A 56,299-nucleotide genomic window follows, 5' to 3' on the forward strand; every position below is an offset into this window, starting at 1 on the left:
TGCTGCGCACGGCGTCGACGATCTCGTTGCGCCCGCCGTACCCGACGGCGAGGTTCACGTGCAGGCCGGTGTGCGCGCGCGTGCGCTCCTCGGCATCCGCCAGCACCGCGGCGAGCTCGGCGGGCAGGATCTCGGCGCGGCCCACGTGCTTGACCCGCCAGTTGCCCTCCCTCGAAAGTCCGTCGGCGAGTTCGGCGATGATCTCGATGAGATCGGCGAGCTCGGCGGAGTCGCGCTTTCGCAGATTGTCGGCCGACAGCAGGTACAGAGAGACGACGCGGATGCCGAGCTCGTCGCACCAGCCGAGGAACTCCCGCATCTTGGCGGCGCCGGCCCGATGTCCCTCGGCCGGCGTCGCGTAGCCGAGCTGGCGCGCCCAGCGGCGATTGCCGTCGATCATCATCGCAACGTGGTGCGGCATGGTCACCGGATCGAGGTGACGGCGCAGCCGGCTGCTGTACAGACGATACAGCGGCCCGCGCCCCTGACTCTCGCGTGACATCACCTCCCTACGCTACCGCGAGAGGGCCACGATCGCCCGGCGCGAACGACCGGGTCATGTACGTCACGTGGCATACGCGGCCGCATAGAGTGAGCACGTGAGCACTCCCGACTCCTCGCCTCCCGACGTCCCTCAGCTTCCGCTGCTCGATGCCGCGGCGAAGGACGCGGCCATCGATACCAGACCCTCCTGGCGCGGCTGGATCCATGCCGGCATCTTCCCCGTCGCGATCGCCGCGGGCGTGCTGCTCATCGTGTTCGCGCAGGGGGGTGCCGCGAAGGCCGCCGCCGCCGTGTTCATGACGACCTCTCTGCTGCTGTTCGGCAATTCGGCCCTGTACCACCGGTTCGATTGGGGGCCGAAGACCAAGGTCGTGCTCAAGCGCATCGACCATGCGAACATCCTGCTGCTGATCGCCGGCACCTACACACCGCTCGCCGTGCTGGCGCTGCCGCCGCAGAAGGGCCTGCTGCTGCTCGTGCTCGTGTGGAGCGGCACTGTGCTCGGCATCCTGTTCCGCGTCTTCTGGATCCACGCCCCGCGTTGGCTCTACGTCGCGCTGTACCTGCTGCTCGGCTGGGCCGCGGTGATGTACATCGTCGACCTGCTCGAGGCGAACGTCGCGATGATGATCCTCGTCATCGTCGGCGGTCTGCTCTACACAGGCGGCGCGATCGTGTACGCGATGAAGCGCCCCAATCCCTGGCCCGGCCACTTCGGCTTCCACGAGATCTTCCACGTGTGCACGGTGCTCGCGTTCCTCTGCCACTGGACGGCGTGCCTGCTCATCGCCCTGCATCCGCTGTCGCCCTCGCTCGGCGCGTGACCCGCCGTGCAGGTCGGCGCGAAGAGGTTCGCGCTCAGCGCAGGGGTCGGTCGTCGCCGCTGTCCGTGATGGAAACGCCGTCGTCGGTGTCGGCGGCGCGGCCGGCACCGAGGGCCGCCTCTTCGGCGTCGAGCTCCGCACGGACCTCCTCGCGGTAGCGGACGCGGCGGATGCGGCGGTTCATGTCGGCGACCAGCAGGATCACCACGACGACGAGGAACGCGACCGCGGCGAAGCCGACGAAGCCCGGCGTGACGAGCTCCGGTGCCACCGTCATCGACGGAGCGGGCATCGGCGTGGCGGTCAGATCGCGCATGTGTCGGCCTTTCATAGACAGGTCGATTAACCTGTGTTCACCAGCCTAACGATCGGAAGACGCCGCCGTGACCACCGCCCAGGAGCTCGACGAGCGCTACGGACGTACCCGCCGTCGGCGCACGCCATGGATCGTCGCGATCGTCGTCGCCGTGCTCGCCGTGGGCGCGTTCGCGTGGACGACAGCCGTGCGCGAGATGCAGTCGGTGGATGCCGATGACCTCGGCTTCGACCTCGTCGACGCGCACGGCGTGGAGGTGCGCTTCCAGATCACCGGGGTCCAGGGCAAAGATGTCACCTGCGTGGTGCAGGCCCTCGACGAGGAGTTCGGCATCGTCGGTTGGAAGGTCGTTGAGGTGCCGGCCGGGTCCGCCCACTCGCAGGCGATCTCGACGACCGTGCCGACGGTCGCGCAGGCCACGACGGGTTTGGTGAACACCTGCTGGGTCGCCTAGACTCGCTGCAGACAGACGACGCCCTGGCACCGTGCCGGGGCGTCTTGGCATATCCCCCGGTTCTCGGGGTCCCGACCGAAGGAGCTTCGTCATGTCAACCGATGCTCAGGTTCCCTTCCTCACGCAGGAAGCGTATGACCGGCTCGTCGCTGAGCTGGAGCACCTGTCCACGACCGGCCGCGACGAGATCGCCAAGCGCATCGAGGCTGCGCGCGAAGAGGGCGACCTCAAGGAGAACGGCGGCTACCACGCCGCGAAGGACGAGCAGGGCAAGCAGGAGGCGCGCATCCGTACGCTGGAGAGCCTGCTGAAGACGGCGAAGGTCGGCGAGGCCCCGGCCAGCCGCGGCATCGTCGAGCCCGGTACCGTCGTCACCGCGGTCGTCGCCGGCGACGAAGAGGTCTTCCTGCTCGGCAGCCGCGAGATCGCGGTCGGCAGCGACCTCGACGTGTACAGCGAGGCGAGCCCGCTGGGCCAGGCCATCCTCGGGCTCAAGGTCGGCGAGAAGTCGAGCTACGAGGCGCCGAACGGCCGCTCGATCGCCGTCGAGATCCTCAAGGTCGAGACCTACACCGGCTGAGTCCGCCCGAGCGCGGCGGTCGCACCCTCTAACGGGTTGCGGCCGCCGTTCTCGTTGTTGCGCTACTCGTCCCCCCGCGTCGCGCTGCTCGTTCCTGCGTCGCGCTACTCGTTCCCGCGTCGCGCTGCTCTTTCCCGCGTCGCGCTACTCATTCCCGCCCGCGCTGCTGAAGTTTCAGCAGCGCATGCACAGAACAGCAGCGCGACATCGTTCCCGCTCGCGCTGCTCCTTCCCAGTCCCGCTGCTCATTCCCGCGTCGCGCTGTCCTTCTCGACGTCGCGCTACTCGTTCCCGCTCGCGCTGCTGAAGTTTCAGCAGCGCATGCACAGAAGAGCAGCGCGACACAGAGAAGAGCAGCGCGACGCACAGAACAGCAGCGCAAACCGGACGAGGGCGTACGCATCCTCCGCGCGTGCGCCCTGCATATCAGTCCGGGACGATGATGGGTCAGTCCGGGACGATGATGGGCTCGAAGCCCGCCCGGCGCAGCGTATCGAGAGTGAGCTCGGAGTGCTCCGCTCCGCGCGTCTCGACGCTGAGCTCGAGGATCACGTCGCTGATCTGCAGGCCGTGGCCGTGGCGCGTGTGCATCGCCTCGATGACGTTCGCCCCTGCCTCGGCGATGAGCTCGGAGACGCGCGCGAGCTGACCGGGGCGGTCGGGCAGCGGGATGCGGATCGTGAGATAGCGACCGGATGCCGCCAGCCCGTGCGAGACGACGCGCTGCAGCAGCAGCGGGTCGATGTTGCCGCCGCTGAGCACGGACATGGTCAGCCCGCTCGCCTGCACCTTGCCCGCGAGGATCGCGGCGACGCCGGCGGCGCCGGCGGGCTCGACGACGACCTTCGCCTGCTCGAGCAGGATGAGGATCGCCCGGGCGAGATCGTCGTCGGTGACGGTGACGACCTCATCGACGAGCTCCTTGACGATCTCGAAGGGCAACGCACCGGGACGGGCGACGAGGATGCCGTCGGCGATCGTCGGGCGCGTCTCGATGTCGACCGGGTGGCCCGCTTCGAGCGAGGGCGGCATCGCGGCGGCGTTCTCGGCCTGCACGCCGATGATGCGCACGGTGCGGCCGCGTTCGGCGGCGCGCGCCTTCACCGCGGCGGCGACGCCGGCGATGAGCCCGCCTCCGCCGATGCCGAGCAGGATCGTGTCGACCTCGGGGGCGTCATCGAGCAGTTCGAGCCCGAGCGTGCCCTGCCCGATGATGACGTCGCGGTGATCGAACGGGTGAATCATCACGGCGCCGGTGCGCTGCGCGTAATCCTCGGCGAGGCGCAACGACGTCGCGACGGTCTCACCCTCGAGCACGACCTCGGCCCCGTAGCCACGCGTGGCGAGGAGCTTCGGCACCGGCACGCCGAGCGGCATGAAGATCGTCGCCGAGATCCCCAGCGCCTGCGCGGCGAGGGCGACACCCTGGGCGTGGTTGCCGGCGGATGCTGCGACGACGCCGCGCGCGCGCTCCTCAGCGCTCAGACGCGAGAGCCGGTAGGCGGCGCCGCGGATCTTGAACGAGCCCGTGCGCTGCAGGTTCTCCATCTTGAGCACGACCGGCGCCCCCAGGATGTCGCCCAGCGCGCGCGACGGCAGCGTCGGCGTGTGCGTGATCACCTCCGCGAGCGTCTGAGCGGCGAGCTCGAACTCCGTCAGGGTGGGCACTGCACTCATCGATTGCTCCTTCTCCGCTCCCGCGGAACCGTACTCCAGATCAGGTCGGCGTCCGGCTGATCGCCGGTGCGCCACGAGCCGGTGCTCACCGCCACGGCGGCCACGTTCACGAAGGCCGCCAGCGGCACTGCGAACAGCGCACCGGGGATGCCGCCCACCATGGATCCGCCCGCGACGACGAGGACGACCGCGAGCGGGTGCACCTTCACCGCCGAGCCCATCATGATCGGCTGGAGGATGTGCCCCTCGACCTGCTGCACAGCGATCACCACCCCGAGCATCGCGAGCGCGATCCAGGGTCCGTTGTAGACGAGCGCGAGCAGCACGGCCAGGGCGCCGGTGACCACGGCACCGACGATCGGCACGAAGGACCCGAGGAAGACGAGGACGGCGACCGGGATCGCCAGCGGCACGCCGAGCAGCAGGGCGCCGAGGCCGATGCCGACGGCGTCGATCGCGGCGACGAAGAGCTGCGTGCGGGCGTAGTTGACGATCGTCGTCCAGCCGTTGCGGGCGGCGCCGTCGGCTGCTGGGCGCGCAGCCCGCGGGAAGAGCCGCAGCGTCCAGCGCCAGATTCCTGCGCCGTCGGCGAGCAGGCAGATGAGGATGAACAGCGCCAGCACCGCACCGGTGGCGACGTGCGCCGCGGTCGTGCCGACACTGAGGGCTCCGCTCCAGAGCAGGTCGGCCTGCTCTGAGAGGAAGCTCCGCCCTTGGAGGATGTACTCTTCGATCTGCTTCGAAGTGAGACGCAGGGGGCCGTCCATGAGGAAGACCTGGAAGTCCTCGACGGCCTGCGCGGAGCGGGCGCGCACGTCGTCCATCTGCTGATTGATCTGCCAGATCACCAGGGTCAGCAGCACGGCGACGATCCCGAGCATCCCGACTAGCGACAGCGTCACCGCCGCCCAGCGCGGTACGCGCCTTCGCAGCATCCAGGAGAACGCCGGCCACAGCAGGGCCGTGATGAGGATGCCGACCATGAGCGGCACCACCAGCAGCTTCAGCTGGATGACGGTCCAGATGACGCCGGCGACGACCGCGGCGATGAGGAGCATGCGCCAGGCATAGGCGGCCGTGATGCGCAGTCCCATCGGGACGGCTTCGTCGGCCTCGGTCGTGACAGTGCGATCAGTCGAGATCGGGCGGGGGCGAAAGAGATCCCTCAGCCGTGGACGCTGCTCTTCGCTCATCCGTCGATTCTACGGCGATCGCGCACCCCGATCGTCAACGTCGGTGGCCGCGGTTACTCTGTCGACGTGACAGACACACTCAGCGCCGCCCAGGCCCGCCGCATCGCACTGGCGGCGCAGGGCTTCACGCGCTCACGCCCGGCATCCGTCTCCGCGCGCTCCCTGCACGGGGCGATGCAGCGCCTTGGCGTGCTGCAGATCGACTCGGTGAACGTGTTCGCGCGCTCGCACTACATGCCGATGTTCTCGCGTCTGGGCTCATACGAGCCCGCGCTCCTCGACCGCGTCTTCTTCTCGCGCCGCAGCCGCTACGTCGAGTACCTCGCCCACGAGGCGACGTTCATGCCTGTGGACGACTGGCCGCTGTGGCGCTTCCGCCGCGACCACTTCGCCCGCAAGCTCGCCGCGCCCGACTCGTGGGCCACAGCGAACCGGCGCACGCTCGACTGGGTGCGCGACGAGCTGCGCTCGCGGGGGCCCGTGCGCCCCGCAGACATCCGCGCCGACGCTCCTCGCGAACGGGGCACCTGGTGGGACTGGGACGACACCAAGATCGCCCTCGAGCAGTTGTGGCGCACGGGCGAGGTCGCCGTCGCCGGGCGCAAGGGCTTCGAGCGCACCTACGCGCTGGCCGAGCAGGTCGTGCCCGCAGACGTCCTCGCCCAGGAGGTGCCGATCAAGACCGCGATGCGCGAGCTGGTGCGCCGCGCCGCGCGCTCGTCGGGCGTCGCCACGGCCGCAGATCTCGCCGACTACTACCGCATCCGCGATCGTGCCGCCGTCACGCAGGCGATCGCCGAATTGACGGATGCCGGCGAGCTCGTGCCCGTGCAGGTGCAGGGATGGCAGCGCCAGGGGCGCCCGCTCGCGGCCTGGCGCCACGTCGAGGCGGCCCTCCCCCGCCGCGTGGACGCCGCGGCGCTGCTGACGCCGTTCGATCCCGTGGTGTGGTTCCGCGACCGGGCGCTGCGCGCCTTCGAACTCGACTACCGCATCGAGATCTACGTCCCGGCGCACAAGCGCCGGTACGGCTACTACTGTCTGCCGGTGCTCGTCGGCGATCGGATCGTCGCCCGCGTCGATCTCAAGGCCGAGCGCGCGACCTCGACGCTGCAGGTGCAGTCGGCATGGTGGGAACCGCAGGCCCGGCCGTCCGACGACGCGGAGCGCATCGCCGCAGAACTCGCCCTCGCCGCCTCCTGGCAGGGGCTGGAGCATGTGTCGGTGTCGGGGTGGGGCACCGCCGCCGACGACGTGCACCGCGCGCTCGGCACGCATCCGTCCGTGCGCCGACACGTCCACGCCCGCGAGGTCACGATGTGACCGCTTGGTCGAACGCGCAGGCGAAACGTCAGAACTGCACGCGCGGGGGCGCCGAGACGGCGCCGCTGTCGGCCACCTCGAAGAACTCCCGCTCGGTGAAGCCGAGACCCCGCGCGAACATGTTGTTGGGGAACACCTTGATCTTGGTGTTGAAGTCGCGCACACCGCCGTTGTAGAGCCGGCGCGCCGCCTGCACCTTGTCCTCAGTGTCGACGAAGGCGTGCTGCAGCTGGAGGAAGTTGTGGCTGGCCTGGAGCTGCGGATACGCCTCGGCGACCGCGAAGAGACTGCGCAGCGCCTGCTGCAGGTGCCCCTCGGCGATGCCTGCGGCTCCGGGGCCTGCGGCCGACAGCGTCTCGGCGCGCGCACGGGTGACGTTCTCGAAGACCGCCTTCTCGTGCGCGGCGTAGCCCTTCACCGTCTCGATGAGGTTGGGGATGAGATCTGCTCTGCGCGTGAGCTGAACGGTGATGCCGCTCCATGCCTCATCGACGCGGACGTTGAGCTGCACCAGCGAGTTGTACGTCGCCCAGAGATAGATTCCGATGAGCACAACCAGAGCGACGACGATCAGTACCGGCACGAGCCATTCCATCAGTGCCCCCCTTCCTCGTGTTTCCCCCCATCCTAACGACGCTGTCTGCGCGTGGACTGGGTGCGCGGTCCGTCAGGGGCCGAGGACGCGCCCGAGATAGCGGTTCGCGAAGCGGCGTTCCGGGTCGAGGCGGTCGCGCAGCGCAAGGAAGTCGTCGAAACGGGGATAGCGCTCGCGCAGCTGGCTCGCGCTCAGCGTGTGCAGCTTGCCCCAGTGCGGCCGCCCTCCGTGCTCGAACATGATCCGCTCCACGGCCTCGAAGTACGGCGTCGGATCGGCGCGCCAGTACCGGTGCACCGCGATGTACCCGCTCTCCCGGCCGTAGGCGGTGGAGAGCCAGCGGTCGTCCTGCCGGGCGAAGCGCACCTCGATGGGGAACTCGATGCGCCAGCCACGTTCGGCGATCAGCTGCTGCACCGCGCGGAACGCGGGGACGACGTTCTCGACCGGCAACGCGTACTCCATCTCGCGGAAGCGCACCGTGCGGCTCTGCGTGAGCACGCGGTGCGAGAGATCGGTGTAGGCGCGGTCGCCCGTGAGCTTCACGGCGAGCCTGCTGAACGGCGGAGTGATCGCGGGCGCCGCCTGCGCCGCCGCGCACACCACCCGGTAGACGCCGTTCGACAGGAGCGTCTCGTCGATCCACTTGCCCACCACAGGCAGCGGCTCGCGCCTGGTCGACTCCGGCAGTCTGGTCTGTGTCTTGGTCAGGGCGACGTCGGTGTGCGGGAACCAGTAGAACTCGAAGTGATCGGATGCCGCGACCCGCTCGTCGAGCGTGGCCAGCACGTCGTCGAGGGGCGCCGGCTCATCGACGGCACGCATGACGAACGCCGGCACGCACTGCAGGGTGACCTCGACGATGATGCCGAGCGCTCCGAGACCGACGGCCACCGCCGGGAGGAGATCGGCGTCGTGCTCGTCATCGATGCGCAGGAACTCCCCGGCGGCGGTGATCATCGTGAGGCCGACGACCTGCGTGGCGAGGCCGCCGAAGCCTGCCCCTGTGCCGTGCGTGCCGGTCGAGATCGCTCCGGAGATCGACTGGCGGTCGATGTCGCCGAGGTTCTGCATCGCCAGACCGTAGGGCGCCAGCAGCGCGGGGATCCGGTGCAGCCGGGTGCCGGCGAGCAGCGTGACGCGCCCGGTGCCGGCATCCGCCGAGACGAGCCCCTGCAGATCGTCGAGCTCCAGCAGAACGCCGGGCGCGACGGCGATACCGGTGAAACTGTGCCCTGCACCGACCGCCTTGATCGCGAGCCCCTGCGACGCAGCCGCCTGCACGGCGCGCTGCACGCCCTCGGGAGTGCGCGGCCGTTCCACCCTGACCGGCTTGACCGATGCCGAACGCGCCCAGTTCTGCCAGGTCCCGCCGATTCTCGTCACAGGAACGCCTTTCCTTCGCCGCGATACGTGGGCAGCTCGTCGATGACCTCATCGCCCGAGACGAGATGGTAGCGCTCGACCCGCTCGGCGGGTTCGCCGCTCTTGGCATGACGGAACCAGACGCGGTCTCCGATGCCGAGGCGCTCCGCGGCGGCTCCCTGCAGCGGCGTCTGCACCTCGCCGGCGGCCTCCCTCGGGAGGGTGGCGAGGCCCGGTGGCCACACCGGCGCCGGCTGACGCGACGCGACGGCGGGTCCCGACGCGATCCATCCGCCGCCGAGGACGGTGACGATGTCGGATGCCGGGCGGCGCACGACGTCGAACGCGAAGGCTGCGGCAGGAGCCGGGCGGAAGGAGCGGTAGCCGTCGAAGAGATGACCGCCCAGCAGACCGCTGCCGGCGCTGGCCTCGGTGAGCGACGGATCGGATCCGCTGAACTCCAGCGATCCGGTGCCGCCGCCGTTGATGAACTCGAGCGGCGCGACACGGGTGACGGCTTCGACGATGGCGGCACGGCGTGCGAGCAGCTCGTGGCGAGATCTCGCCTGCACCGCGCGGATCAACGGGGCGTCGGCGCCGGCGTTGTCGCCCTGGCCGGCGATCTGCGCATCGTACATCTGCAGTCCGACCAGGCGGAATCCATCGCGTCGGACGATCGCGCGTGCGAAGCCGGCGACCTCCGCAGACGTGAAAAGGCCGGATCGGCGCACGCCGATGTGGCCGAGAAGCGGCGACCGCAGCGACGCGTCGACATCGATGGCGACGCGGATCTCGGGGCGCGAGGAGGGACCGGCGACGCTGTCGACGATGTCGAGGTGGGCGGGATCGTCCACCATGAGCGTAATGCGTCGAGCGGCCTCCTCATCGGCGAACAGCCGCTCCAGGCCCTCGCGGTCGACCGTCGGGTACCCGAGCAAGATGTCGTCGTGGTCGGCCGCCAGCCACAGCGCCTCATCGAGCGTGAACGCGAGGATGCCGCGGAACCCCGGCAGCGCGAGCACCGCGTCGAGCACCGCCCGCACCCGCACCGACTTCGACGCCACCCGGATCGGCAGTCCGCCCGCGCGCACGAGCAGGTCTAAGACGTTGTGCCGCAGCGCCTCCCGATCGATCACGGCGACCGGTGCCGGCAGGTGCCCGGTCGCAGCGGACAACCGGGGCCAGTACCGGCCCGGGTCGTGCCACTCGGGGGCGACGGCGGCGGGCCTCAGTTCTTCGGTGAGGTCGAGCACTCCCCCACACTACGACCTCCGTGGATCCGATGTCGCCTCGGGCGGAACCGGGTCGCAACCGGCATCCGCTTGTAGGCTGACAGCGATGCCCCCGTAGCCCAATGGCAGAGGCAGGCGACTTAAAATCGCTTCAGTCTGGGTTCGAGTCCCAGCGGGGGCACGGTATGCACCTGTTCAGAAGGTCGTTCTCAGTGCGTCGGACCGGGTAGTTCTGACCCAATTCGCTATTTACTCGCTGCTTTCGACCCAGGCGGCACCCGGCAAGTAAGTCGCGACGGCCTTCCGGAGCGTCCTCGAGGTGATCGCCGCACAGGGTGTGCCCGCTAGTGCCGCCCACCAGTTCCGACCGGGGCCGTTTCTTCGTTCCAGGCTGGATAATCGACGCATGTATGGCGAACGTGTCGCGCGCTGGGAGCGTATGGTGGAGTGGCCTCTCATGGGTGCGGCGGTCGCCTTCCTCCTCGCCTATGCGGTTCAGATTCTGGTGAGGCCGGACGGGATCGTCGCGACGACCTGTGAGCTGCTGCTCTGTGTCACCTGGGTCCTGTTCGCCGTCGACTACGTCGTCCGACTGGCGGTCGCGGAGAGCCGTCGGCAGTGGTTCTACCGGCACCTGCTCGACCTCGCGATTGTTGTACTCCCGATGCTCCGGCCGCTCCGGTTGATGCGGTTCCTCACGATCATCGCGCTCATCCAGCGCGGGGCTGGCACGATGCTCCGTGGGAAGGTCGTCGTCTACACAGTCGGTGCGACCGTCATGATGATCTTCCTCGCTGCGCTTGCCGTCCTCGACGCGGAGCAGGGGGCCGACGGCAGCATCCAGACCTTCGGGGACGCCCTTTGGAGGGCGTTCGTGACGATCACCACCGTGGGATACGGCGACCTCTCGCCGGTCACGCCGACGGGGCGCGTTGTGGCCGCGGGTCTGATGATCGGCGGAATCGCGCTGATCGGTGTCGTGACAGCGACACTGGCCTCGTGGATCGTCGACAAGGTGTCGGTCGAGTCGGAGTCCACGGCCGCGGCGACAGAGGCCCAGGTGAAGGCGCTGCACGCCGAGGTCATCGGGCTGCGGGAGCAGATCGCGGAGCTTTCGAGTCCCAGCGGGGGCACTCAGCGCTCGTCGGGGCCCGGATCGAGGGTGCCGAGGAGCGCCGTGACCGCACCCAGCGATCGCGGGATCAGCCGGTAGTACGCCCAGGTCCCCCGCTGCGAACGCGAGAGGAATCCCGCGTCGACGAGGATGCGCAGATGGTGGGACACGGTGGACTGCTGCAGCCCGAGCGGGGCGGTGAGGTCGCACACGCAGGCCTCGCCATCGACGTGCGCGGCCACCATCGAGAGGATCCGCAGGCGTGCGGGGTCGGCCAGCGCCTTCAGCACGGCCGCGAACTGCGCGGCCGACTCCGCCCCGATCGGCTCCCCGGCCATCGGCGAACAGCAGGCGGCGAGGTCGCGCACGGGGATCAGCGTCGGCGAGGTCATGCGTCTATGATCGCATATATTGACAGATATCGATGCATGGGTGAAGCTTGCATCGATGAACATCGATACATTCTCCGCAGACGCCACCTCCGCCACCCGCGTGGTGCTGTTGTTCGTCTGCGTGCACAATGCCGGCAGATCCCAGATGGCCGCGGGCTTCGCCCGCGCGCTCGGCACTGACCGGGTGGAGGTGCGCTCCGGCGGCTCCGAGCCGGCTGAGCGGGTGAACCCGGCCGCGGTGGCCGTGATGGCGGAGAAGGGCATCGACATCCGTGCCGCCGTGCCACAGCCGCTCGACGGCGTGAGCGATGCCGACGTCGTCATCACGATGGGATGCGGCGACGCCTGCCCGGTGCTTCCCGGAAGACGCTACGAGGACTGGGAACTGCCCGACCCGGCCGGACGCGACATCGACTTCGTGCGCGGAGTGCGCGACGAGATCGAACGCCGGGTCCGCGCCCTCCTCGACGACCTCATCGACAGGGAGGAGGTGGATCATGTGTGAGAGCTCGGAGAGCTGCTGCGACGGTGTGCCCTGCTGCTGACGGCATCCGGCCGCGTCCCGACGACGAACGCCCCGGCTCCGGAAGGAGTCGGGGCGTTCGTAGGAGGACGTCACTTGGTGGCGGCGGCTCCGGCCTTGGCGGCGTCGGGCTCGGCATCCGCCTTCTTCGGCGCGATCGTCGCGACCGGGGGCGTCTGCGCGGGCGCCGCCGGACGCGGACGCGCGGCGAACTCCTCGAAGACGTAGCGAGGGCTCTGGACCGTCTCGAGGTTCACGAGGTCGCGACCGAGCCAGAGGTTGTGCCACCAGCCCCACAGCACGCGCCACTTGCGCTCCCACGTCGGCATCGCGAGGCCGTGGTACCCGCGGTGGGCGACCCAGGCGACGAAGCCCTTGAGCGCGAGGCCGCCGGACTGGAAGACGCCGTTGTAGAGGCCGAGGCCGGCCACGGCGCCGAGGTTCTTGTGGAAGTACTCCTTGGGCTGCTCCCCACGCAGCACAGCGACGAGGTTCTTCGCCAGGAGCTTGGCCTGACGCACCGCATGCTGGGCGTTGGGCACGCACATGCCGCCCACGCCGCCGCCGGTGAGGTCGGGGACGGCCGAGACGTCGCCGGCGGCCCATGCACCTTCGACGAACTCCTCGGCGGTGCCGACGCGGAGGTCGGCGCGCGTCTGGATGCGACCGCGCTCCTCGACGGGCAGGTCGCCGCCGCGCACCACGGTCGGGTTCGCCATGACACCGGCGGTCCAGACGATGAGGTCGGTCGGGATGACCTCGCCAGTGGAGAGCTCGACGTTGCCGTCGACCGCACCGGTGACCTGGGTGTCGAGGTGCACGTTGGCGCCGCGCTTGGCGAGATCCTTGAGGACCCACTCGCTCGTGGGCAGCGACACCTCGGGCATGATGCGGCCCATGGCCTCGATGAGGTGGAAGTGGGTGTCGTCGAAGTTCAGCTGCGGGTACTTGGACAGCAGCGACGAGGCGAGCGAGCGCAGCTCGGCGAACACCTCGATGCCGGCGAACCCGCCGCCGACGACGACGACGGTGAGCAGACGGTCACGCACGGGGCCGGCCGGAACCGATGCGGCCTTGTCGAAGTTCGACATCAGGCGGTCGCGGATCGCCACGGCCTCCTCGATCGTCTTCAGGCCGATCGCGTTGTCGGCGATGCCCGGGATCGGGAACGTGCGCGAGACGGCGCCGGCGGTGACCACGATCTGGTCGTACGTGAACTCATACGGCTCGCCGATCGGCGGCGTGATGGTGGCGACCTTGTTCGCGTGATCGATGCCGGTCACCTTGGCGGTGATGACGTTGGTCCGCTTGAGGTGACGACGGTGCGCGACGACCGAATGACGTGCCTCGATGGATCCTGCAGCGACCTCGGGGAGGAACGGCTGGTACGTCATGTAGGGCAGCGGGTCGACCATCGTCACCTGGGCTTCGCCCCGGCGAAGGTGCTTCTCGAGCTTCCACGCCGTGTAGAAGCCTGCGTAGCCTCCACCGACGATCAGAATCTTGGGCACAGTGCTGTTCTGAGGCACAGGGTGACAACTCCTCGGAGTCAGGAATTCGGCGTGCGAAAGCGCGCCGATCGGATGCGCCGGGCAGCTGCAGTGACGCCAAGCGCTATCAGGATACCAGGGACGGTGAGCGCGATGAGCGGGAGGGTGCCGTACCGCAGCGAATCGGCGCTCGGCAGCCAAGGCGAACCGGGTTTGCTGGGCGCATCGGCGGCCGGCAGCGGCGGCACGGCGACCGGCGCGGATGTCGGCACCGGCTCGGGCTCGGTCGACGCGCGGCGGAACAGACGCACCCACTCGGCGAGATCTCCCATCGGGTTCTTGTCGACCGTCGGGACGTCGTCGGACACGGCCGCTGCGGCATCGAGCAGTCCGTACCCGTACAGCACGTCGGGCACCGAGGTCATGTCCGCCGTGGGGACCGCGGTCCTGATGAGGCGGTTGATGACGTTGGCCGCGTCCAGATCGGGGTGCGCCGCACGCACGAGGGCCGCTGCCCCCGCCACGATCGGCGCGGCCCCGCTGGTGCCGTCCCACAGCGCCAGCGTGCCGTCGGCCGACATGCCGATGAGTCCCTCGCTCGGCGCCGACACCCCGATCGTGATGCCCTGGGTGGAGGCCTCCAGACTCGCTGATCCCGTCTGGTCGACCCCGCCGACGGTGAGCACCCCCGGGATCGTCGCCGGGGCGCCGACGATGTTCGTGCCGCTGCCCCTGTTGCCCGCGGCGACGATGACGACCACGTCGTGCTCGAACGCATAGAGGAACGCCTCGTCCCAGCTCTCGTCCCAGTCCAGCGTGTTCGTCGTGAACGACAGGTTGATGATGTCGGCGCCATGGTCGACCGCCCAGCGCATGCCCTCGGCGATCTGCTCGGTGAAGGGGACGGATGCCGCGGCGCCGAAGCCGACCGATACCGACAGCAGCTTCGCCTCGGGCGCCACGCCGATCATGCCCCGGCCGTCGGAGTTGCCGCGACCGGCGGCGAGGGAGGCCACCCAGGATCCGTGGTTGCCGTCGACCGCGCCGACGGGCGTGCGCCCGTCGGCGGTGCCGCTGCCGGAGACGTCAGTGCCGTCGACGACGGCGCCGTCGAAGATGCCTGGCACCTTCGCGATGCCGGTGTCGATTACCGCGATCGTCACGCCCTCGCCCCGTGTGGTGCGCCAGGCGTCGCGGATGCCGGCGGCGTCGAGCCAGTACTCGCTGGCCCTGACCGGGTCGACCGACTCATCGGGGTCCGGCGAAGGCGCCGCGGTGGCCCCGACGAGCAGGAGGGATGCCGCGACCGTCGCCGCGGCGACGGCCCCGCGCAGCATCCGCGCCCCGTTCATTCGGAAGGGGCCTCGCGCAGCGCCGCCCCCGGGTCCTCGCAGCGGCAGACGTCCGGCGACCACGTCGAGCGGGCCAGCGCTTCGTCGCCGATCGGGTTCACCCCGGGTCCGGCCGCCAGCGCGTGTCCGGCGAGCGCGTGCAGGCACTTCACCCGCATGGGCATCCCACCCGCCGAGATGCCCTCGATCTCGGCGACCTCGCCGTACTGCGAACGGTCGGCGAGATAGGCCTCGTGCGCGGCGCGGTAGCCAGCGGCCACCGTCTCGTCGTGTTCGAGGAGCGCGGCGAGCTCCGGCATCACCTGTGTGGCCTCCAGGGTCGACATCGCAGCCGTGGCGGCGGGGTGGGAGAGGTAGTAGAAGGTCGGGAACGGCGTGCCGTCGGGCAGCCGCGGCGCCGTGGCGACCACGGTCGGGTTGCCGCACGCGCATCGCGCGGCGATCCCGACGACCCCGCGCACCGTGCGTCCGAGCTGCGCGGAGAGCACGGCGAGCTCGGCAGGAGTGGGCGCGGCGAAAGGGGGCGTGGTCACCCCACCAGCGTACGGGAGGTCGCCTGGAGGATGCTCGGAGCGGGCCCGTTCGGGCGCGTCACTGCGCGGGGACGGCGTTCTGGCTGAGACCTGCCGCGGTGAGCGAGCGCAGCAGCTGCGGCATCCAGTCGGCCGGGCGCTCCTCGAGGGCGTCGCTGACCGGCTTCTGCTCCTGCGGGAGCGCTGCGGGGTCGAGGTCGTCGTCGATAAGGTAGACGACCTCGCCGGGTTTGACGTAGTAGAGCCGCTCACGCGCCTGCGTGGTGATGTACGCCGGGTCCGCCCAGCGCTCGCGATCGCGCTCGAGCGCGGCGATCTCGTTCTCGGAGACCTGGATCGACGACTCGAGGGCGGCGATCTTCTGGCGCTGGTCGATGAAGGTGCCCAGCGTCGGCACGAGCACCCAGGCCCCGAGGATCACCAGCGAGAGCATGATGGCCGAGAACGCCGACAGGCGGATGCCGGAGGCCCATTCGCGCACGTCCACCCCGGCCTCCGCGGGCTGCTGCGCTCCCCGGCTCCGCGGCGCTTTCGGGGCCGGCGCGCCGGCGCGAGGAGCGCGGGGAGACGGAGAAGGGGGAGCCGGACGTCTCGCCATGGCTCCCCCTCCCTCTCAGACCTGTGCGCGGTTCAGGCGCCGAAGCGCGGGAACGCCGAGCGGCCCGCGAAGACCGCGGCGTCGCCGAGCTTCTCCTCGATGCGCAGAAGCTGATTGTACTTCGCGACGCGCTCGGAACGGGCAGGCGCACCCGTCTTGATCTGCCCAGCGTTCGTCGCCACGGCGAGGTCGGCGATCGTGGTGTCCTCGGTCTCGCCGGAGCGGTGCGAGAGCATCGCCGTGTAGCCGGAGCGCTGCGCGAGGCTGACCGCGTCGAAGGTCTCGGTGAGCGTGCCGATCTGGTTCACCTTGACCAGCAGCGAGTTGGCGACACCGCGCTGGATGCCGTCGGCGAGGCGCTGCGGGTTGGTGACGAACAGGTCGTCGCCGACGAGCTGGACCTTCGAGCCCAGGGCGTCGGTGAGGAGCTTCCAGTTGTCCCAGTCGTCCTCGGCGAGCGCGTCCTCGATCGTGACGATCGGGAAGTCCGCGACGAGGCCCTGGTAGTACTCGATGAGCTCGGGGCCGCTCCAGTCCTTGCCATCGAGGCGGTAGACGCCGTCGGTGAAGAACTCGGTGGCGGCGACATCGAGGCCGAGCGCGATGTCGGTGCCCGGGGTGAAGCCGGCCTTCTCGATCGCCTTGATGAGGAACTCGAGCCCCTCGCGGTTGCTGGGGAGGTCGGGCGCGAAGCCGCCCTCGTCGCCGAGGCCGGTCGCGTAACCGGCGGCCTTGAGCTCGCTGCGGAGCACGTGGTAGGTCTCCACGCCCCAGCGCAGCGACTCGGAGTAGGTCTCCGCGCCGATCGGGGCGAGGAAGAACTCCTGCATGTCGATGCCGTTGTCGGCGTGCTCGCCGCCGTTGATGACGTTGAAAAGCGGAACGGGCAGCAGATGCGCGTTCGGTCCGCCCAGGTAGCGGAACAGCGGCAGGTCGGCCGAGTCGGCTGCGGCCTTCGCGACGGCGAGGCTCACACCGAGGATGGCGTTGGCGCCGGTGCGCGACTTGTTCTCGGTGCCGTCGGTCTCGTTGAGGATCTCGTCGACGATGCGCTGCTCGCTGGCCTCGACGCCCTCGATCGCGGGGCCGAGCTCGTCGATGACGGCCTCGACCGCCTTGAGGACGCCCTTGCCCCCGTAGCGGCTCTTGTCGCCGTCGCGCAGCTCGTACGCCTCAAACGCACCGGTGGACGCGCCGGAGGGGACGGCCGCGCGCTGGACGACACCGTCGTCAAGGAGCACCTCCACCTCGACGGTCGGATTTCCACGCGAGTCGAGAATCTCGCGTGCGCCTACAGCCTCGATGAGTGCCACAGATGTGCTCCTTGCTCAGAGAACGGGGGATGGTGGAGCGGCGTCGATCCGCGCCCAGTCTAGCCCGTCACGCCGACGCGATTCAGAGAGCGCAGACCTCAGACGACCAGCGCGATGGCGATGCCGTCCCACCCCTTGACGCCGACCGTCTGCAGGGCGGTGGCGTCGAAGCGGGGGTCCTCTCCCAGCATCCGCAGCGCGTCGCGGGTGCCGACGACTTTCGGGTCGTCCGCGTCGTCTCTGACGATCTCGCCCTCCCGGCCGATGTTGTCGAGCACGACGAGGGTGCCGGAGCGTCCGAGCCGGGCGGCCCAGTCGAGGTAGATCGTGTTCGACTCCTTGTCGGCGTCGATGAAGACGAGGTCGAACCCGCCGACGAGCGTCGGGAGCACATCGACGGCACGCCCGATGCGGATCTCGACCCGCTCCCCCACACCGGCGGCATCGATGCTCGCGCGCGCCACGGCCGCGTTGCCCGCCTCGGCCTCCACCGTGACCACGTGCCCGTCCTCGCCGACGGCGCGGGCGAGCCAGATCGTCGAGTACCCGCCGAGCGTGCCGATCTCGAGCACGCGGCGCGCCCCGCTCGCGCGCACGAGCAGGTCGAGCAACTTGCCCGCGACGGGTGCGACCTCGATCTCCGGCATCCCGGCGGCGCGCTGCGCCTCCAACGCCGCCTCGAGGGCCCCGTCATGACCGACGAGCGTGTCGGCGAGATAGGCGTCGGCAGCGACCCAGGCCGCGCGGGTGGGTTCCATGGGATCAGCCAACCCCGCCGGGAACCGCCGGTCAAGAGCGAGCGGATGCCGCGTGCGGCGCCTTCCGTGGGGCGAGCCGCAACGGCGGGGAGACGAGCCGGGCCACGCAGAAGGAGAGCACGAGGCGGACGGCGGGACAGTACACGCTCCGAGCGCCCGCCATCGGCTCCACAGCGGGGGCGGTCACGGCATCCGTCCTGCTCATCGGTTCTCCCCACCTGTCTCGCTCCGGCGCAGCGTCTCCAGAACCGCCGCCGCCTCGGCGGCGCCGTCGACAGTGATGACGAACGCCTTTCCGACATGCGTCACCTGCAGCGCCTCACCGCGCCGCATGACGACGCCGCGGCGTCCGTCGAGACCGATGCGCCAGCCCCAGCCACCGAACTCCCCGAACGGATCGACCCGCGTGATCTCGACCTTCTCGATCGCTCCGAGCGGGATGCGCGTGCTCGGCCACCCCATCATCGAGCGCACGTGCAGGCCGCGCGCGCTGATCCGCACCCGGAACGCGAAGCCGAAGGCGAGGACGCCGACGAGCAGCACGAGCGTGAGGAGCATGATCCACGCCGTCGCCGACGGTCCCTCGCCTGGCTCCCCGGCGGCGAAGGACAGCACCGTGGCGATCGCGGCGACCGCGAGACCGGCGCCCAGAACGATGCGCCCGGCGCGGGCCATCGAGACGCTGCCGAACCAGGCCGCGCGCTCGGTCGCCGAGATGGCGACGGAGGTGGCGGATGCCGCCGGCGCGGGCGCGGTGCGGACGCCTGGCTGCGCGAACCAGCCGATGAGGCCGAGCACGACCATGCTCACGAGACCGGCCGCGAGCCAGCCGCCGATGTCGGCAGCGTCCGCCGCGTCGGAGAGCCCCCGCTGCAGGTCGGTGGTGCCGATCGCGAGGAGGCTGATCAGTCCTCCGACGCCGAGGTTCGTCGCGCCGAGTCCGCGGCCGACAGCCGACCACTGGGGCCGGCCTGCATCCGCTCCCCCCGACGATCCGCCCGACGCGCGCGACGAGAGGAGCGCGATCGCGGCCAGCAGCAGCACCACACCCACGCCGATCAGCGGGTTGAGCAGGAGCGTCCAGCGCGGGGCGAACCCGTCGGCGCCGCCCTCGCCCCAGTGGGTCGCCGCGGGGTCGGGCACCTCGGGCAGCCACAGCGCCACGACGAGCATGGAGACCGCCAGCATCGCGATCGGGATGATCAGGCCGACCCGCACGAAGGCGGTTCGCGCACGGCGGACGTCGTCGTTCATCGTTCTCCTCCTCGGAGTGCGGGGTCCTCGATCAGCGCGGCCAGCGCCGGGGCGGGAACGCCCAGCGTCTCGGCGCGGGCGATGAGGGAGCGGATGTCGTCGCGCAGCTCGCCGAGGGCCGCGGCGGCGGGCGACACGACGGCGCCGCGACCGCGGCGGAGGTCGACGAGCCCCTCATCGCGCAGCAGCCGGTAGGCGTGCAGCACGGTGTGCACGTTGATGTCGAGGGCGTCGGCCACATCGCGCGCCGGAGGCAGGCGATCGCCGACGCGCACGACGCCGGCGGCGATGTCGGCGCGCACGGAGGAGGCGACCTGCTCGAAGATCGGACGCGGGCTCTCCCCGTCGATGCGGATCAGCATAGGCCCACTTCACTCAATAGTTCTAGTGTAACTAGCCTTTTTGTGCCGAGCCTCCGAACGACTCCGTGAGACGCGGCACGACCGCGCAGACTGGTGCGATGCGCATCACTCCCCGTCGTCTCGCCCTGGGCATGAGCCTGTGGATCCCCAACTTCTTCAGCGGCATCCGCGTGCGCCGCTTCAGCGACGACTGGACGCACGCCACGGTCGAGATGCACGTCAACGTGTTCACCCGCAACTACGTGAAGACCGCCTTCGGCGGCTCGATGTCGGCGATGACGGATCCGTACTTCTTCATGCTCGTGATGCACCAGCTCGGTCGCGACTACGTGGTGTGGGACACCCGCGGCGAGATCGAGTTCGTCAAGCCCGGACGCGGCGTGCTCACCGCCGAGTTCGAGGTGTCACGCGAGCGGGTCGCGGAAATCCGGGCGAAGGCCGCCGGAGGCGCGAAGGTGCTCGAATGGTTCGACTGCGTCATCACCGACCGCGACGGCGACGTCGTCGCCCGCGTGCGGCGTGAGGTCTACGTGCGCGAGAAGAAGCGCGTCACCACTGCCCGAGCCTGACCCCCGCTCCCCCGCCCCCGCTCCTTCCCCGCCCCCTTTCCGCCGGCGCCCCATCTGAGCGCGGCTCCCTCCTGCGCGCGGCTCGTTCCGCCCTCCTTCTGTCGGCGCCCCATCTGAGCGTCCACGCCCCACCTGAGCGACGTCGGTGCGGTGGGGCGTCGACGGGCAGATGGGGCGTCGGCGGATGCTGGGACGGGGCGCGGGGGGATGCTGGGGTCAGGGCTGCGAGGTGCGGTAGGACGATGGCGTGAACCCCAGGACCGCCCGGAAGTCACGGGTGAGGTGCGCGTGGTCGGCGTAGCCGAGGTCGGCGGCGAGAGCGGCGAGATCGATGCGTGCGTCCTCCCGGAGCGCCTCGGCGGCCTCCTGCAGACGTCGCCGACGGATCATCGCCGCGGGCGACACTCCCACGTACCGGTGCGCCATCCGCTGCAGCGTGCGTGTCGAGACGGCGAGCCGCGTCGCGGCCTCGTCCGGTGTGCTCGCAGCGCCCGCGCCCAGGAGCACGTCGACGAGCGCGTTCGCCTGTCGCGCTGCCTCATCGACGCGGCCCACGCGGTCGATCAGCCAGTCGGCGAAGCGCGCCGCCGCGCGCACCCGATCCCCTGCGGCCATGGCGTCAGCGACCTCGTCCCGCAGCCTCGGCTCGTCGAGCACGATCTCGCGGTCGACGAGTGCGGCCGGGGCCGGCGTGAGTGCGGCGACGGCGGCCGGTCGCAGCATCGCCCCGACGGCCCATCCCGTTCCGCGCAGCTCGCGGTGCGATATCCGCGTCGTGGCGCCGGACAGGGTGACGGCATCGCGCTCGACCACGAGGTTCAGCGCGGGGTAGGCCACGATGTCCTGGCGCGAGACGGCGCCGCCCGGCAGCGACCACTCGGGGATCCAGAACCACGCGACCAGATCCGACGCCGCCCCCGCTGGCAGGCGGTGGAACTGCGGCAGCCGTTGCGGATAGAGCACGCCGCGCGCGGAATCGACCATGCATGAAGCGTAGATCGTCGCGGAAGTTCAAGCCGTCGGCATCCGCTCCTTTCTAGCCTGGACGCATGACGGACATCCACACCACGAACGGCCGCCCGAACACGGCGACCTCGCTCACCCCTTTCCTCGCGATCGCCCGCGCACGAGAGGCCATCGACTTCTACCGCGACGTGTTCGGCGCGCGCGTCGTCGACGTCACGGAGTTCGGCGGCGTCGTCGGCCACGCCGACCTCGACTTCGGGCTCGGCCGGCTGCAGCTGGGCGAGCCCAGTCCCGAGTACCACCTCGTACCGGCGCCGGAGGGCGACGACGACTGCTACTCGATGGGCTTGTACGTGCCCGACGTCGACGCCGTGGTCGCGAAAGCCGTCGAGGCCGGAGCCGTCGTGCGCGAGGGGCCGTCGTGCGCGAGGGGCCGTCGGACTTCGTCTCCGGCGACCGCTACGCGAGCATCCGCGACCCGTTCGGCGTGCGATGGTCGGTGATGACGCGCGTCGAGGACCTCTCAGACGAGGAGAGCGCCCGACGCGTCGCCGAGTGGGCCGCCTCCTTCGGCGACTGAGCGCGCAAGCGCCCTGCGCACCGCAGGCAGCAGCGCCTCGGCCGTGCGCCGGTAACCGAGAGGGCTCGGATGGAAGCGGTCGAGGCTGAACATCGCCTCGGGCTCGTCGAAGAACATCGGACCGACCGCGCGGCGCAGATCCACGGCCTCGGCGCCTGCACGCGTGGCCGTCTCCGCCTGCACTTCGGCGAGGCGACGGGACAGGCTCGGGGCCAGGCGGCGCAGGGGCTGCGGCACCGCCCTGAGCGCACCGAGGTCCGGACAGGTCCCGACCACGACCTCGGCGCCGCGAGCGCGCAGGCGCACGATCGCTGCACCGAGGTGCTCGGCCGAGACGGATGCCGGCAGGCGATGGGTGACATCGTTCCCACCGACGACGATGACGGTGACATCCGGGCGGAGTTCGGGGGCGAGCGCGTCGATCTGGGTGCCGAGGCCGGGCGACTCCGACCCCACGACCGCGGCGGTGGTGAGGCGCACCGATCGCCCCTCGGACCCGGCGAGTCCCTTCGCCAACCGGGCGCCGAGGGTCTGCTTGCGCGTCTCGGCGCCGAGGCCAGCAGCCAGCGAGTCGCCGAGCAGGAGCAGCTCGATCGGCGGACCTGCGAGCCGGCGCCGCCACAGCCGGTCGGCGTCGAGCGACTCCTCGCCCAGAGGCTTGCCGATGCGTCGGCGGGCGATCGCCGCCTGCGTGTTCAGCAGCAGGCGGATGCCGGCGGTCGCGAAAACCAACCCGAGGACGATGCGGGCGAGGAGTCGGACGCGTCTCACGTCACGATTCGCCCCCGAGGCGATGAACGCCCGGTGAACGCGGGCCCCAGCACATCTCGTCGCGCGGCTCTTCTCCGCTTGCGCTGCTCTTCTCATCGTCGCGCTGCTCTTCTCCGCGCGGCTCTTCTCATCGTCGCGCTGCTCTTCTCCGCGCGGCTCTTCTCGTCGTCGCGCGGCTCTTCCCGTCGTCGCGCTGCTCATCTCCGCTCGCGCTGCAGGAAAAACAGCAGCGCGAGGAGAGAACAGCAGCGCGACCCACAGAAGAGCAGCGCGACCCCGCAGAACAGCAGCGCGACCCCGCAGAACAGCAGCGCGACGCGCAGAACAGCAGCGCGACGCGCAGAACAGCAGCGCGACGCGCAGAACAGCAACGCGAGGCGCCCGGCGGGGGTCAGCTCAGCGGTTTGAGCTCCACCTCGGAGGCGCCGGCCGCGACGATCGCGAACGCCGTGTAGCCGTCGGCGGCAGAGCGCTCGAGCAGCGCCTTGAGGTTCTTCGTGCGGCGCTCGAGCCTGACCCGGGCGCCGGTCGCGACCAGGCGCGACTTGTGTCCGATGAGCTCGGCGACCGGCACATCGGCGTCGTGGATCAGCACGACGGCCTGGGCCACGGCATCCGTCCCGAGCGCGACGAGGTCGACGAGGCGCTCGAAGCCGAGCGAGAACCCGACGGCCGGCACCTGCTGGCCGAGGAAGCGCCCGATCATGCCGTCATACCGGCCGCCGCCGCCGAGCGAGTAGTCGACCGAGGGGTGCGCGAGCTCCATGATCGTGCCGGTGTAGTAGCCCATCCCCCGCACGAGGAACGGGTCGAAGACGAGGGCATCGGATGCCGAGGCGGAAGCTCCGCGCGAGGCGGCAACCGCCGCGCCGATGCCCACGAGGTGCGCGACGATGTCGTTCGGCGCGTTCTCGGGCAGCGCCTTGCGGATCTGTCTCTCGCCGAACGGGTTGTATTCCATGGTCTGCGGGCGACGCAGGAACGCTTCGAAAGCGTCGACAGCAGAGCCCGCCGCGCCGCGCTCGCGCAGTTCCGCGGCCACGCCGTCCGGTCCGATCTTGTCGAGCTTGTCGATCGTGATGAGCACGCCCGGGCGCTCGGCCTCGGCGAAGCCGAAGCTGTCGAGCATCCAGTCCAGCGCACGGCGGTCGTTGATGCGCACGGTCACACCCTCGAGCCCGAGCGCGGCGAGCGCGTCGAGGGAGGCGATCATGAGCTCGGCCTCTGCCCGCGCCGAGTCGTCGCCGATGATGTCGATGTCGCACTGCACGAACTGGCGGTAGCGCCCCTTCTGCGGGCGCTCGGCCCTCCACACCGGACCGATCTGGATGGCGCGGAAGACGCCGGGCAGTTGAGCGCGGTTGCTCGCGTAGAAGCGGGCCAGCGGCACGGTGAGGTCGTAGCGCAGGCCGAGGTCGGCGAGGGCGGCCGGGTCTGCGGCGGCCTCGCGGATTGCCTCGGCGTCGAGTCCGCGGCGCAGCACGTTGTACGCGAGCTTCTCGTTGTCGCCGCCGATGCCGGCGTGCAGGCGCGAGTACTCCTCGAGCGCCGGCGTCTCGATCTCGTCGAAGCCATGCGCGCGGTAGCGCTCGCGGATGACGGAGAGGACGCGCTCTCGACGCGTCTTGTCGGCGGGCAGGATGTCGCGCATGCCACGGGGCGGGTTCACAGTAGCCACCCGTCCATCATTCCAGGTCGCAGCTCAGGCCTCCGTCGGCGGGCACATCGGCATCCGCATCCGCATCCGCATCCTGCAGGGGATTCACGATCATGCAGGGGTCACGAACCCCGGACCTCCCTGCACAACGGCGACAGTCCTGCATGTCGCAGATTCCGGCGCGGCGCCCGGCTCAGTCACCGGCCTCGGCCGCGCGCACCTCCTCGTCCAGCGCGCGCAGCCGCTCGCGCAGGGCGCGCTCCGCATCCCAGCCGTTCGACCGCGCCCGAGCGACGAGGGCGAGCAGAGCCTCGCCAAGCTCGGATTCGGATGCCGGGGCGGAAGGCTCCGTCGCGGCCTCCTCCACCCGCGACCGCGGAACACGCCCGAGCATCTTCTGCGCGAGAGCGAGGGCCGGCATGCCGCGCGGGATCCCGTCGAGGGCGCTGCGGCGCGTGCGCTTCTCCGCGGCCTTCGCGGCGTTCCAGTGCACGAGCACTTCCTCGGGGGTGTTCGCCACCGCATCCGCAAAGACGTGCGGATGCCGTCGCACCATCTTCTCGGTGAGACCCCTGGCGACGTCGTCGATGTCGAAGGGGGCGTCCGCGTCTTCCGCGGCGATCGCGGAGTGGAACAGCACCTGCCAGAGCAGATCGCCCAGCTCCTCGCGGAGATCGTCGCGCGAACCCTGCTCGACGGCGTCGATCACCTCGTGCGACTCCTCGATGAGGTACGGCACGAGGTCGCGATGAGTGATCCGCTGCGACCAGACGCACCTCTCGCGGACGGCCCGCATGGTCTCCACGGCTTCGCGCAGCGGATCGTTCGGTGTCATGTCGCCTCCTGCCTTCGAGCTCATGATGTCGCAGCCGTCCGCCGATACGACCGCGCCCGCAACGAGACGATGGCCGCGGACAGGCCGAGCGCGATGAGCGAGCCGACCAGAACGCCGAGGATCGCCTGGTCGCGGATGGCCGGGTCGCCGGCGAAGGCGAGGTTGGCGAGCAGCAGCGACACCGTGAAGCCGATCCCGCCGAGCGCGCCAGCGGCGAGGATGTCGGCGAACGGCAGCGCTGGCGCCGATCCCGGCAGGCGGATCCGCATCGCGATCCAGCCGAAGACGGAGATGCCGATGATCTTGCCCACCGGCAGCGCGAGGGCGATGCCCCAGAACGCGGAGGACAGCTCCGAGGGAGAGACCGTCGGGATCACGACGAACGCGGCTGCGAAGGCGAACAGCGGCAGGATCACGCCGTTGACGGCGGGCTCCAGCGCATGGCGCACACGGGAGGCCGGCACCGGGGCCATCACGAGGCCCAGCAGCACGCCGGCGATGGTCGCGTGGATTCCGGAGACGGCGACGAGCGCCCAGGTCGCGACGCCGACGAGCACCATCAGCACAGCGACGATCGGATGGCCGGTGCGATGCAGCATCCGGCCGAGCAGCCAGAACACGGCCGTGCCGACGAGCGCGAGTCCGAAGAGCAGCCACTGCACGTCGTGGGCGAACAGCACGGCGATGAAGACGATGCCGATGATGTCGTCGAGGATCGCCAGCGCCAGCAGGAACACCCGCACGGCCGACGGGAGTCCGCGGCCGAACACGGCCAGCACACCGAGCGCGAAGGCGATGTCGGTGGCGGTGGGGATCGGCCAGCCGGCCGCCGTCTCTCCGGGCACTGAGCCCGACGAAGGGCCGGCGATCAGCAGATAGACCCCGATCGGCACGAGCACACCGCCCGCCGCCGCGATCGCCGGCTGCACCGCCTTGCGCACCGAGTCCAGTTCGCCGTGGGTGAGCTCGTGCCGCAGCTCGATGGCGACGACGAGGAAGAACACCGCGAGCAGCCCGTCGGAGATCCAGTGGGCCACCGAGAGGTCGAGCCAGGCGCCCACAGCGAGATGGGCGTGGAGCACACCCGCGATCGCGTCGTGGGTGGGAAGGTTCGCCAGCAGCAGCCCGAGACCCGCAGCGACGAGCAGGAGGACGGCCGGGATCTGCTGTCCTCGAAGATGCTTCACCGTCACACGCATCCGTCCAGCCTAGGCGCGGTCGAGGACACCAGGACCGGTGCAGGCGATCCGATCGCGCTCATGAGCCGCCGGGAGCGCGCAGACGGCCACCGCGCGGTTCGACGCCGTGCGACGGCCATCCCTGGTCCGTGGCGGTTCTAGGCGATCTCGCCGGCGGCGACGGCCTCGGCGAGCATGTGCACCCGCGGAAGGTGGTGCGCGGTGTAGAAATCGGCGAGTCGGATGCGCTCGGCATCACCGTCGGCGGCGAGCGCGGCGAGCGCGTGCACCCAGCCGCCGGCCAGCGTGCCGATGAGGGTGAGGTACGGCACGCTCGCGGCGTACGCGTCGCGCGTCTGCCCGAAGCCGACCAGCGCGGCGGTCGCGGCACGGGCCGCCGCCACCGCGCGCTCGAGCCGCTCGCGGATGCGGGCGGCATCCGTGCCGTCGAGGGCCGCGGCGGTCTCGTCGATCTGCTGGAACAGCCCCTCGGCCACCGCCCCGGAGTCGCGGATCACCTTGCGCCCGATGAGGTCGTTCGCCTGGATCGCCGTCGTGCCCTCGTAGATCGGCATGATGCGCGCATCGCGGTAGTGCTGCGCGATGCCGGTCTCCTCGATGAAGCCCATGCCGCCGTGCACCTGGATCGCGTCGCTCGTGATCGACAGGGCTTCCTCGGTCGCCCAGCCCTTGAGCACCGGCACGAGGAACTCGGCGAGCGGTCCGGTGCCGTCGACCTCTGCGCGGTCGAAGCAGTCGCCGAGCAGCACGCCGAGTCCGCGCATGGCGAACACGCGGCTGCGCATCGAAAGGAGCAGCCGACGCACGTCCGGGTGCTCGGCGATCGGGGTGCCCTCCGGCCGGTCGAGCACGCCGCCCTGCACGCGCTGCGCGGCGTACGCCTCGGCCTGCTGGTAGGCGCGGTCGGAGATGCCGGTCGCCTGGAAGCCCATGCCCGCCCGCGCGGAGTTCATCATCACGAACATGCCGGCGAGCCCTCCGCCGACCTCGCCGACGAGCCAGCCGGTCGCATCCTCGAAGCCGAGCACGCAGGTGGGGCTCGCGTGGATGCCGAGCTTGTGCTCGAGGGCGATCGTGGTGACGCCGTTGCGATCGCCGAGCGAGCCGTCGGCGCCGACGAGGTGCTTGGGCACGACGAACAGCGACAGGCCCTTCGCACCCGCGGGAGCGTCGGGGGTGCGGGCGAGCACGAGGTGCACGATGTTCTCTGCGATGTCGTGGTCGCCCCAGGTGATGAAGATCTTCTGTCCGCTGATGCCCCACGAGCCGTCGGCGCGCGGCGTGGCCGTCGTGCGGATCGCACCGAGGTCGCTGCCGGCGCCGGGCTCGGTGAGGTTCATGGTCCCTGTCCACTCGCCCGAGACCAGCCGGGTGAGGTAGGTCTGGCGGATCTCCTCGGACGCGGCGGCGTCGAGCGCGTGGATCTGTCCTGCCGAGAGCAGCCAGCACAGGGCGAAGGCGGCGTTGGAGGCGTTCCAGATCTCACCGAGTCCGGCGCGGATCGACTCGGGCAGCCCGTCGCCGCCCGCCGACTCGGGCGCCTCGGCGGTCACCCAGCCGGCGGCGACGAACTGGCGATACGCGTCGGCGAACCCCTCGGGCAGATGCACCTGGCCGTCGACGAGGCGCGCGCCGACGCGGTCGCCGACGCCCTCCAGCGGTGCGAGCACGCCGGCGGCGAACTCACCTGCTCCCTCGATGATGCCGACGGCATCCTCTGCGGTGAACGCGCCTCCCGTCGCGCGGGCCACGAGATCGAGCCCGAAGGCGCGGCCGTACAGGAAGGCGTAGTCGTCGACGGGCGGGGTGTAGGCGTTCTCGGCCATGGTGATTCCTCGATTCGTGAAACTGGGTGTCACTATACCTGCGACTGCGTTCCAATAAAAGAGGCTGCCCCGATGACGTGCACCGTCATCCGGGCGCACGTCCCGCTCCAGTGCGGCTACTCTCGAACCGTGACCCCCCCACACTCCTTCATCGAGCCAACGAACACTGAAGCGATCCTCGTGATCGGGCGCTTCGAAGCCGGTCAGGGCATTCCCGAAGCGATGCGCTCGGATGTCCGGATGCTCGGAGCCCTGCTCGGCCAGGTGCTGCGCGAAGCCGGCGGCGACGACCTGTTCGCCGACGTCGAGCGTCTGCGCCTCGCGACCATCCAGGCCTATGAGGATGCCGGTTCCGACGCCTTCGCGCGGGCAGTGGCCATCGCCGAATCGTTCTCGATCTCCCGGGCCGATGAGGTGGCGAGGGCCTTCACCTGCTACTTCCACCTCGTCAACCTCGCCGAGGAGCACCAGCGGGTGCGCGTCCTGCGTGAGCGCGCCGGGCAACCAGGACGTGAGAACGCCGCCGACACTGTCGCCACCGCCTACGCGCGACTCACGACAGAGGTGGGCGAGGACGAAGCGCGTCGCAGGCTCGAAGGGCTGCGCTTCCACCCCGTCTTCACCGCCCACCCCACAGAGGCACGTCGGCGTGCGGTGTCCAGCAGCATCCGCCGTCTGTCCGAGCTGCTCACACAGCACGACGCCGCAAGCGACGGTGGCGCCGAAGAGCACCGCGCCCGTCGCCGGATGCTCGAGGAGATCGACACCCTGTGGCGCACCGCTCCGCTGCGCGCCCAGAAGCCCACGCCGACCGACGAAGTGCGCACCGTCATGAGCGTCTTCGACGAGACGCTGTTCACGACGGTCCCGCACGTGTACCGCCGCATCGACGACGCTCTGCGAGGCGAGGAGTCCGGAGCGAGCGCGCCGATCGTTCCCGCGTTCGTTCGCATCGGCTCGTGGGTCGGCGGAGATCGAGACGGCAACCCCTTCGTGACCGCATCCGTCACCCGCGAGGCGTCGCAGATCGCCTCGGATCACGTGCTGCGCGGTCTCGAACGAGCCATCGACCGCATCGGACGCACGCTCACCTTGGACGCGCACGGTACGCCGCCGAGCGCCGAGGTGACCGCGATCTGGGAGCGCTTCGCCGCCACGAACACGGCCGCGGCATCCGAGCTCGCCACCCGCTCCCCCGACGAGCCGCACCGCCGAGTGATGCTCGTGCTCGCTCACCGCATCGCGGCAACGCGGCGCGGCGACGACGACCGTTTCGCCAGCCCTGACGAGCTTCTGGCCGACCTGCGCGCACTGCAGGCGTCGCTGGCCTCGGCCGGGGCGCGTCGGCACGCCTTCGGCGGCGTGCAGCACCTCATCTGGCAGGTGGAGACCTACGGATTCCACCTGACCGAGCTCGAAGTCCGCCAGCATTCACAGGTTCACGCGAAAGCCCTCGCCGAGCTCGAAGGCGGCGGTGACCTCAGCGCGCAGACCGAGGAGGTGCTCGAGGTCTTCCGCGCGATCGCGGACATCCAGCGCGACCGGGGCCTGCGCGCCGCAGGCCGCTACGTCGTCTCGTTCACCCAGTCGGCATCCGACCTCGCCGCCGTGCACCGGCTCGCGAAGCACGCCCTCGGTGACGATGCGCCGGTGCTCGACGTGGTTCCGCTGTTCGAGACCTTCGCCGATCTGCAAGCCGCACCGGGCATCCTCGCCGAGGCGGTGACCTTCCCCGAGTTCCAGTCGCGCCTGGCCGAGACCGGCGGCAAGCTCGAAGTCATGCTCGGCTATTCCGACTCCTCAAAGGACGTCGGCCCGGTCGCCGCCAACCTCGCGCTGTACGAAGCGCAGGAGAAGATCGCCCTCTGGGCGAAGGAGTCGGGCATCGAGCTGACGCTGTTCCATGGACGCGGCGGCGCTCTCGGACGCGGCGGCGGCCCCGCGAACTCGGCGATCCTCGCGCAGCCGCCGTACTCGGTCGACGGACGCTTCAAGCTCACCGAGCAGGGCGAGGTCATCTTCGCCCGCTACGGCGAACCCGCGATCGCGATGCGCCACATCGACCAGGTAGCGGCAGCCACCCTTCTCGCATCGTCGCCGACGGTCGAAGAGCGCATCAGCGAGGCGGCGAGACGGTTCGCCGACATCGCCGCGACATTGGATGCCGCCTCACGGGAACGCTTCTTCTCCCTGGTCAAGGCCGAGGGCTTCGCCCCCTGGTTCGCGACCGTGACACCGCTCGAAGAGATCGGTCTGCTGGCCCTCGGCTCCCGCCCGGCGCGCCGAGGACTGTCCGTGGAGTCGCTGGAGGACCTCCGCGCGATCCCGTGGGTGTTCGCCTGGACTCAGGCGCGGATCAACCTGGCGGGCTGGTTCGGCCTGGGCTCCGCCCTGGATGCGGTGGGCGACGAGGAGCGTCTCGCAGAGGCCTATCGCGACTGGCCGTTGCTGCGCACGATGATCGACAACGTCGCCATGAGCCTCGCCAAGACCGATGAGCGCATCGCCCGTCAGTACCTCGAACTCGGTGATCGTGACGATCTCGCCGAGCTCGTGCTCGACGAGCTGCGACTGACCCGCGAGTGGGTGATCCGACTCACGGGCGGCGAGCGTCTGCTCGAGAACAAGCCCGTGCTGCAGCGTGCCGTGCAGCTGCGCACACCCTACGTCGATGCGCTCTCGCTGCTGCAGCTGCGGGCGCTGCGCGCCCTGCGCACGGAGGCGAGCGGCTCCGGAAGCGAGGACGAGCAGCGGCGCCTGCTGCTGCTCTCGGTCAGCGGCGTCGCCGCGGGCCTGCAGAACACCGGGTGACGCCGGCACCTCCTACGGCGAGAAACCACTTCCGCGACGAGACACCACCCGGTCGGGTGGGTCTCGCGACGGAAGTGGTTTCTCGTCGTCTCAGCTCTCGTCGACGGGGACCTTGACCACCTTGTTGAAGCCGGTGACGGGCTGGTTCTCGTCGAAGGCGACGACCTCCTTGCGGAATCCCTTCGTGATGACGGCGAGGTAGATCACGCCCAGCACCGTCCAGGTGAGACCGCCCACCAGTGCGTCGGAATGCAGGTTCACCCAGAGGATTCCGGTGAGAAGCATGCCGATGCCGGGCATCACGATGTAGTTGAAGATATCCGCCGGCGTCTTGCGACGTCCCTTGCGCACGGCGAACCATGCGATCACGGAGATGTTCACGAAGGTGAACGCGATGAGGGCGCCGTAGTTGATCCAGGCGGCGATGATCTCGAGGCTGAACGGGATGGCCAGCAGCGAGATCGCGCCGACGAGCACGATGTTGAAGGTCGGCGTGTGCGTGCGCGGGTTGATGTAGCCGAAGAGCCGCTGCGGCAGCACGTTGTTGCGCCCCATCACCAGGAGCATGCGCGAGACCGAGGCGTGCGAGGCGAGCCCCGAGGCGAGCGTCGCGCAGAAGCCGGCTGCCGTGAGCACCGCCATGAGCACGTCGCCGCCGACGATCTGGCCGATGATCGGCAGCGTCGAATCCTCGATGAACTGCTGGTCGCCGCCGGGGGCGAACTCGTTGAAGTCGGGGAAGCGCAGCTGCGTGAAGTATCCGGCGATGAGGAAGATCGCCCCACCGAGCAGTACCGTCAGCAGGATCGCCTTGGGCATGATCTTGGGGTCCTTCGCCTCTTCGGCGTACATGGTGACCGCGTCGAAGCCGATGAAGGAGAAGCACACGATCGTCGCCCCCATCAGCACCGCGCTCAGCGTCACCCCGTCGTGGATGAACGGCGACGCGGAGGCCAGGGTCGCCGCCCCCTCGCCGCGCGAGAGCTGGGCGATCACCATCACGACGAACACCACCATCACGATGATCGAGAACACGAGCAGGATCATGTTCGCGTTCGAGGTGCCGCGCATGGTCATGTAGATGATGGCGGTCACGAGGATGCAGTAGACGACCACCCAGATCCAGCCGGGGATGTCGGGGAAGAGGGCTTCGAGGTAACTGCGGATGATGAGGCAGTTCACCATCGGCAGCAGCACGTAGTCGATGAGCGACGTCCAGCCGACCATGAAGCCGAGGTTCGGGTGGATGGACTCGCGCACGTAGGTGTAGGCGGAGCCGGCGCTCGGGATGGCGCTGGCGATCTTGCCGTAGCTGATGGCGGTGAAGACCATCACGATGAGGGCGACGAGGTACGCGGCGGGGACGACGTTGTCCGTATCGCGGGCCACCATGCCGAACGTGTCGAAGACGACGGTCGGGGTCATATAGCCCAGGCCCAGGCCGACGATGGCCCACAGCCCGAGGTTGCGCCGGAGAGTTCCGCCGCCTTGGGCGAGCGGTTTGGTCTTCATCGTCATGTCTTCACTCCTCAGGGAACGCCGAACCCGTCGGGGTACGGGTCGCCCGACGTTGAGCATCAGTATGTACCCCGGGTATTCCTCAGCGCGACCCTCAATTCTGATTCGAAATACGCATTTAACATGACGAATCAGAACGGGTTTCGAAGGAGGTCACCAACCTTCGGTGAGCACCCGGTCGAGCATCCTCACGACGTGATCGGCACTCTCGGCGGTCAGGCACAAGGGCGGCTTGATCTTGAGCACGTTCGATCGCTCGGATGTCGTGAGCACGATCACGCCGAGTTCCCTGAGCCGTTCGCAGATCGCCGCGGCCTCGGCAGCCGCCGGCTCCATCGTGTCGCGGTCCCGCACCAGTTCGACACCGAGGTAGAGGCCCGTTCCGTGGACCGGGCCGATGAGCGGATGCCGGTCGGCGAGCGCGCGCAGACGCCGAGCCAGCCGTTCGCCGATCTCGAGGGCGTTGCGCTGCAGCCCGTCCTCGGCCATGGCGTCGAGCACCGCGATGCCGATCCGGCAGCTGAGCGTTCCGCCACCCGCCGAGGAGAAGAACTGCCCCTGCGTGGACAGCGCGTCCGCCACCGCTTTCGAGGTGATCACCCCACCGATCGGAAATCCGTTGCCCATCGGCTTGGCGATCGTGACGATGTCCGGACGCACCCCTGACAGCTCGAACGCCCAGAACGCCGCTCCGGTGCGCCCGAACCCGACCTGCACCTCATCGGCGATGCACAGCCCGCCTGCAGCGCGGATCAGCTCGTACGCTCCCGCGAGATAGCCCTCAGGGAGCAGAACGCCGCCGGCGTTGCCGAGGATCGGCTCGCAGAGGAAGGCGGCGGGCGGGCGTCCATCCGCGACGAGGCGCTCGAGGTCACGGCCAAAGTCTGCGAGGTAGTGCTCAGCCGTGCCCTCGCCTCGATAGGTGCCGCGGTAGGGGTTGGGCACGTCGGCGATGTGCACCCAGTCTGGGCGGGTGGCGAGCGCGTCCGGGTTGTCGTAGGCGCTGGTGGTGACCGCGTCGCTCGCCATGGTCCACCCGTGGTACGCCTCGCGCAGCGCGACGACCGTGCGGCGCCCGGTCGCCGCCTGCGCCAGACGCAGCGCAAGATCGACCGCCTCTGATCCGCTGTTCACCAGCAGCACCGTGTCGAGCCCGCTGTCCGGCGGCATCAGCGCCAGCAGCCGCTCGCTGTATTCGGCGAGGTCGCGGTACAGGAACCGGGAGTTGGTCGCCAGAGTGCGCAGTTGCCGCTCGGCGGCCTCGGCCACCCGAGGGTGGCCGTGGCCGAGGCCCGTGACGTTGTTGACCATGTCGACGTAGACGCGTCCGGTCGTGTCGACGAGGTGGTGGCGCCAGCCGCGCTCGATCTGCGGCGGATGCTCGTAGTACCGCTCCTGAGCGGAGGCGAACAGTCGCTCACGCCGCTGCCGCTCTGTGGCAGAGCGATCGCGCTGCGCGAGGCCGGGGATGCCGAGCAGGGGCGCGGGGTCGGCGGTGAGCCTGGCCCACCCTGCGACCCGATCGGGAGCGACGAGGCGCGGCGGAACGGGTGCGTCCGCACGGCGGATCCCCACCTCGATGGCGCGCACGCCCCCTGCCGACGGCAGCACTCCGATGCGCTCCCCCGCGGCGACAGAGCGCCCGTGCACATCATCGGGATCGATGCCGCGCACGCTGAGCACCCACCCGTCGGCGCGGTCGATCCGCACCTCGCCGTCGTCGACGCGCAGGTACCCTGCGCAGGGTGCCGCGACAACGATGTCGGCCCCTGGCCCGACGTGGATCTCCGTGTGAGTCGGCCAGGTGGGGGCAGCATCCGCACTGTCGATCGCAGCCCGCGTCAACCGGAACACTCCGTACGGCAGCACCGCTGCGCCAGCCCCGGCCGCGAGCGCCGCAGCGACCAGGCCAGCCTCAGCATCCGATTCGAGCCAACGCCCCTCATCGAGCATCGACGACTCCACCCCGAGATCGACGATGACGAGGCCGCCGGCAAGATCCGGCAGCAACGCAACCGTATGATCGGCTGCGAGATCGATCATCGGAGCCTCGATGCCGAGCCGGTCGAGCACATTCTCGGACATCTCTGCCAGAGGAAGCAGCGTCGCGGCGTCGAAGATCGCCTGCTCCCCCGCGATACGCTCCCTGGCATAGTCGTTGTCGCCGTCGATCTCCAACTGTCGCCAGCCGCTGGCGACCAGCAGTGCCGCACGCAGTACGACGAGCGGCCACACAGCGCGCGCCTCCGGCACGGAGAGAGGCGCGTCCGCATGGAATGCCTCGATGACGTCGAGGGTGCGCAGCGGGCGATCGGGCTCGTGGTGCAGCATCGACGACACGCACACGGCGAGCTCGGCCACCCGCCAACCGAGCGACAGGTCGCCGAGGTCGAGGACGGTGTGCGGATGCAGCCGCGAATCCGTCCCGCGAACTCCGGTGACGTTGTCGTCGGTGAGATCGCCGTGGATCGGCTGCACCGGAAGGTGTTCTTCGAGCGGCCGGAGCGCGGCCTCGGCCTCTGCGGCGGACGCGAGCACTCGAGCACGCAGGGCGGTGTCGGCGATGGCGGGAGCGAGGGCGGACACCTGCTCGCCGGCCACGCGCATGTCCCACATGTGCGCACGGTCAAGGCCCGGATGGCGCACGGCGGCGAGAGCGGTGACGGATGCCGCCGCGAGTGCGCCGAACTCGGCGAGCACGACCGGGGCGAAGTGGCCGGCATCCACCATCGGCTCACCGACCGCGAACTCGCTGCGCCGCACAGCGAAACCCCGCCACCGCTGCGTCAGTTCGCCGTCGAGTCCTGCCAGGACAGCCGGCACCCGAACGCCCGCCGCGCGGTAGGCGGCGAGAGCAGCGTGCTGGCCGTCGCGCGCGTCATCGCCGAACACCGGGTTGTCGACCCGCAGCACGCTGCGGGTGCCGTCGGCCTCGGTGAGCACGAAGTTGCGATCCTGGTTGCTGCCGAGCTCGCGCGCTGACACCTCCAGTCCGTAGCACTCGCGGGCGATCAGGCATGCGTCGGATTCGGAGACTGCTGGTCGGACGAGCCCGCTCACCTGCCGACCTCGCGGTCGGCGGCGTGCCGGGCGAGCGAGCTCGCGTAGCGCTCGGTGAGCTGCACCATGAGATCGGGGGTGTCGCGGTCGACGCCGAACACGTGCCCGGGGAAGTCGAGGTCGGGTTGAGCTGCCGCGATCGCCTCGTCCTGGTCGGGCGAGAACAGCCGCACCGGGTCGCCCGCGGCCACCCATCCGATGGGCACGACGGTGCCGGGAGGCAGCACCGCCCGCCGGTGCACGATCGCGTTGACGCGCACCTCGCAGCGGTCGCCGACGAGGGCGCCGTTGAAGATGCGGGCGCCGGAGGCGAAGAAGACCTCCTCGCCGACCGTCGCCCCGGCGATGCTCGCGAGCGTGCCGATGAGCGTGTGCGACCCGATGTGCACGGAGTTCGCCGCAGTGGCGCGGATCAGCGCGTTCTCCATCACGATGACGTGCTCGCCGAGCGTGATCGGCCCGCCCTCGGCGGTGATCACGGCGCCGTGCAGCACCTGGCAGTTCGGGCCGATCTCCACATCGCCGGAGATCACGGCGGTGGGAGCGACGACGGCGGTGTCATGGATGCGGGGCTGAGCCCCGAGGTGCTCGTACAGCATGGCGTCAGACTAGTCCCGCGCGCGCCCGCGCGCTGTACCCGACGGGAAACCCAGACCGATCCGTGTAGACCCGGCGTGTCAGCATCCGACACGCCGCGCGAGATCACGATGCTCTGGGTTTTCCGATCACACGACGCGAGCTCAGGACGCCTCGGCCTTGGCAGGCTCGGGGAAGAGCGCGGTGAGCAGCTGAGCGACCCAGTCGATGAGCGCCGTGTCGGAGAGAGGCTCGAGTCCGACGCCGACCGCCGCGGGCACCGTCGGCATCGGCACGACGAGCGCCTCTCCCCCGGCCACGAGCTTCGCCTTCGGGTAGAGCCGTTGCATGCGCACCTTGATCGAGTCCTCGAAGCGCGCCGGGGCGATCCGCAGGTTCGAGCCCATCGTGACGACATCCGTGAGGCCGGCGCGCGCGGCGCGCCGCCGCAGGCGGGCGATGGCGATGAGCCCCTCGGCCTCGGTCGGCAGCGCACCATACCTGTCGGCGAGCTCTTCGATCACAAGGTCGATCGCTTCGTCCTTCGCCGTCGCCGCGGATGCCGCGGACAGCTTCTGGTACGCCTCCAGCCGCAGGCGCTCGCTGTCGATGTAGTCCTCGGGGATCCGCGCGTCGATGGGCAGCTCGAGCCGCAGCTCCTGCCCGCTCTCGACCTCCTCGCCGCGGAACGTCGCCACGGCCTCGCCGATCATGCGCAGGTAGAGGTCGAAGCCGACACCCGCGATGTGCCCGGCCTGCTCGGCACCGAGCAGGTTGCCGGCCCCCCGCAGTTCCAGGTCTTTCAGCGCGACCTGCATGCCCGAGCCGAGGTCGTTGTTCACCGCGATCGTCTGCAACCGGTCGGCCGCCGTCTCGCTGAGCGGCTTCGCGTCGTCGTAGAGGAAGTAGGCGTAGGCGCGCTCACGTCCGCGTCCGACCCGCCCGCGCAGCTGGTGCAGCTGGCTGAGACCGTACTTGTCGGCGCGGTCGATGATGATGGTGTTCGCGTTCGAGATGTCCAGGCCCGTCTCGATGATCGTCGTCGACACGAGCACGTCGTACTTGCGCTCCCAGAAGTCGTCGACGACCTGCTCGAGCTGGTGCTCGCCCATCTTTCCGTGCGCCACGGCGATACGCGCCTCTGGCACGAGCTCGGCGAGCTCGGCGGCGGCCCGCTGGATCGACTGCACCCGGTTGTGCACGAAGAACACCTGTCCCTCGCGAAGGATCTCGCGGCGGATCGCGGCGGCGATCTGCTTGTCGCTGCGAGGCCCGACGAAGGAGAGGATCGGATGCCGGTCCTCTGGCGGCGTGGCAAGGGTCGACATCTCGCGGATGCCGGTGACCGCCATCTCCAACGTGCGCGGGATCGGTGTGGCGCTCATGGCGAGGATGTCGACATTCGTCTTCAGCTTCTTGAGCGCGTCCTTATGCTCGACGCCGAAGCGCTGCTCCTCGTCGACGATCAGCAACCCAAGGTCTTTGAACATCACCTGGTCGGTGAGGATGCGATGCGTGCCGATGACCATATCGACGGTGCCGTCGAGGAGCCCCGCGAGAGTCAGGCGCGCTTCTTTGTCGGTCTGGAACCGCGAGAGGGGGCGCACCTTCACGGGGAACCCGGCGAAGCGCTCGGTGAAGGTCTCGAGGTGCTGCTTGACGAGCAGCGTCGTCGGCACGAGCATCGCGACCTGCTTGCCGTCCTGGATGGCCTTGAACGCAGCGCGCACGGCGACCTCGGTCTTGCCGAAGCCGACGTCGCCCGACAGCAGCCGGTCCATCGGGATCGGCCGCTCCATATCGGCCTTGATCTCGTCGATCGTCTGCAGCTGGTCGGGAGTCTCGGCGAAGGGGAACGCCTCCTCGAGCTCGCGCTGCCAAGGGGTGTCGGGGCCGAAAGCGTGCCCCTTCGCGCTCATGCGCGCGGAGTACAGCTTCACGAGCTCGACGGCGATGTCGCGCACAGCCTTGCGAGCCTTGCCCTTGGCTGCCGCCCAGTCGCTGCCGCCCATCTTCGACAGGGTCGGCGCCTCGCCGCCGACGTACTTCGAGAGCAGGTCGAGCTGGTCGGTGGGCACGAACAGCTTGTCGCCCGGGTAGCCGCGCTTGGACGGGGCGTACTCGAGGACGAGGTAGTCGCGGGTCGACTTCGTGGCGTTGCGCCCGCCCGTCGATACCTCGCGCCGGGTCATCTCGACGAAGCGGCCGATGCCGTGCGTGGCGTGCACGACGAAGTCGCCCTGCTTGAGCTGCAGCGGGTCGACGACGTTCCTGCGCCGCGAGGCGAGCTTCTTGACGACCCGCTGGTCGCCGCCGATCGTGCGCCCATAGAACTCGTTGTCGGTGAGGACGGCGAGCTTGGCCTCCGGCACCTGGAAGCCGGACTCGACGGATCCGGTCGTGAGGGTCGCGACACCGGCATCCGGGGCGTCGACGAGGTCGTCGACGATGCGCGCGGCGATCCCGCGATCGGAGAGCACATCTCGCGCACGATCGACGAGGCCGGTGCCAGTGGCGATGACGACGACCCGCCACCCCTCCTGCACCTTGGCATCGACAAAGGAGATCGCCCCGTCGACGTTGCCGTGGAAGGCGGGGATGACCGAGGCCTCGACGGTCTCGGCATCCGCACCCCCGATCGCGAACGGGCTGAGGCGCCACCAGACGCCGCCGCGCTCACGCACCACCTCGCGCATCTCGGCGATCGTGAGGAAGTCTCCGGCGCCGAGGTCGATCGGCGCCGACGCCCCCGAGGTCGCCGCGCTCCAGGCGGCGTCGAGGAACTCGCGGTTCGTCTCGCCGAGCGTGATCGCGCGCGCGCTGGAGCGCTCGGGGTCGACGACCGCGGTCGCCGACCCTGCGGGCAGGTATTCGGCGAGCGACTTCAGGGGACCTGCGACCGCGGGCAGGAGCGACTCCATGCCCTCGACGGGAATGCCCTCGGACATCTTCTCGAGCATGCCCGCGATGGCGGGGAACGCGTCCTTCAGCGCGCGGGCGTTATCGCGCACGTCCTGCGTGAGCAGCAGCTCGCGGCTCGGGGCGAGATCGACGAGGGGCACGTCTCCGGGGAGCGAGCGCTGGTCGGCGACGGAGAACGCACGGATCTGGTCGACCTCGTCGCCGAAGAAGTCGATGCGGAACGGATGCTCGGACACCGGCGGGAACACGTCGAGGATGCCGCCGCGCACGGCGAACTCGCCGCGGCGCGACACCATGTCCACGCGCGAATAGGCGCGCTCGACGAGCTGCTCAGCCACGGCGTCGAGGTCGTAGCCGCGGCCGCCGAGCTTCAGCTCCAGCGGGGCGATCTCGCCGAGGTTGCCGGCGATCGGCTGGAGGGCGGCGCGCACGGAGGCGACGACGACGAGCGGATGCCGACCGTGCCACTGCGTGATGCGACGCAGCGTCCGCAGCCGCTGGCCGACGGTGTCGGGGCTGGGGCTCAGCCGCTCATGCGGCAGGGTCTCCCACGCCGGGAAGGTGAGCACCTCGGCATCCGGGATGTAGGCGGCGAGCGCCTGGGCGAGGCTCTCCGCCCGCCTGCCGGTGGGCACCACCGCGAGGAGGGCGGCGGGATGCCCCGCCTCGGCGCGCGTAGCGAGGAGGCCGGCGAGCGCCGGGGCGTCGAGCCCGTCGACGAGGCCGAGATCGGCGTCGGTGTGCGCCCAGGTGAGGGCGTCTCGGTACAGGTTCGCCTCTTCCAAGGCGCGCAGAATCCCCGGAACAGTCACCGGACAAGCTTAGTCCCGGGCCTCCGACACGGGTGCCAGGGACCGTGCCGGAGGAGCACATAGGATGCCGGGATGAGTCCCGTCACACTGACCACCGAGCGGCTCGTGCTGCGCGCACCGGACGAGACGGACGTCGACGCGATCACCGCAGCGTGCCAGGACCCGGCGATCCCGAAGTGGACCACCGTGCCGAGTCCGTACACGCGCGAAGATGCGGAGGGCTACGTCCGCCTCGTCGGCGAATGGTGGGCAGAGGGCACCCAGGCCGTCTGGTGCGTCTTCCGCGAGGGCGAGCTGGTCGGCTCCATCGGCCTGCATCGCATCGCCGAGCACCACACCGGCGGCGACGCCGAACTCGGCTACTGGGTCGCCGCCGAGGCTCGGGGCAGGGGCTACCTCGTCGAGGCCGCCCGCGCCGTCATCGACTTCGGCTTCGCAGATCTCGGGCTCGCCCGCATCCGCTGGCGCGCCGTCGTCGGCAACGTGCCATCGGCCCGGGCCGCCCGCGCGCTCGGCTTCCGCTACGAGGGCCTGCAGCGTCAGGCGCTGACCAGCCTGCGCGGTCGCGACGACGGCTGGACGGCCGGCCTGCTCAGTGTTGACGACCGCACGCCCGTCGAGTGGTCGGTGCTGTGACTCCGAGCACTGGACCCTTAGGTGCTACAATGTAGCACATGAGTAGCATCGGGATACGCGAACTGCGCCAGAACGCCTCCGAGGCCGTGCGCCGCGTCGCCTCCGGTGAGACGATCACCGTCACCGACCGGGGCCGCCCCGTCGCACGACTGGCACCGCCGCCCCAGTCCGTCCTCGCCGGCCTGATCGACACAGGGCGCGCCCGTCCGCCGCTGAGCCCCCTCGCCGATCTCCCCCCTCTGACGGGTTCCGGCACGCTCGGCGACGCGCTGCACGCATTGCGCGACGAAGAGCGATACTGATGCACTACGCGGACACCTCTGCTCTGGTGAAGCTGATCGTTCCGGAGCAGGAGTCGGTTGCGCTGCGCACCTGGATCACCGACAGCGGCGTGGCTTTCGCCACCAGCGACCTCGCCCGCACCGAACTGCGCCGAGCGATCCTGCGCTCCTCCGTCGACGCGGCGGCCGTGTCTCGCGCACGCGATCTGCTTCGACGGATCACACTGCTCGCCCTCACTCCCGAACTGCTGGACCGGGCGGGCGATCTGACACCTGCAGCAATGCGGAGTCTCGACGCCATCCACCTCGCCTCAGCGCTCATCCTCGGCGACGAGCTCGAGGCCGTCGTGACATACGACGACCGCATGGCGGAAGCGGCCGTCGCCCTCGGCCTGCCCGTTGTGGCGCCGCGGTGACAGGATGCTCAGCGGCGCAGGGCTCAGACCGTCTCGGTCGGACGGCCCGCCTCTTCCCAGCCCGAGATCCCGGCGCTGAGCACACTGACGTCGGCGTACCCCTGTGCCGCAGCGAAAGCGGCGGCGTTGGGAGCCGCCTGGCACGTGATGCTGCCGCAGTAGAACAGCACGGGAGCGGATTTGTCCGCGGGCAGCGCGCCGGCGACGTCATCCTTGGCGATGTTGATCGCGCCGGGCAGGTGGCCCTGCTCATAACGCTGCGGCGAGTTCACGTCGAACACGGTGTGCGTGCCCGCTTCGACGATCTCAGCGGCCTCATCGACGGTCACGGTGCGGACGTTCGCGGTCATGCTGGTTCCTTGGTTGGATCCGGTCATACGGACGGATACTGCTCGTCATTCAGGTTAAGCCCCCTGAGCCGCACCGACGCTTACGTGAACCCGCATGACGCGGAATGAAATGGTGTCGGAGCTGTTGGGTACACTCGGAGCATCAACGTGCTCCGGGGTCGGTGAGAATCCGAACCGGCGGTGACAGTCCGCGAGAGCCTCGATCCATCGAGGTTCCGATCCGGTGGAATTCCGGAACCGACGGTGATGCGAGAGAGATCTCGCTAGTCCGGAAGGGAGGCAGCACGGCGCCTTTCGCGTTGCCATGCCCTGGCGAACCCCGGAGCCTCGACGTGAGGACGACGGATGGCAGTCACCGAGGCGGAGCGCCGCGCGATGAGCCGCGCGCTCGAGCTCGCGGTCCTCGGACCCCGCGGGATCAACCCGCAGGTCGGGGCCGTCATCCTCTCCCCCGCCGGCGACGTCCTCGCCGAGGGCTGGCACCGCGGCGCCGGCACCCCGCACGCTGAAGTCGATGCGCTCTCTCAGCTCGCCCCTGGCGATGCCCGCGGAGCGACCGCCGTCGTCACCCTCGAGCCCTGCAACCACACCGGCCGCACCGGCCCCTGCGCACAGGCTCTCATCGAGGCGGGCATCGGCCGCGTCGTCTACGCCCTCGATGACCCGGGGGCGCAGTCCGGCGGCGGTGCCGACCGGCTGCGCGCCGCCGGCATCGAAGTCGACGGCGGGGAGCAGGCGGATGCCTCGCACGCTCTCATCGACGGATGGCTCACCGTGCAGCGGCTCGGCCGTCCCGAGATCATCGTCAAGTGGGCGCAGAGCCTCGACGGCCGCGCCGCCGCGGCGGACGGGACGAGCCAGTGGATCACCGGCGCCGCCGCGCGCGCCGATGTGCACCGGCGCCGCGCCGACTCCGACGCCATCGTCGTCGGCACCGGCACCGTGCTCGCCGACGATCCGGCGCTCACGGCGCGCGACGGGGAGCGGCTGCTTCCCCACCAGCCCGTCCCGGTCGTCATCGGCACGCGGGAGACTCCGTCCGCAGCGGCGGTGCACCGGCATCCGCTCTCCCCCCTGTTCTACGCCACGCACGACCTGCACGAGGTCGTCGCCGACCTGCGCGAGCGCGGCGTGCAGCGCGTGTTCGTCGAGGGCGGGCCGACGCTCGCGAGCGCTTTCATCGCGGAAGGCCTCGCCGATCGGGTGCTGGCGTACATCGCGCCCGTGCTGCTTGGGGGCGACCGCCTCGCCCTTGCCGACATCGGCGTGCCGACGATCAACGCCGCGCGACGGCTGACGATCGACGAGTGGGTGCCGCTCGGCGCGGATCTGCTCGCCATCGCCCGCTTCACGCACGAAGAAGGAGACGACTGATGTTCACCGGAATCATCGAGGAGATGGGCGAGATCACCGCCATCGCACCCTCCGGCGACGGCTGGCGCCTCACCGTGCGCGCCCCGAAGGCCGCAGCGGATGCCGTGCACGGCGAGTCGATCGCGGTGTCGGGTGTGTGTCTCACCGTGGTCGGTTCGACCACCGACACCTTCGACGCCGACGTCATGAAGCAGACGCTCGATGTGGCGGCCCTGGGCGGAGCCGCCGTCGGCACGCGCGTCAACATCGAGAAGGCGATGCCCGTGGGCGCCCGCCTCGGCGGGCACATCGTGCAGGGTCACGTCGACGGCACCGGAACGGTGCTCGAGGTGCGACCCGGCGCCCAGTGGAGCGTGCTGCGCATCTCGCTGCCCTCCGACCTCGCCCCTCTCGTCGTCGACAAGGGCTCCATCGCGGTCGACGGCACCTCGCTGACGGTGAGCGCCGTCAGCGCCCCACCGACCGGCTCGGGGATCCAGGATCAGTGCTGGTTCGAGGTCTCGCTGATCCCCGAGACGCTCGCGGCCACCACGCTCGGCATCCGTGCAGTCGGCGACCGCGTGAACCTCGAGACCGACATCCTCGCTCGCCACGTCGAGCGGCTGCTCGCGTTCCGCGCGAACGCAACCGAAGAAGGAGGCACGCGATGAGCCTTTCCACCATCGCCGAGGCGATCGACGCGCTGCGCGCAGGACGCCCGGTGCTCGTCGCCGACGACGAGGACCGCGAGAACGAGGGCGACGTCATCCTCTCGGCCGAGCTCGCCACCCCGGAGTGGGTGGCGTGGACCGTGCGCTGGTCCTCCGGCTTCATCTGCGCGCCGATGCCCACCGATCTCGCCGACAGCCTCAACCTGCAGCCCATGGTGGCCGTCAGCGAGGACGCGCGGTCGACGGCCTACACGATCAGCGTCGATGCGGCAGAGGGCGTGACCACCGGCATCAGCGCCCACGACCGCGCGCTCACGCTGAACGTGCTCGCGAACCCGGCCTCGACCGCCGGCGATCTCATCCGCCCCGGTCACGTGCTGCCGCTGCGCGCCGTCGATGGCGGCGTGCGTGAACGCAGCGGCCACACCGAGGCCGCCGTCGACCTCATGAAGCTCGCAGGGCTCCGCCCGGTCGGTGCGATCGCCGAGGTCGTCGCCGAAGACGGAAGCATGATGCGGATGCCGGGGCTCCTCGAGCTCGGCGCGCGCGACGGCGTGCCCGTCATCACGATCGAGCAGCTCATCGCCCACCTCGACGAGATCGACCCGGATGGCGCCTCGGCCACCCCCACCCGGCGGGTGAGCCTGCGCGCGGACGCCACGGTGCCGACATCGCACGGCTCCTTCCGCTTCCTCGCGTACAAGGACCGCGTGAGCGGCACCGACCACATCGCCGTGGTGTCCGGCGAGCCCGGCGAGACCGCTCTCGTGCGCGTGCACTCGGAGTGCCTGACGGGCGAGGCGTTCGGGTCTCTCAAGTGCGAGTGCGGTCCGCAGCTCGACGCGGCGCTCGACGCCATCGCGCAGGAGGGCGGCGTCGTGATCTACATGCGCGGTCACGAAGGGCGCGGCATCGGACTCATCAACAAGCTGCGGGCGTACAGCCTGCAGGAGGACGGCCTGGACACCGTCGACGCCAACCTCGCACTCGGCCTGCCCGCCGACGCCCGCGAGTACGCGGCCGCCGCCGGCATCCTCGGCGATCTCGGCATCTCGCGGGTGCGGCTGCTGACGAACAACACCGACAAGGTGAAGCAGCTGCGCGAGCTCGGACTCGACGTCGTCGAGCAGGTGCCGCTGATCGTCGGCGTCGGCCCGAACAACCATCAGTACCTCGAAACCAAGCGTGACCGCATGGGTCACCTCATCGATCAGGCGGAGCTCGCAGAGGCCCTCGCCGAAGGAAAGGACCACGCATGAGCGGCGCAGGAGCCCCCGAGACCGGCAGCATCGACGGACGCGGTCTGAACGTCGTCATCATCGCCGGCACGTGGCACGAGACGATCACGAACGGGCTCATCGCCGGTGCGGAGCGCGTGCTGAACGCCGCGAACGCGACCCATCGCCTCGTCCGCGTCCCCGGATCGTTCGAGCTCGCCGTCGCGGCACAAGCCGCCTTCGCCAGCGGCGCGGATGCCGTGGTGGCGCTCGGCGTGATCATCCGCGGCGGTACCCCGCACTTCGAGTACGTGTCGGCCGCCACCACCGACGGGCTCACCCGCGTGTCGCTCGACGCCGGCAGGCCCGTCGGCTTCGGCGTGCTCACCCTCGACGACGAGCAGCAAGGGCTGGACCGCGCGGGCCTTGCGGGGTCGAAGGAGGACAAGGGCGCGGAGGCGGCGGAGGCGGCGCTGCGCACTGCGCTGGTGATCAGGGAGCTGCGCGGCTGAGGTTCGCCTTCCTGGCGACGCGATGACGCGCGGCGTAGCGTGAGGCGCATGGAGACCCTGCGCCACCTCGTGCTGTTCGTCCACCTCATCGGCTTCGCCATGCTCTTCGGCGCCTGGGCCGTGCAGGCCTTCGGCGGCAAGCGCGAGTTCACGCGGCTGATGAGCTTCGGCATGACGATCGCGGCGATCGCAGGCCTCGCCCTGGCTGCCCCCTGGGGTCTGCCCGACGGCGTCGAGCTGAACTACGCGAAGATCGCGACGAAGCTGGTGATCCTCCTCGCCATCGGGGCGCTCCTCGGCATCGGCACCGCGCGGCAGAAGCGCGGGGCGGCCCTTCCCTCGGCCATGTTCTGGCTGGTCGGCATCCTCACCGCGGCGAACGCCGCCATCGCCGCGATCTGGTGACCCGACCCGCATCCGTTCCGGCACGGGTCCGCCCCGACAGGAGCGACTGCCTGGACCGTGGCCGCCACACGGTGACGGAAATCCTCCAGCGAACACTCAGGCAGGCGTAAACTCCCCGGTGCCCCGCTCCCCAGTGCGGAGCGATGATCGGAGGAACATCTTGAGTTCTACTGCAGCGCCCGCGAATCCCCGTTCGCGCGTCATCACCGCCAGCCTCGTCGGCACGACGATCGAGTTCTACGACTTCTACGCCTACGCCACGGCGGCCGTGCTCGTCTTCCCGGTGCTCTTCTTCCCGAGCGACAACGACACCGCATCGCTGCTGTCGTCGTTCGCCGTGTTCGGCGCGGCCATGGTCGCACGCCCCATCGGCGCCATGGTCTTCGGCCACTTCGGAGACAAGCACGGTCGCAAGGCCACCCTCGTCGCGTCGCTGCTCACCATGGGCATCGCGACCTTCCTCATCGGGCTCCTGCCGAACTTCCAGCAGGTGGGCTACCTCGCCCCCATCCTCCTGCTCGTGCTCCGTCTCGCCCAGGGCTTCGCACTCGGCGGCGAGTGGTCGGGGGCGGCGCTGGTCGCCACCGAGAACGCACCGCAGGGCAAGCGCGCCTGGTACGGCACCTTCCCGCAGCTGGGCGCCCCGCTCGGCTTCATCATCGCGAACCTGCTGTTCCTCGCGATCAACTGGATCCTGCCCCACGCCGAGAACCCGGCGCTGAAGTCCGAGGCGTTCCTGTCGTGGGGCTGGCGCATCCCGTTCCTGTTCTCGGCCGTCATGGTCATCATCGGCCTGTGGGTGCGGCTCAAGCTCGTCGAGTCCGACACGTTCAAGAAGGCCGAGAAGAAGGGCGCGATCCGCAAGCTCCCCCTCGCCACCGTGTTCCGCCACCACTGGAAGCAGCTGATCCTCGGCACGTTCATCATGCTCGCCACCTACGTGCTGTTCTACCTGATGACGAACTTCACGCTCGCGTACGGCACCAAGGCGGCATCCCTCGAGACGGCTTCCGCCGCTGCTCAGGCGGCCGCAGAAGCCGCGGGCAAGGACTTCGACGCGGCGGCGTTCGCCGCGCAGTTCTACCCCGGCCTCGGCTTCGGGTACACCGACTTCGTGCTCATGCAGATCATCGGCGTCGTGTTCTTCGGCATCTTCACCCTGCTGTCAGGGCCGATCGCCGACGCCGTCGGCCGGCGCAAGCTGCTGCTGTGGGTCACCGGGCTCATCATCGTCTTCGGCCTTTCCTTCAACGCCTTCCTGCTGCCTGCGCTCGATGCGAAGTTCACCGGCGCACTCACGCAGGCGTTCCTCGTGTTCGGCTTCCTGCTGATGGGCGCCACGTTCGGTCCCATGGGCGCGCTGCTGCCCGAGCTGTTCCCCACGAACGTGCGCTACTCGGGCTCGGCGATCTCGTACAACGTGTCGTCGATCCTCGGTGCGGCGGTCGCGCCGCTCATCGCCCTCAAGCTCTGGGAATGGGCGGGTGGTTCGCCCTGGCTGGTCGGCATCTACCTCTCCGCGTCGGGTGTCCTCACTTTCGTGGCGCTGATTCTCACACCCGAGACGAAGGACCACGACTACGAAGAGGACCTCGGGGTCGCAGCCGCCGTCGAGCAGTGATGTCCTGATACGAGCGGACGCGACCCGAGCTGGTCGCGTCCGCTCTCACGTCACCACAGCGTGCGCAGCCCATCGACCGCTTGGAACGTGGCGTCTACCGTGATCAGCGTCATCGACTCGGACAGAGCCTGCGCAGCGAGGATGCGATCGAACGGGTCGCGGTGCGACCACGCGAGTCCGCCGGAGAGGAGCGCGTGCTCGTCCGTGATGGCCAGCCGGTCGACACCGAGACGATCGAGCGCGACAGCGTACTGCAGCACGAGCCCCTCCGCATGCGGAAGCTTGCCGATCCGCTGCTTGGTCGAGATCTCCCACGCCGACACTGCGGACACCACGACGACGGACGATCGAGCCACGATGACGCGTCTCGCGTCATCGCTCAGCTTCTCCGGCGAAAGCAGCGCCCAGAGGACGGCGTGCGTGTCGAGCAGGTACTGCATGGTTCACTTCTCCCAGACGGCGAGTTCGTCCTCCGGAAGGTCGTCGAAGAAGGAATCAGGCAGCTCGTAGGCGAGGAATCCGAGCTCTCGTTCTGCGTTCTCCGTGAGCGGCACGAGCCGCGCGACCAGCCGATCCCCGCGCGAGATCACGATCTCCTCCCCCTGCTCGACGGCAGCGAGCAGAGCCGACAGATGGGTCTTCGCGTACTGCACCTTCACGGCCTTCATGCCGCGGGACTAGGCCGGTTGGTCTTGTTGGTCAATGAACGAGACCAACCGGATCTCCGTAGGTCGCCGCGGCCATCCGCAGCACGCTGCTCGGGGAGGTGCAGCAACGCCAGCGACAGCATCTCCCTGCCCGCCGCCGAGTCATCGGGATGCCGTCTCGGCAGCGCCGGTCGCATGCTTGTCGCTACAGCGGCCGCAGGACGGGACCGTCAATTCATGTTGACATCGCGACAGGCGTCAATGAAGATTGACAAAGGAGGTGCCCCATGACTGCATCCGCGGCTGTCGGACAGGCCGAGGGCGGCGAGCCGCTCTCCGAGCTGCACCGCCTCGCCGCCCTCAGACAGGAGATCGCCCGCGCGGAGGAGAGCCAGGTGCGCAGAGCACGCAACCTCGGATACTCCTGGCAGGCCATCGCCAGCGCGCTGGGCGTGACCAAACAGGCCGCGCATCGCCGCTTCGGGCATCGCTGACGACGCACACAGCCCATCCACAGACTCCGCCTCGGCGCGAAGTACGGTCGAAGTACAACACCTGAAGATCGAGGTTCCGCATGTCCAGCCCGGCGACATCCCGCCGACGAGGTCGCGGCGCGCAGCAGGACGGTCCGCGCGCCACGTTCCGCCAGCTCCTCCCCTTCCTCTTCGAGCACAAGCGCACGCTCGTCGTCGTCGCGATCCTCAGCGTCGCAGGCAGCGCGACCTCGCTCGTCCAGCCGCTGCTCGTCGGCCAGGTCATCGAGGCCGTGCAGACCGAGCAGACCATCGGCATCCTCGTCTGGCTCCTGGTCGGCTTCGTGATCGTGTCGTCGATCATCTCCGGCTATCAGCACTACCTGCTTCAGCGCACCGGAACCGCGGTCGTGCATTCGAGCCGCCGCAAGCTCATCGCGCGCATCCTGCACCTGCCGATCAGCGAGTTCGACGCGCGCCGCACCGGCGACCTCGTCTCGCGCGTGGGCACCGACACGACGCTCCTCTACGCTGTGCTCACGCAGGGACTGGCGGATGCCGTCGGCAACACGCTCCTCTTCGTCGGCGCGCTCATCGCCATGCTCGTCATCGACCCGGTGCTGCTGATCCTGATCGTCGTCGTGATCGGCGCCTCGGTCGTCGTGGTGGTCGCCCTCAGCGGCCGCATCCGCTCGGCATCCGCCGCCCAGCAGGTCAAGGTCGGCGAACTCGCCTCCGGTGTCGAGCGCGCCGTCGGATCGATCCGCACCGTCCGCGCCTCGGGCGCCACCGAGCGCGAGACGGCCGCGGTCTCGGCCCTCGCAGCCGACGCCTACGGCATCGGCGTACGCATCGCGAAGATCTCCTCGCTCGTCGTGCCCGTCGCCGGCATCGCCCTGCAGCTGTCGTTGCTCGTCGTGCTCGGGGTCGGCGGATTCCGCGTCGCGGCCGGCGCCATCTCGATCGCCTCCCTCATCACGTTCATCATGTTCCTGTTCATGATGGTGATGCCGCTGGCCTCGACCTTCGGAGCGATCACGTCGGTGAACCAGGCGCTCGGCGCCCTCGGGCGCATCCAGGAAGTCCTCGACCTCCCCGCCGAAGACCAGGCTGACGCCGAGATCGCCGCCTCCCTCCCCCGCGAGACCCCCGCGGCGGACAGCCCCGCCATCGAGTTCGTCGACGTGCGCTTCCACTATCCGCAGAACGTTGTCGCCGCGCGCGAGAAGGCGACCGCCGAGGCGAGGAAACTGCTCGCCGACGCGCATGTCGACCCCCAGGCGAGCCCGGTCGCAGAGCGAGCGCAGCAGCCCGCCCCGGTCGTCGAGCGAGCGCAGCGAGACGAAAAGCCCGCACCCCTCCAGCACGCCCAGGTCGTCAAGCGAGCGCAGCGAGAAGAGACGCCTTCGACCGGCGCAGAACCCCGCGAGGTGCTGCGCGGGGTCTCGTTCCGTGTGCCGCGCGGCTCGCGCGTCGCGCTGGTGGGCCCGAGCGGTGCAGGCAAGAGCACGATCCTCTCGCTGCTCGAGCGCTTCTACGACCCCACAGGCGGTTCGATCCGCATCGACGGCCACGACGCGCGAACCTACCCCCGCGCAGATCTGCGCTCGCGGTTCGGCTACGTCGAGCAGGACGCCCCGACCCTCGCCGGAACCCTCGCCGATAACCTGCGCCTGGCTTCGCCCTCGGCATCCGACGCCGACTGCGAGCGCGTGCTGCGCGCGGTCAACCTCGGAGACGTCCTCGAGCGCAATCCGCTGGGCCTCGATGCGCCCGTCGGCGAGGACGGCGTGATGCTCTCCGGCGGCGAGCGTCAACGCCTCGCGATCGCCCGTGCGCTGCTCACCGATGCGCCGGTCCTGCTGCTCGACGAGTCGACCTCGTCGCTGGACGGCGTGAACGAGCAGCGCATGCGCGAGGCGATCGACGCCGCCTCGGCGGAGCGCACCCTCGTGGTCATCGCGCACCGGCTGTCGACGGTCGTCGACAGCGACCTCATCGTCGTGCTGCAGGACGGGGTCGTCATCGGGCAAGGCACCCACGCCGAGCTCATCGAGTCCACGCCGCTGTACCGCGACCTCGCCCGTCACCAGCTCCTCGCCTGACCGGCTCCGCGCGACCGTCGCGCTGTCATTTCCGGCGTCGCGCTGTCATTTCCGGCGTCGCGCTGTCGTTTCCGGCGTCGCGCTGTCATTCTCTGCGTCGCGCTGTCGTTCTCTGCGTCGCGCTGTCACATTCTGCGTCGCGCTGTCACTTTCTGCGTCGCGCTGCTATTCCACGCTCGCGCTGCAGGAAATCGAGCAGCGTCTGCGGAGAATAGCCGCGCGAGGGGACGAACAGCCGCGCGACGCGCAGAACAGCAGCGCGACGGATGCGGCCGGACAGCGGTCGCAGGGAAGAGCGGATGCTGGAGCGCATCCGAACCTGCATCCGCGTCACGCCGTCGGTGTCCGCGCGGCTGAAGTCCGCACGCACTGTCGAAAGTTCTGCAGCGCCTGCCGGTTCGAGCAGCGCGACACCCAAGAACAGCAGCGCGACGCCCACAACAGCAGCGCGACGCCCAAGAACAGCAGCGCGACGCGAGAACAGCAACGCAGCCCAAGAACAACAGCCCAAGAACAGCAGCGCAGCGCGAAAAAGCAGGAGGCGGGATGCCGGACCATTCGGCCCGAGCATCCCGCCTCCTCGTTGGTGGTCGCCGCATCCCCCGATGCCGGCGCCCGGTCTCTGTCAGGCGCTCGCCAGGCGGTACCGCAGCGATGCCAGCTCGGAGCGCAGAGCCGCAGGCAACCGGTCTCCGAAAGTGCCGTAGAACTCCTCGGTCAGGTCGGCTTCGGCCTTCCACGCCTCGGGGTCGACCTCGAACAGTTCCCGCAGGTCCTCTTCGGGGACGTCGAGCCCGTCGAGGTTGAGGTCCTCGATGAGCGGCAGCCGCCCGATCGGGCTCTCCACCACGCCGACCTCGCCGGAGATGCGGCGGATGATCCAGTCGACGACGCGCGAGTTGTCGCCGAATCCGGGCCAGAGGAAGCGACCGTCCGCACCGCGACGGAACCAGTTGACCTGGAAGATGCGCGGTGCGCGGTCGAAGCGCAGGCTGCCGCCGACCTTGAGCCAGTGCGCGAAGTAGTCGGCCATGTTGTATCCGCAGAACGGGAGCATCGCGAACGGGTCGCGACGAAGCTCTCCGACGGTGCCCTCGGCTGCAGCGGTGCGCTCGGACGAAATGTTCGAGCCGAGGAACACACCGTGCGTCCAGTCGGTCGCCTCGACGACGAGCGGCACATTGGTCGCGCGGCGTCCGCCGAACAGGATCACATCGAGCGGAACCGCCGACTCCCAGTCCGCGGAGATCTGCGGGCACTGCGCCGCCGATACGGTGAAGCGCGAGTTCGGGTGCGCGGCAGGACGGCCAGAATCCGGCGTCCAAGGGTTGCCCTCCCAATCGATGAGGTTCGCAGGGGCCTGATCGGTCAGTCCCTCCCACCACACGTCGCCGTCGGGGCGGAGCGCGACATTCGTGAAGATCGTGTTGCCCCACAGCGTCTCGACCGCGGTGACGTTGGTCGACTCGCCGGTGCCGGGCGCGACGCCGAAGAAGCCGGCCTCAGGGTTGATCGCCCACAGGCGGCCGTCCTCACCGGGGCGGATCCAGGCGATGTCGTCGCCGATCGTCTCGACGGTCCACCCGGGGATGGTCGGGCGGAGCATGGCGAGGTTCGTCTTGCCGCACGCCGAAGGGAATGCGGCGGCGACGTGGTACGCCTTGCCCTCGGGGGAGGTGACCTTGATGAGCAGCATGTGCTCGGCCAGCCAGCCTTCGTCACGCGCGATGACCGACGCGATGCGCAGAGCGAAGCACTTCTTCGCGAGGATCGCGTTGCCGCCGTAGCCCGAGCCGTAGGAGTAGACCTCGAGCGTGTCGGGGAAGTGCACGATGTACTTGTCGTCGTTGCACGGCCACTCGACATCGGCCTGTCCGGGAGCGAGCGGAGCGCCGACCGAGTGGACGGTCTTGACCCACGGCGCGCCGTCCGCGATCTGCCGGGTGACGGCGTCACCGATGCGCGTCATGATGCCGATCGACGCGACGGCGTAGGCGCTGTCGGTGACCTGCACGCCGATGTGCGAGAGCGGGCCGCCGACGGGGCCCATCGAGAACGGCACGACGTACATCGTGCGTCCCCGCATCGATCCCTCGAAGATCTCGGTCATCGTCGCGCGCATCTCGGCGGGCGGCGCCCAGTTGTTGGTGGGGCCGGCATCCTCTTCGCGCTCCGAGGAGATGAACGTCCGCCCCTCCGTGCGGGCGACGTCGCTGGGGTGCGAGCGGGCGAGGTACGAACCGGGACGCCACTCGGGGTTGAGCTTGATGAGCTTGCCCTCGGCGACCAGACCGCGCAGAAGCCAGTCGTTCTCGGCGCGGGAGCCGTCGACCCAGTGGATGTCGGCGGGCTGAGTGAGCGCGGCGATCTCGTCGACCCACGCGGTCAGCTCAGCCATCGCAGGGGTGTCATAGGTCGGCGCCGTTCCGAAGGCACGCGCGGAGGGGGCGGATGCTGCACTGGTGGTGAAGACGTCGGCGATGGCCATGACTACTGCTCCTTCAAGTCGGGGGCGTTAGGACCATCTTCTTCCCATATCGACAGAGCTTTCGGCGATTCTGGGTGATAAGAACATCGGTTCTTTCGTTATGATCAAGGAATGGCTCCTTCCGGCATCCATCTCACGACCCTCGGCCACCGCATCCGCCACCACCGCCTCGAGAACGGATACACGCTCGACGAACTCGGCGCCCTCGTCGGCGTCGCCGGCTCCCAGCTCAGCCTCATCGAGAACGGCAAGCGCGAGCCGAAGCTATCGCTGCTGCAGGCGATCGCCCTCGCCACCCACACCGAGGTCGCCGACCTCATCTCGGGCGAGCCGCCGAACCGCCGAGCCGCGCTGGAGATCGAGCTCGAGCGTGCACAGGACAGCCCCGTCTTCCGTCAGCTCGGCATCGCTCCGGTGCGCGTGACGAAGGGCATGAGCGACGAGACCATCGAATCGGTGCTGGGACTGCACCGCGAGCTGCAGCGCCGTGAGCGGGAGGCCATCGCCACCCCGGAGGAGGCGCGCCGCGCCAACACCGAGCTGCGACTGCGCATGCGCTCCCAGAACAACTACCTCCCCGATATCGAGAAGCTCGCCGAGAAGCAGCTCCGCGCCGCCGGGCACACCCAGGGCGCCCTCACCCACCGCACCGTGAACATCATGGCCGAGAAGCTCGGCTTCGAACTCATCTACGTCAACGATCTGCCGCATTCGACCCGGTCCGTGACCGACTTGGAGAACGGGCGCATCTACCTGCCCCCGGCATCCATCCCCGGCGGCCACGGCCTCCGATCGATGGCGCTGCAAGCCATGGCTCACCGCCTGCTCGGGCACCGCCCGCCCACCTCGTACGCCGACTTCCTGCAGCAGCGGCTGGAGATCAACTATTTCGCCGCCTGCGCGCTCATGCCCGAGACCGCGGCGGTGGCCTTCCTGCAGCAGGCGAAGAAGGACCGCAACCTCGCCGTCGAGGACTTCCGCGATGCCTTCGGCGTCACCCACGAGGGCGCCGGCATGCGCATGACCAACCTCATCACCCATCACCTCGGCATTCCGTTGCACTTCCTGCGCGTCGACGAGACGGGGGCGATCACGCGGGTCTACGAGAACGACGACCTGCCGCTGCCGATGGACGTCACCGGCTCCGTCGAGGGCCAGCGCGTCTGTCGCAAGTTCCAGGCCCGAAGAGCGTTCGAGCAGCAGAACCGCACCACCGAGCACCATCAGTACACCGACACGCCCTCCGGCACCTTCTGGTGCGCGACCCAGACCGGCCTGTCTACCGACGGCGAGTTCTCGGTCTCCGTAGGCGTGCCCTTCGACGACGCCCGCTGGTGGCGCGGACGGGAGACGTCCGACCGCGCCGTGTCGGCCTGCCCTGACGAGGCCTGCTGCCGCCGCCCTCCCGCCGAGCTCGCCGAGCGGTGGCAGGGCCGGGCCTGGCCGAGCGCCCGGGTGCACACGCACATGTTCTCACCGCTCCCCCGCGGCGCGTTCCCGGGCGTCGACGACAACGAGGTGTACGACTTCCTCGGCCGTCACGCCGTGGAGTGAGCGGATGCCGGGGCGACGCGCGGCCCTCGCATCGTCCCGTCGCGCTGCTCTTCTCTTCGTCGCGCTGCTCTTCTCTTCGTCGCGCGGCTCTTCTCTTCGTCGCGCGGCTCTTTCCCGCACGCGCGGCTGAAAGTCCAGTAGCGCGTGCGGAGAACAGCAGCGCGACACGAGAAACAGCAGCGCCACGCAAGAAACAGCAGCGCGACGAAGAGAACAGCAGCGCGACACGAGAAACAGCAGCGCGACACGAGGGGCCGGCGCGCCACCCGCCGCCCGCAGGTCGGCCCGGCGCCCGCCGCCCGGGTCAGCCGGTGACGAAATCGCTGTAGCGCTGCAGAGCCACGGCGACGGCCTCCGGGGCGAGGTCCACGAAAGGCTCGGCGGCGGGAGCGTCGCGGTGCCGCCCCACCGCAGCCGAATGAGTCCACGCCCCGACGATCCGCCCGCCGCCGACGAGGCTCGCACGCACCATGCCGTTCTTCCCCGGCCCGATGCGCCTCATCGCCTCGGTATCGGCGACAGTGCTGCGGTCGGCGTAGGAGATGTAGAACTCGTCGAACATCGGCAGCGCGAGCAGGCATCCGTCGTCGGCGCCGCGGGCACGCCGGGGGCGGGATGCCGCGACGAACAGCCCCTCCTCGACCTCGCTCACCCGGTGCCGTGAACGCTCGACCGCGTCGCGGGCTGCGGTGAGAGTGAGCCCGGACCACCATGCGAAGTCGGCGACACCGGCCGGGCCGTGTCCGTCGATGTAGCGCACGAAGAGCTCGGCGAGCGGATCATCGGGTCGAGCATCCGCCGTGATGTGCGCGTCGGCGAGCACGAAGAGCTGCTCGCGGGCGACCGCCCCGTCCCGCGCGACGACCGGTCCCTGCACGAGCACACCTTCGATGCACAGCTCGGCGAGGATGTGCACGCCGCGCTGGCCCGTCGGATCGATCCCGAGGGCTGCGAGGTCTTCGAACAGTTCGCCCCGCGTGCGACCGCCGTCGGCGAGACGCACCCGCAGCTCGCGAGCGACCCGCTCGAGCAGCGCCTCGTCGATGCCGAGGTCGCGCCGCCGGTTCGCGGACTGCGCCTGCTGGCGCGGCCCCGTCACCGAGAGCACCCAGCGCAGATCGACGGCGGGGATGATGTGCAGCGTGCCCCGCATCGTCCACGAGCGCACGAGATCGCCGCGCGCGAAGGCTCGGTCGACCCCCGACAGCGTGGGCGAGCCGGAGGAGCGGATGCCGAGCGCCCAGCGCCCCGCGACGAAGTCCTGCGCCTGCACCGCGAGCATGTGCGCGGCGGCATCCGTCACCGACCGGGCGGGAGCGCTCAGGCGGTGCGAGCGTAGGCGTTCGGAGAGCAGGGCGCGAGGCGTCATGCGCCCATCCTGCCCTGCTCCGCCTCACGCCTCCAGCATCACCTCGCGACGGGCCGGGATGACGACCGGGTGCGAACCGGCCATCGTCTCGAGCACCCGGATCACCTGGCACGAGTAGCCGAACTCGTTGTCGTACCAGACGTAGAGGATGAGGGTGTCGTCAGAGGCGACGGTCGCGAGTCCGTCGACGATGCCGGCGCGGTGCGAGCCGACGAAGTCGGTGGAGACGACCTCGGGGGATTCGACGTAGTCGATCTGCTGGCGCAGCTTCGAGTGCAGCGACACCCGGCGCAGGTAGTCGTTCGCCTGCTCCTTCGTCGCCGGGCGTTCAATCGTCAGGTGCAGCA

54 protein-coding genes, 1 tRNA gene and 1 pseudogene (2 of these 56 only partly in view) are annotated in these 56,299 nt (G+C 69.9%); 22 read left to right on the plus strand and 34 right to left on the minus strand.

Annotation, left to right across the window (positions count from 1 at the left end; genetic code table 11):
• Window positions 1–502, minus strand: the 5' portion of a protein-coding gene (locus QM568_RS04355; RefSeq protein WP_415136302.1) for an isoprenyl transferase. It extends 278 nt beyond the left edge of the window; the window shows 502 of its 780 coding nt (coding positions 1–502); it begins with the start codon at window positions 500–502; the stop codon falls past the left edge of the window.
• Window positions 503–599: 97 nt separating this feature from the next.
• Here QM568_RS04355 and trhA point away from each other — a divergent pair, with 97 nt between their 5' ends.
• Window positions 600–1,328, plus strand: coding sequence for a PAQR family membrane homeostasis protein TrhA (gene trhA / locus QM568_RS04360; protein ID WP_415136177.1), 729 nt, complete (start codon window positions 600–602; stop codon window positions 1,326–1,328).
• 34 nt (window positions 1,329–1,362) lie between these two features.
• Here trhA and QM568_RS04365 read toward each other — a convergent pair whose 3' ends face one another.
• Window positions 1,363–1,644: a hypothetical protein gene (locus QM568_RS04365; RefSeq protein WP_415136179.1), complete on the minus strand. Its 282-nt coding sequence runs from the start codon at window positions 1,642–1,644 to the stop codon at window positions 1,363–1,365.
• 67 nt (window positions 1,645–1,711) lie between these two features.
• Between QM568_RS04365 and QM568_RS04370 the strand changes: the two genes are divergently transcribed.
• Both QM568_RS04370 and greA read left to right on the plus strand, forming a co-directional pair.
• Entirely contained in the window at window positions 1,712–2,098 is a 387-nt protein-coding gene (locus QM568_RS04370; RefSeq protein ID WP_415136181.1) for a DUF4307 domain-containing protein, read from the plus strand.
• Window positions 2,099–2,189: 91 nt separating this feature from the next.
• Window positions 2,190–2,678, plus strand: coding sequence for a transcription elongation factor GreA (gene greA / locus QM568_RS04375; protein ID WP_415136183.1), 489 nt, complete (start codon window positions 2,190–2,192; stop codon window positions 2,676–2,678).
• Window positions 2,679–3,125: 447 nt separating this feature from the next.
• On the opposite strand, the gene ilvA is transcribed toward greA, so the two are convergent.
• The gene (gene ilvA, locus QM568_RS04380) at window positions 3,126–4,355 is read right to left on the minus strand and encodes a threonine ammonia-lyase (RefSeq protein WP_415136185.1); all 1,230 of its coding nucleotides are present in this window, start codon (window positions 4,353–4,355) and stop codon (window positions 3,126–3,128) included.
• On the minus strand, window positions 4,352–5,548 hold the full coding sequence (locus tag QM568_RS04385; protein WP_415136187.1) for an AI-2E family transporter: 1,197 nt from the start codon (window positions 5,546–5,548) through the stop codon (window positions 4,352–4,354). The genes ilvA and QM568_RS04385 overlap by 4 nt, the downstream gene beginning before the upstream one ends.
• Before the next feature lie 66 nt (window positions 5,549–5,614).
• On the opposite strand from QM568_RS04385, the gene QM568_RS04390 reads away from it, so the two are divergent.
• Window positions 5,615–6,871 (plus strand): winged helix-turn-helix domain-containing protein, encoded by a 1,257-nt coding sequence (locus QM568_RS04390; protein WP_415136189.1) that lies wholly within the window; start codon window positions 5,615–5,617, stop codon window positions 6,869–6,871.
• Window positions 6,872–6,899: 28 nt separating this feature from the next.
• Here the strand turns inward: QM568_RS04390 and QM568_RS04395 are convergent, their stop codons facing one another.
• From QM568_RS04395 to QM568_RS04405, 3 genes are all read right to left on the minus strand, one after another.
• On the minus strand, window positions 6,900–7,466 hold the full coding sequence (locus tag QM568_RS04395) for a LemA family protein (protein WP_415136191.1): 567 nt from the start codon (window positions 7,464–7,466) through the stop codon (window positions 6,900–6,902).
• A gap of 72 nt (window positions 7,467–7,538) precedes the next feature.
• A complete protein-coding gene (locus QM568_RS04400; protein WP_415136193.1) occupies window positions 7,539–8,852 on the minus strand; it encodes a D-arabinono-1,4-lactone oxidase in 1,314 nt (437 codons plus the stop codon).
• Entirely contained in the window at window positions 8,849–10,084 is a 1,236-nt protein-coding gene (locus QM568_RS04405) for an alanine racemase (RefSeq protein ID WP_415136195.1), read from the minus strand. The genes QM568_RS04400 and QM568_RS04405 overlap by 4 nt, the downstream gene beginning before the upstream one ends.
• An 87-nt stretch (window positions 10,085–10,171) precedes the next feature.
• Here QM568_RS04405 and QM568_RS04410 point away from each other — a divergent pair.
• Both QM568_RS04410 and QM568_RS04415 read left to right on the plus strand, forming a co-directional pair.
• Window positions 10,172–10,244 (plus strand) — tRNA-Leu (locus tag QM568_RS04410).
• Window positions 10,245–10,382: 138 nt separating this feature from the next.
• The gene (locus QM568_RS04415; RefSeq protein ID WP_415136197.1) at window positions 10,383–11,276 is read left to right on the plus strand and encodes a potassium channel family protein; all 894 of its coding nucleotides are present in this window, start codon (window positions 10,383–10,385) and stop codon (window positions 11,274–11,276) included.
• Here QM568_RS04415 and QM568_RS04420 read toward each other — a convergent pair.
• Complete coding sequence (locus tag QM568_RS04420; RefSeq protein ID WP_415136199.1) at window positions 11,198–11,569, minus strand: metalloregulator ArsR/SmtB family transcription factor; 372 nt, start codon at window positions 11,567–11,569, stop codon at window positions 11,198–11,200. The two genes, QM568_RS04415 and QM568_RS04420, sit on opposite strands and share 79 nt — an antisense overlap.
• 55 nt (window positions 11,570–11,624) lie before the next feature.
• Here QM568_RS04420 and QM568_RS04425 point away from each other — a divergent pair, with 55 nt between their 5' ends.
• Window positions 11,625–12,074, plus strand: a complete 450-nt coding sequence (locus QM568_RS04425) for an arsenate reductase ArsC (RefSeq protein ID WP_415136201.1) — start codon at window positions 11,625–11,627, stop codon at window positions 12,072–12,074.
• 110 nt (window positions 12,075–12,184) lie between these two features.
• Here QM568_RS04425 and QM568_RS04430 read toward each other — a convergent pair whose 3' ends face one another.
• The 9 genes from QM568_RS04430 to QM568_RS04470 form a co-directional block, all read right to left on the minus strand.
• Window positions 12,185–13,603, minus strand: a complete 1,419-nt coding sequence (locus QM568_RS04430) for an NAD(P)/FAD-dependent oxidoreductase (protein WP_415136203.1) — start codon at window positions 13,601–13,603, stop codon at window positions 12,185–12,187.
• A gap of 38 nt (window positions 13,604–13,641) precedes the next feature.
• On the minus strand, window positions 13,642–14,934 hold the full coding sequence (locus tag QM568_RS04435; RefSeq protein ID WP_415136205.1) for a S8 family serine peptidase: 1,293 nt from the start codon (window positions 14,932–14,934) through the stop codon (window positions 13,642–13,644).
• Window positions 14,931–15,467 carry a DUF501 domain-containing protein gene (locus QM568_RS04440; protein WP_415136207.1) on the minus strand — a complete coding sequence of 179 codons (537 nt, stop codon included), beginning with the start codon at window positions 15,465–15,467 and terminating at the stop codon, window positions 14,931–14,933. The genes QM568_RS04435 and QM568_RS04440 overlap by 4 nt, the downstream gene beginning before the upstream one ends.
• Before the next feature lie 58 nt (window positions 15,468–15,525).
• Window positions 15,526–15,954 (minus strand): FtsB family cell division protein, encoded by a 429-nt coding sequence (locus QM568_RS04445; RefSeq protein WP_415136208.1) that lies wholly within the window; start codon window positions 15,952–15,954, stop codon window positions 15,526–15,528.
• Between the two features lie 143 nt (window positions 15,955–16,097).
• A complete protein-coding gene (gene eno, locus QM568_RS04450) occupies window positions 16,098–17,378 on the minus strand; it encodes a phosphopyruvate hydratase (protein WP_415136210.1) in 1,281 nt (426 codons plus the stop codon).
• A gap of 98 nt (window positions 17,379–17,476) precedes the next feature.
• Entirely contained in the window at window positions 17,477–18,136 is a 660-nt protein-coding gene (locus QM568_RS04455) for an O-methyltransferase (RefSeq protein WP_415136212.1), read from the minus strand.
• A 31-nt stretch (window positions 18,137–18,167) separates the two neighbouring features.
• Entirely contained in the window at window positions 18,168–18,341 is a 174-nt protein-coding gene (locus QM568_RS04460; RefSeq protein ID WP_415136214.1) for a hypothetical protein, read from the minus strand.
• Window positions 18,338–19,390 carry a DUF1648 domain-containing protein gene (locus QM568_RS04465; protein WP_415136216.1) on the minus strand — a complete coding sequence of 351 codons (1,053 nt, stop codon included), beginning with the start codon at window positions 19,388–19,390 and terminating at the stop codon, window positions 18,338–18,340. Before QM568_RS04465 ends, QM568_RS04460 begins: the two co-directional genes overlap by 4 nt.
• The gene (locus tag QM568_RS04470) at window positions 19,387–19,752 is read right to left on the minus strand and encodes a GntR family transcriptional regulator (protein ID WP_415136218.1); all 366 of its coding nucleotides are present in this window, start codon (window positions 19,750–19,752) and stop codon (window positions 19,387–19,389) included. Before QM568_RS04470 ends, QM568_RS04465 begins: the two co-directional genes overlap by 4 nt.
• A 98-nt stretch (window positions 19,753–19,850) precedes the next feature.
• Between QM568_RS04470 and QM568_RS04475 the strand changes: the two genes are divergently transcribed.
• Entirely contained in the window at window positions 19,851–20,321 is a 471-nt protein-coding gene (locus QM568_RS04475) for a PaaI family thioesterase (RefSeq protein WP_415136220.1), read from the plus strand.
• A 216-nt stretch (window positions 20,322–20,537) separates the two neighbouring features.
• Here the strand turns inward: QM568_RS04475 and QM568_RS04480 are convergent, their stop codons facing one another.
• Window positions 20,538–21,305, minus strand: coding sequence for a helix-turn-helix domain-containing protein (locus tag QM568_RS04480; protein WP_415136222.1), 768 nt, complete (start codon window positions 21,303–21,305; stop codon window positions 20,538–20,540).
• A gap of 65 nt (window positions 21,306–21,370) precedes the next feature.
• On the opposite strand from QM568_RS04480, the pseudogene QM568_RS04485 reads away from it, so the two are divergent.
• Window positions 21,371–21,867: pseudogene (locus QM568_RS04485) on the plus strand (VOC family protein).
• Here QM568_RS04485 and QM568_RS04490 read toward each other — a convergent pair.
• The 5 genes from QM568_RS04490 to QM568_RS04510 form a co-directional block, all read right to left on the minus strand.
• Window positions 21,811–22,638 carry an SGNH/GDSL hydrolase family protein gene (locus QM568_RS04490; protein ID WP_415136224.1) on the minus strand — a complete coding sequence of 276 codons (828 nt, stop codon included), beginning with the start codon at window positions 22,636–22,638 and terminating at the stop codon, window positions 21,811–21,813. The pseudogene QM568_RS04485 and the gene QM568_RS04490 sit on opposite strands and share 57 nt — an antisense overlap.
• A 391-nt stretch (window positions 22,639–23,029) precedes the next feature.
• On the minus strand, window positions 23,030–24,289 hold the full coding sequence (locus QM568_RS04495; RefSeq protein ID WP_415136304.1) for a histidine--tRNA ligase: 1,260 nt from the start codon (window positions 24,287–24,289) through the stop codon (window positions 23,030–23,032).
• Between the two features lie 199 nt (window positions 24,290–24,488).
• Window positions 24,489–25,130 carry a MazG family protein gene (locus QM568_RS04500; RefSeq protein ID WP_415136226.1) on the minus strand — a complete coding sequence of 214 codons (642 nt, stop codon included), beginning with the start codon at window positions 25,128–25,130 and terminating at the stop codon, window positions 24,489–24,491.
• A 20-nt stretch (window positions 25,131–25,150) separates the two neighbouring features.
• Window positions 25,151–26,329, minus strand: a complete 1,179-nt coding sequence (gene nhaA, locus QM568_RS04505) for a Na+/H+ antiporter NhaA (protein ID WP_415136228.1) — start codon at window positions 26,327–26,329, stop codon at window positions 25,151–25,153.
• A gap of 137 nt (window positions 26,330–26,466) precedes the next feature.
• The gene (locus QM568_RS04510; protein ID WP_415136230.1) at window positions 26,467–28,155 is read right to left on the minus strand and encodes an acyl-CoA dehydrogenase; all 1,689 of its coding nucleotides are present in this window, start codon (window positions 28,153–28,155) and stop codon (window positions 26,467–26,469) included.
• 129 nt (window positions 28,156–28,284) lie between these two features.
• Here QM568_RS04510 and QM568_RS04515 point away from each other — a divergent pair, with 129 nt between their 5' ends.
• Window positions 28,285–30,966, plus strand: a complete 2,682-nt coding sequence (locus QM568_RS04515) for a phosphoenolpyruvate carboxylase (protein WP_415136232.1) — start codon at window positions 28,285–28,287, stop codon at window positions 30,964–30,966.
• Between the two features lie 90 nt (window positions 30,967–31,056).
• On the opposite strand, the gene QM568_RS04520 is transcribed toward QM568_RS04515, so the two are convergent.
• The 4 genes from QM568_RS04520 to mfd form a co-directional block, all read right to left on the minus strand.
• Window positions 31,057–32,484: an APC family permease gene (locus QM568_RS04520; protein ID WP_415136234.1), complete on the minus strand. Its 1,428-nt coding sequence runs from the start codon at window positions 32,482–32,484 to the stop codon at window positions 31,057–31,059.
• A 153-nt stretch (window positions 32,485–32,637) separates the two neighbouring features.
• Entirely contained in the window at window positions 32,638–35,544 is a 2,907-nt protein-coding gene (locus QM568_RS04525) for an aminotransferase (RefSeq protein WP_415136236.1), read from the minus strand.
• Window positions 35,541–36,143, minus strand: a complete 603-nt coding sequence (locus tag QM568_RS04530; RefSeq protein WP_415136238.1) for a gamma carbonic anhydrase family protein — start codon at window positions 36,141–36,143, stop codon at window positions 35,541–35,543. Before QM568_RS04530 ends, QM568_RS04525 begins: the two co-directional genes overlap by 4 nt.
• A gap of 141 nt (window positions 36,144–36,284) precedes the next feature.
• Window positions 36,285–39,854, minus strand: a complete 3,570-nt coding sequence (gene mfd / locus QM568_RS04535; protein ID WP_415136240.1) for a transcription-repair coupling factor — start codon at window positions 39,852–39,854, stop codon at window positions 36,285–36,287.
• Between the two features lie 72 nt (window positions 39,855–39,926).
• On the opposite strand from mfd, the gene QM568_RS04540 reads away from it, so the two are divergent.
• The 3 genes from QM568_RS04540 to QM568_RS04550 are packed head-to-tail and all read left to right on the plus strand — an operon-like array spanning window position 39,927 to window position 41,187.
• Window positions 39,927–40,490 carry a GNAT family N-acetyltransferase gene (locus QM568_RS04540; RefSeq protein ID WP_415136242.1) on the plus strand — a complete coding sequence of 188 codons (564 nt, stop codon included), beginning with the start codon at window positions 39,927–39,929 and terminating at the stop codon, window positions 40,488–40,490.
• A 38-nt stretch (window positions 40,491–40,528) separates the two neighbouring features.
• On the plus strand, window positions 40,529–40,792 hold the full coding sequence (locus QM568_RS04545; protein ID WP_415136244.1) for a type II toxin-antitoxin system Phd/YefM family antitoxin: 264 nt from the start codon (window positions 40,529–40,531) through the stop codon (window positions 40,790–40,792).
• Window positions 40,792–41,187 carry a type II toxin-antitoxin system VapC family toxin gene (locus tag QM568_RS04550; RefSeq protein WP_415136246.1) on the plus strand — a complete coding sequence of 132 codons (396 nt, stop codon included), beginning with the start codon at window positions 40,792–40,794 and terminating at the stop codon, window positions 41,185–41,187. Before QM568_RS04545 ends, QM568_RS04550 begins: the two co-directional genes overlap by 1 nt.
• Window positions 41,188–41,210: 23 nt before the next feature.
• Here QM568_RS04550 and QM568_RS04555 read toward each other — a convergent pair whose 3' ends face one another.
• The gene (locus QM568_RS04555; protein ID WP_415136247.1) at window positions 41,211–41,537 is read right to left on the minus strand and encodes a rhodanese-like domain-containing protein; all 327 of its coding nucleotides are present in this window, start codon (window positions 41,535–41,537) and stop codon (window positions 41,211–41,213) included.
• Window positions 41,538–41,882: 345 nt separating this feature from the next.
• On the opposite strand from QM568_RS04555, the gene ribD reads away from it, so the two are divergent.
• From ribD to QM568_RS04585, 6 genes are all read left to right on the plus strand, one after another.
• A complete protein-coding gene (ribD, locus tag QM568_RS04560) occupies window positions 41,883–42,911 on the plus strand; it encodes a bifunctional diaminohydroxyphosphoribosylaminopyrimidine deaminase/5-amino-6-(5-phosphoribosylamino)uracil reductase RibD (protein WP_415136249.1) in 1,029 nt (342 codons plus the stop codon).
• Window positions 42,911–43,561: a riboflavin synthase gene (locus tag QM568_RS04565; RefSeq protein WP_415136251.1), complete on the plus strand. Its 651-nt coding sequence runs from the start codon at window positions 42,911–42,913 to the stop codon at window positions 43,559–43,561. The genes ribD and QM568_RS04565 overlap by 1 nt, the downstream gene beginning before the upstream one ends.
• Window positions 43,558–44,820, plus strand: coding sequence for a GTP cyclohydrolase II (gene ribA, locus QM568_RS04570; protein ID WP_415136253.1), 1,263 nt, complete (start codon window positions 43,558–43,560; stop codon window positions 44,818–44,820). The genes QM568_RS04565 and ribA overlap by 4 nt, the downstream gene beginning before the upstream one ends.
• Window positions 44,817–45,290: a 6,7-dimethyl-8-ribityllumazine synthase gene (gene ribH / locus QM568_RS04575; RefSeq protein WP_415136255.1), complete on the plus strand. Its 474-nt coding sequence runs from the start codon at window positions 44,817–44,819 to the stop codon at window positions 45,288–45,290. Before ribA ends, ribH begins: the two co-directional genes overlap by 4 nt.
• Before the next feature lie 48 nt (window positions 45,291–45,338).
• Entirely contained in the window at window positions 45,339–45,695 is a 357-nt protein-coding gene (locus QM568_RS04580; protein ID WP_415136257.1) for a Fe-S protein, read from the plus strand.
• Window positions 45,696–45,855: 160 nt separating this feature from the next.
• Window positions 45,856–47,316 carry an MFS transporter gene (locus QM568_RS04585; protein ID WP_415136259.1) on the plus strand — a complete coding sequence of 487 codons (1,461 nt, stop codon included), beginning with the start codon at window positions 45,856–45,858 and terminating at the stop codon, window positions 47,314–47,316.
• Window positions 47,317–47,366: 50 nt separating this feature from the next.
• On the opposite strand, the gene QM568_RS04590 is transcribed toward QM568_RS04585, so the two are convergent.
• Both QM568_RS04590 and QM568_RS04595 read right to left on the minus strand, forming a co-directional pair.
• The gene (locus QM568_RS04590; RefSeq protein ID WP_415136261.1) at window positions 47,367–47,756 is read right to left on the minus strand and encodes a type II toxin-antitoxin system VapC family toxin; all 390 of its coding nucleotides are present in this window, start codon (window positions 47,754–47,756) and stop codon (window positions 47,367–47,369) included.
• Window positions 47,757–47,759: 3 nt separating this feature from the next.
• Complete coding sequence (locus QM568_RS04595; protein ID WP_415136263.1) at window positions 47,760–47,984, minus strand: type II toxin-antitoxin system Phd/YefM family antitoxin; 225 nt, start codon at window positions 47,982–47,984, stop codon at window positions 47,760–47,762.
• A 266-nt stretch (window positions 47,985–48,250) separates the two neighbouring features.
• On the opposite strand from QM568_RS04595, the gene QM568_RS04600 reads away from it, so the two are divergent.
• Window positions 48,251–48,457 carry an AsnC family protein gene (locus QM568_RS04600; protein ID WP_415136265.1) on the plus strand — a complete coding sequence of 69 codons (207 nt, stop codon included), beginning with the start codon at window positions 48,251–48,253 and terminating at the stop codon, window positions 48,455–48,457.
• A gap of 80 nt (window positions 48,458–48,537) precedes the next feature.
• Entirely contained in the window at window positions 48,538–50,541 is a 2,004-nt protein-coding gene (locus tag QM568_RS04605; protein WP_415136267.1) for an ABC transporter transmembrane domain-containing protein, read from the plus strand.
• Window positions 50,542–50,686: 145 nt separating this feature from the next.
• On the opposite strand, the gene QM568_RS04610 is transcribed toward QM568_RS04605, so the two are convergent.
• The gene (locus tag QM568_RS04610; protein WP_415136269.1) at window positions 50,687–50,980 is read right to left on the minus strand and encodes a hypothetical protein; all 294 of its coding nucleotides are present in this window, start codon (window positions 50,978–50,980) and stop codon (window positions 50,687–50,689) included.
• A gap of 186 nt (window positions 50,981–51,166) precedes the next feature.
• Window positions 51,167–53,029, minus strand: a complete 1,863-nt coding sequence (locus QM568_RS04615) for a phosphoenolpyruvate carboxykinase (GTP) (protein WP_415136270.1) — start codon at window positions 53,027–53,029, stop codon at window positions 51,167–51,169.
• 111 nt (window positions 53,030–53,140) lie between these two features.
• Here QM568_RS04615 and QM568_RS04620 point away from each other — a divergent pair, with 111 nt between their 5' ends.
• Entirely contained in the window at window positions 53,141–54,583 is a 1,443-nt protein-coding gene (locus QM568_RS04620) for a helix-turn-helix domain-containing protein (RefSeq protein ID WP_415136272.1), read from the plus strand.
• Window positions 54,584–54,887: 304 nt separating this feature from the next.
• Here the strand turns inward: QM568_RS04620 and QM568_RS04625 are convergent, their stop codons facing one another.
• Complete coding sequence (locus QM568_RS04625; RefSeq protein ID WP_415136274.1) at window positions 54,888–55,952, minus strand: winged helix DNA-binding domain-containing protein; 1,065 nt, start codon at window positions 55,950–55,952, stop codon at window positions 54,888–54,890.
• 24 nt (window positions 55,953–55,976) lie between these two features.
• Window positions 55,977–56,299 carry the 3' end of a glyceraldehyde-3-phosphate dehydrogenase gene (locus QM568_RS04630; protein WP_415136276.1) on the minus strand. Its footprint extends 1,126 nt past the window's final position, so the window shows 323 of its 1,449 coding nt (coding positions 1,127–1,449); the start codon falls outside the window, past its right edge; its stop codon occupies window positions 55,977–55,979.

Origin of the sequence: Microbacterium sp., from assembly GCF_047607465.1 — a bacterium.
Lineage (GTDB): Bacteria > Actinomycetota > Actinomycetes > Actinomycetales > Microbacteriaceae > Microbacterium.

Coding starts and splice junctions, on each gene's coding strand:
- QM568_RS04455 (WP_415136212.1), bottom strand. CDS start 18,136: ATGGAACCCACCCGCGCGGCCTGGGTCGCTGCCGACGCCTATCTCGCC.
- QM568_RS04510 (WP_415136230.1), bottom strand. CDS start 28,155: ATGGCCGAGAACGCCTACACCCCGCCCGTCGACGACTACGCCTTCCTG.
- QM568_RS04540 (WP_415136242.1), top strand. CDS start 39,927: ATGAGTCCCGTCACACTGACCACCGAGCGGCTCGTGCTGCGCGCACCG.
- ribH (WP_415136255.1), top strand. CDS start 44,817: ATGAGCGGCGCAGGAGCCCCCGAGACCGGCAGCATCGACGGACGCGGT.
- QM568_RS04480 (WP_415136222.1), bottom strand. CDS start 21,305: ATGGTCGATTCCGCGCGCGGCGTGCTCTATCCGCAACGGCTGCCGCAG.
- QM568_RS04465 (WP_415136216.1), bottom strand. CDS start 19,390: ATGAACGACGACGTCCGCCGTGCGCGAACCGCCTTCGTGCGGGTCGGC.
- QM568_RS04475 (WP_415136220.1), top strand. CDS start 19,851: ATGCGCATCACTCCCCGTCGTCTCGCCCTGGGCATGAGCCTGTGGATC.
- ribD (WP_415136249.1), top strand. CDS start 41,883: ATGGCAGTCACCGAGGCGGAGCGCCGCGCGATGAGCCGCGCGCTCGAG.
- QM568_RS04550 (WP_415136246.1), top strand. CDS start 40,792: ATGCACTACGCGGACACCTCTGCTCTGGTGAAGCTGATCGTTCCGGAG.
- QM568_RS04520 (WP_415136234.1), bottom strand. CDS start 32,484: ATGACGATGAAGACCAAACCGCTCGCCCAAGGCGGCGGAACTCTCCGG.
- QM568_RS04425 (WP_415136201.1), top strand. CDS start 11,625: ATGAACATCGATACATTCTCCGCAGACGCCACCTCCGCCACCCGCGTG.
- QM568_RS04530 (WP_415136238.1), bottom strand. CDS start 36,143: ATGCTGTACGAGCACCTCGGGGCTCAGCCCCGCATCCATGACACCGCC.
- QM568_RS04500 (WP_415136226.1), bottom strand. CDS start 25,130: ATGACACCGAACGATCCGCTGCGCGAAGCCGTGGAGACCATGCGGGCC.
- QM568_RS04595 (WP_415136263.1), bottom strand. CDS start 47,984: ATGAAGGCCGTGAAGGTGCAGTACGCGAAGACCCATCTGTCGGCTCTG.
- QM568_RS04620 (WP_415136272.1), top strand. CDS start 53,141: ATGGCTCCTTCCGGCATCCATCTCACGACCCTCGGCCACCGCATCCGC.
- QM568_RS04470 (WP_415136218.1), bottom strand. CDS start 19,752: ATGCTGATCCGCATCGACGGGGAGAGCCCGCGTCCGATCTTCGAGCAG.
- QM568_RS04495 (WP_415136304.1), bottom strand. CDS start 24,289: ATGCGCGACATCCTGCCCGCCGACAAGACGCGTCGAGAGCGCGTCCTC.
- QM568_RS04435 (WP_415136205.1), bottom strand. CDS start 14,934: ATGAACGGGGCGCGGATGCTGCGCGGGGCCGTCGCCGCGGCGACGGTC.
- QM568_RS04600 (WP_415136265.1), top strand. CDS start 48,251: ATGACTGCATCCGCGGCTGTCGGACAGGCCGAGGGCGGCGAGCCGCTC.
- QM568_RS04460 (WP_415136214.1), bottom strand. CDS start 18,341: ATGAGCAGGACGGATGCCGTGACCGCCCCCGCTGTGGAGCCGATGGCG.
- QM568_RS04625 (WP_415136274.1), bottom strand. CDS start 55,952: ATGACGCCTCGCGCCCTGCTCTCCGAACGCCTACGCTCGCACCGCCTG.
- greA (WP_415136183.1), top strand. CDS start 2,190: ATGTCAACCGATGCTCAGGTTCCCTTCCTCACGCAGGAAGCGTATGAC.
- QM568_RS04555 (WP_415136247.1), bottom strand. CDS start 41,537: ATGACCGCGAACGTCCGCACCGTGACCGTCGATGAGGCCGCTGAGATC.
- QM568_RS04590 (WP_415136261.1), bottom strand. CDS start 47,756: ATGCAGTACCTGCTCGACACGCACGCCGTCCTCTGGGCGCTGCTTTCG.
- ribA (WP_415136253.1), top strand. CDS start 43,558: ATGAGCCTTTCCACCATCGCCGAGGCGATCGACGCGCTGCGCGCAGGA.
- QM568_RS04385 (WP_415136187.1), bottom strand. CDS start 5,548: ATGAGCGAAGAGCAGCGTCCACGGCTGAGGGATCTCTTTCGCCCCCGC.
- QM568_RS04420 (WP_415136199.1), bottom strand. CDS start 11,569: ATGACCTCGCCGACGCTGATCCCCGTGCGCGACCTCGCCGCCTGCTGT.
- QM568_RS04580 (WP_415136257.1), top strand. CDS start 45,339: ATGGAGACCCTGCGCCACCTCGTGCTGTTCGTCCACCTCATCGGCTTC.
- QM568_RS04615 (WP_415136270.1), bottom strand. CDS start 53,029: ATGGCCATCGCCGACGTCTTCACCACCAGTGCAGCATCCGCCCCCTCC.
- nhaA (WP_415136228.1), bottom strand. CDS start 26,329: ATGCGTGTGACGGTGAAGCATCTTCGAGGACAGCAGATCCCGGCCGTC.
- ilvA (WP_415136185.1), bottom strand. CDS start 4,355: ATGAGTGCAGTGCCCACCCTGACGGAGTTCGAGCTCGCCGCTCAGACG.
- QM568_RS04605 (WP_415136267.1), top strand. CDS start 48,538: ATGTCCAGCCCGGCGACATCCCGCCGACGAGGTCGCGGCGCGCAGCAG.
- QM568_RS04545 (WP_415136244.1), top strand. CDS start 40,529: ATGAGTAGCATCGGGATACGCGAACTGCGCCAGAACGCCTCCGAGGCC.
- QM568_RS04395 (WP_415136191.1), bottom strand. CDS start 7,466: ATGGAATGGCTCGTGCCGGTACTGATCGTCGTCGCTCTGGTTGTGCTC.
- QM568_RS04565 (WP_415136251.1), top strand. CDS start 42,911: ATGTTCACCGGAATCATCGAGGAGATGGGCGAGATCACCGCCATCGCA.
- QM568_RS04365 (WP_415136179.1), bottom strand. CDS start 1,644: ATGCGCGATCTGACCGCCACGCCGATGCCCGCTCCGTCGATGACGGTG.